The 57,671-nt window shown below is 41.8% G+C and carries 53 protein-coding genes, 3 pseudogenes and 2 riboswitches (2 of these 58 only partly in view); of the genes and pseudogenes, 48 read left to right on the top strand and 8 right to left on the bottom strand.

Features of this window, described 5'->3' with window-relative positions; all coding sequences use genetic code 11:
• Positions 1 to 1,016, top strand: the 3' portion of a protein-coding gene (gene groL / locus DESME_RS04130; protein WP_006715118.1) for a chaperonin GroEL. Its footprint begins 628 nt before the window's first position; only the last 1,016 of its 1,644 coding nucleotides appear in the window; its start codon lies beyond the left edge, outside the window; the stop codon is at positions 1,014 to 1,016.
• Between the two features lie 144 nt (positions 1,017 to 1,160).
• On the opposite strand, the gene DESME_RS04135 is transcribed toward groL, so the two are convergent.
• Positions 1,161 to 1,400 (bottom strand): hypothetical protein, encoded by a 240-nt coding sequence (locus DESME_RS04135; RefSeq protein WP_156922754.1) that lies wholly within the window; start codon positions 1,398 to 1,400, stop codon positions 1,161 to 1,163.
• A gap of 183 nt (positions 1,401 to 1,583) precedes the next feature.
• Here DESME_RS04135 and DESME_RS04140 point away from each other — a divergent pair, with 183 nt between their 5' ends.
• From DESME_RS04140 to DESME_RS04230, 22 genes and pseudogenes are all read left to right on the top strand, one after another.
• Complete coding sequence (locus DESME_RS04140; RefSeq protein ID WP_025248652.1) at positions 1,584 to 2,501, top strand: ketopantoate reductase family protein; 918 nt, start codon at positions 1,584 to 1,586, stop codon at positions 2,499 to 2,501.
• Between the two features lie 89 nt (positions 2,502 to 2,590).
• Positions 2,591 to 3,253, top strand: a complete 663-nt coding sequence (locus DESME_RS04145; RefSeq protein ID WP_006715115.1) for a LolA-like protein — start codon at positions 2,591 to 2,593, stop codon at positions 3,251 to 3,253.
• A gap of 169 nt (positions 3,254 to 3,422) precedes the next feature.
• Positions 3,423 to 3,959, top strand: a complete 537-nt coding sequence (gene hpt, locus DESME_RS04150) for a hypoxanthine phosphoribosyltransferase (RefSeq protein WP_006715114.1) — start codon at positions 3,423 to 3,425, stop codon at positions 3,957 to 3,959.
• A 125-nt stretch (positions 3,960 to 4,084) separates the two neighbouring features.
• Positions 4,085 to 5,620 (top strand): glutamine-hydrolyzing GMP synthase, encoded by a 1,536-nt coding sequence (gene guaA / locus DESME_RS04155; protein WP_006715113.1) that lies wholly within the window; start codon positions 4,085 to 4,087, stop codon positions 5,618 to 5,620.
• 201 nt (positions 5,621 to 5,821) lie between these two features.
• Positions 5,822 to 6,790 carry an MBL fold metallo-hydrolase gene (locus DESME_RS04160; protein WP_025248653.1) on the top strand — a complete coding sequence of 323 codons (969 nt, stop codon included), beginning with the start codon at positions 5,822 to 5,824 and terminating at the stop codon, positions 6,788 to 6,790.
• 11 nt (positions 6,791 to 6,801) lie between these two features.
• The gene (locus DESME_RS04165; protein WP_006715111.1) at positions 6,802 to 7,638 is read left to right on the top strand and encodes a transcriptional regulator; all 837 of its coding nucleotides are present in this window, start codon (positions 6,802 to 6,804) and stop codon (positions 7,636 to 7,638) included.
• Between the two features lie 42 nt (positions 7,639 to 7,680).
• Positions 7,681 to 7,761 (top strand): annotated as a pseudogene (locus tag DESME_RS16230) (bacterioferritin-associated ferredoxin); the annotation flags it as partial.
• 139 nt (positions 7,762 to 7,900) lie between these two features.
• Positions 7,901 to 8,629 (top strand): ABC transporter ATP-binding protein, encoded by a 729-nt coding sequence (locus DESME_RS04170; protein WP_025248654.1) that lies wholly within the window; start codon positions 7,901 to 7,903, stop codon positions 8,627 to 8,629.
• Positions 8,622 to 10,265 carry a putative ABC transporter permease subunit gene (locus DESME_RS04175; RefSeq protein WP_006715109.1) on the top strand — a complete coding sequence of 548 codons (1,644 nt, stop codon included), beginning with the start codon at positions 8,622 to 8,624 and terminating at the stop codon, positions 10,263 to 10,265. Before DESME_RS04170 ends, DESME_RS04175 begins: the two co-directional genes overlap by 8 nt.
• A gap of 127 nt (positions 10,266 to 10,392) precedes the next feature.
• On the top strand, positions 10,393 to 10,554 hold the full coding sequence (locus DESME_RS15575; RefSeq protein ID WP_006715108.1) for an aspartyl-phosphate phosphatase Spo0E family protein: 162 nt from the start codon (positions 10,393 to 10,395) through the stop codon (positions 10,552 to 10,554).
• 231 nt (positions 10,555 to 10,785) lie between these two features.
• Positions 10,786 to 12,537 carry a sigma 54-interacting transcriptional regulator gene (locus DESME_RS04180; protein WP_174377952.1) on the top strand — a complete coding sequence of 584 codons (1,752 nt, stop codon included), beginning with the start codon at positions 10,786 to 10,788 and terminating at the stop codon, positions 12,535 to 12,537.
• Positions 12,538 to 12,963: 426 nt separating this feature from the next.
• Entirely contained in the window at positions 12,964 to 14,376 is a 1,413-nt protein-coding gene (locus DESME_RS04185; RefSeq protein ID WP_006715106.1) for a hypothetical protein, read from the top strand.
• Between the two features lie 20 nt (positions 14,377 to 14,396).
• Positions 14,397 to 15,845 (top strand): 4-hydroxyphenylacetate 3-hydroxylase family protein, encoded by a 1,449-nt coding sequence (locus DESME_RS04190; protein WP_006715105.1) that lies wholly within the window; start codon positions 14,397 to 14,399, stop codon positions 15,843 to 15,845.
• A 27-nt stretch (positions 15,846 to 15,872) separates the two neighbouring features.
• The gene (locus DESME_RS04195) at positions 15,873 to 16,169 is read left to right on the top strand and encodes a NifU family protein (RefSeq protein WP_006715104.1); all 297 of its coding nucleotides are present in this window, start codon (positions 15,873 to 15,875) and stop codon (positions 16,167 to 16,169) included.
• 199 nt (positions 16,170 to 16,368) lie between these two features.
• Entirely contained in the window at positions 16,369 to 17,664 is a 1,296-nt protein-coding gene (locus tag DESME_RS04200) for an acetyl-CoA hydrolase/transferase family protein (protein WP_006715103.1), read from the top strand.
• 43 nt (positions 17,665 to 17,707) lie between these two features.
• On the top strand, positions 17,708 to 18,304 hold the full coding sequence (locus DESME_RS04205; protein ID WP_006715102.1) for a hypothetical protein: 597 nt from the start codon (positions 17,708 to 17,710) through the stop codon (positions 18,302 to 18,304).
• Positions 18,305 to 18,343: 39 nt separating this feature from the next.
• The gene (locus tag DESME_RS16420; RefSeq protein WP_331470851.1) at positions 18,344 to 18,676 is read left to right on the top strand and encodes a CC/Se motif family (seleno)protein; all 333 of its coding nucleotides are present in this window, start codon (positions 18,344 to 18,346) and stop codon (positions 18,674 to 18,676) included.
• A gap of 3 nt (positions 18,677 to 18,679) precedes the next feature.
• Positions 18,680 to 18,757 (top strand): annotated as a pseudogene (locus tag DESME_RS15580) (thiolase family protein); the annotation flags it as partial.
• 222 nt (positions 18,758 to 18,979) lie between these two features.
• Complete coding sequence (locus DESME_RS15315; RefSeq protein WP_006715099.1) at positions 18,980 to 20,344, top strand: ATP-binding protein; 1,365 nt, start codon at positions 18,980 to 18,982, stop codon at positions 20,342 to 20,344.
• Positions 20,345 to 20,515: 171 nt separating this feature from the next.
• A complete protein-coding gene (locus tag DESME_RS04220) occupies positions 20,516 to 21,781 on the top strand; it encodes a nucleotide sugar dehydrogenase (RefSeq protein ID WP_006715098.1) in 1,266 nt (421 codons plus the stop codon).
• A 27-nt stretch (positions 21,782 to 21,808) separates the two neighbouring features.
• Positions 21,809 to 23,959, top strand: a complete 2,151-nt coding sequence (locus DESME_RS04225) for a glycosyltransferase family protein (protein ID WP_006715097.1) — start codon at positions 21,809 to 21,811, stop codon at positions 23,957 to 23,959.
• Between the two features lie 41 nt (positions 23,960 to 24,000).
• Complete coding sequence (locus DESME_RS04230) at positions 24,001 to 25,866, top strand: DUF2334 domain-containing protein (RefSeq protein WP_006715096.1); 1,866 nt, start codon at positions 24,001 to 24,003, stop codon at positions 25,864 to 25,866.
• 10 nt (positions 25,867 to 25,876) lie between these two features.
• On the opposite strand, the gene DESME_RS04235 is transcribed toward DESME_RS04230, so the two are convergent.
• Positions 25,877 to 26,338, bottom strand: a complete 462-nt coding sequence (locus tag DESME_RS04235; RefSeq protein ID WP_025248655.1) for a MarR family winged helix-turn-helix transcriptional regulator — start codon at positions 26,336 to 26,338, stop codon at positions 25,877 to 25,879.
• Positions 26,339 to 26,551: 213 nt separating this feature from the next.
• Between DESME_RS04235 and DESME_RS04240 the strand changes: the two are divergent.
• Together DESME_RS04240 and DESME_RS04245 are read left to right on the top strand one after the other, a co-directional pair.
• Positions 26,552 to 27,007: pseudogene (locus DESME_RS04240) on the top strand (HD-GYP domain-containing protein); the annotation flags it as partial.
• 25 nt (positions 27,008 to 27,032) lie between these two features.
• Positions 27,033 to 28,748, top strand: coding sequence for a methyl-accepting chemotaxis protein (locus DESME_RS04245; protein WP_006715093.1), 1,716 nt, complete (start codon positions 27,033 to 27,035; stop codon positions 28,746 to 28,748).
• Between the two features lie 38 nt (positions 28,749 to 28,786).
• Here DESME_RS04245 and DESME_RS04250 read toward each other — a convergent pair whose 3' ends face one another.
• A complete protein-coding gene (locus DESME_RS04250; protein ID WP_156922755.1) occupies positions 28,787 to 29,581 on the bottom strand; it encodes an accessory Sec system protein Asp2 in 795 nt (264 codons plus the stop codon).
• 180 nt (positions 29,582 to 29,761) lie between these two features.
• Positions 29,762 to 29,863, top strand: a riboswitch (purine riboswitch).
• 238 nt (positions 29,864 to 30,101) lie between these two features.
• On the opposite strand from DESME_RS04250, the gene purE reads away from it, so the two are divergent.
• The 10 genes from purE (at position 30,102) to DESME_RS04300 (ending at position 42,098) form a co-directional block, all read left to right on the top strand.
• Positions 30,102 to 30,593: a 5-(carboxyamino)imidazole ribonucleotide mutase gene (gene purE, locus DESME_RS04255; protein ID WP_006715091.1), complete on the top strand. Its 492-nt coding sequence runs from the start codon at positions 30,102 to 30,104 to the stop codon at positions 30,591 to 30,593.
• A 62-nt stretch (positions 30,594 to 30,655) separates the two neighbouring features.
• The gene (purB, locus tag DESME_RS04260; RefSeq protein ID WP_006715090.1) at positions 30,656 to 31,951 is read left to right on the top strand and encodes an adenylosuccinate lyase; all 1,296 of its coding nucleotides are present in this window, start codon (positions 30,656 to 30,658) and stop codon (positions 31,949 to 31,951) included.
• A 532-nt stretch (positions 31,952 to 32,483) separates the two neighbouring features.
• Positions 32,484 to 33,203, top strand: a complete 720-nt coding sequence (gene purC / locus DESME_RS04265; protein ID WP_006715089.1) for a phosphoribosylaminoimidazolesuccinocarboxamide synthase — start codon at positions 32,484 to 32,486, stop codon at positions 33,201 to 33,203.
• A 33-nt stretch (positions 33,204 to 33,236) separates the two neighbouring features.
• The gene (purF, locus tag DESME_RS04270) at positions 33,237 to 34,643 is read left to right on the top strand and encodes an amidophosphoribosyltransferase (protein WP_006715088.1); all 1,407 of its coding nucleotides are present in this window, start codon (positions 33,237 to 33,239) and stop codon (positions 34,641 to 34,643) included.
• Positions 34,644 to 34,674: 31 nt separating this feature from the next.
• Positions 34,675 to 35,691, top strand: coding sequence for a phosphoribosylformylglycinamidine cyclo-ligase (purM, locus tag DESME_RS04275; RefSeq protein ID WP_006715087.1), 1,017 nt, complete (start codon positions 34,675 to 34,677; stop codon positions 35,689 to 35,691).
• Positions 35,688 to 36,260 carry a phosphoribosylglycinamide formyltransferase gene (gene purN / locus DESME_RS04280; protein ID WP_006715086.1) on the top strand — a complete coding sequence of 191 codons (573 nt, stop codon included), beginning with the start codon at positions 35,688 to 35,690 and terminating at the stop codon, positions 36,258 to 36,260. Before purM ends, purN begins: the two co-directional genes overlap by 4 nt.
• Positions 36,261 to 36,312: 52 nt before the next feature.
• The gene (purH, locus tag DESME_RS04285; protein WP_006715085.1) at positions 36,313 to 37,866 is read left to right on the top strand and encodes a bifunctional phosphoribosylaminoimidazolecarboxamide formyltransferase/IMP cyclohydrolase; all 1,554 of its coding nucleotides are present in this window, start codon (positions 36,313 to 36,315) and stop codon (positions 37,864 to 37,866) included.
• A 26-nt stretch (positions 37,867 to 37,892) separates the two neighbouring features.
• Positions 37,893 to 39,158: a phosphoribosylamine--glycine ligase gene (gene purD / locus DESME_RS04290; RefSeq protein WP_025248657.1), complete on the top strand. Its 1,266-nt coding sequence runs from the start codon at positions 37,893 to 37,895 to the stop codon at positions 39,156 to 39,158.
• Between the two features lie 236 nt (positions 39,159 to 39,394).
• A complete protein-coding gene (locus DESME_RS04295; protein ID WP_006715083.1) occupies positions 39,395 to 39,949 on the top strand; it encodes a manganese catalase family protein in 555 nt (184 codons plus the stop codon).
• 139 nt (positions 39,950 to 40,088) lie between these two features.
• Positions 40,089 to 42,098 carry a methyl-accepting chemotaxis protein gene (locus DESME_RS04300; protein ID WP_006715082.1) on the top strand — a complete coding sequence of 670 codons (2,010 nt, stop codon included), beginning with the start codon at positions 40,089 to 40,091 and terminating at the stop codon, positions 42,096 to 42,098.
• A gap of 167 nt (positions 42,099 to 42,265) precedes the next feature.
• On the opposite strand, the gene DESME_RS04305 is transcribed toward DESME_RS04300, so the two are convergent.
• Complete coding sequence (locus DESME_RS04305) at positions 42,266 to 42,589, bottom strand: CC/Se motif family (seleno)protein (RefSeq protein WP_006715081.1); 324 nt, start codon at positions 42,587 to 42,589, stop codon at positions 42,266 to 42,268.
• 88 nt (positions 42,590 to 42,677) lie between these two features.
• Here DESME_RS04305 and DESME_RS04310 point away from each other — a divergent pair, with 88 nt between their 5' ends.
• The 3 genes from DESME_RS04310 to DESME_RS04320 all read left to right on the top strand — a co-directional run bounded on the left by DESME_RS04310 (position 42,678) and on the right by DESME_RS04320 (position 45,901).
• The gene (locus tag DESME_RS04310) at positions 42,678 to 43,880 is read left to right on the top strand and encodes a helix-turn-helix transcriptional regulator (RefSeq protein WP_006715080.1); all 1,203 of its coding nucleotides are present in this window, start codon (positions 42,678 to 42,680) and stop codon (positions 43,878 to 43,880) included.
• Positions 43,858 to 44,847 carry a helix-turn-helix transcriptional regulator gene (locus DESME_RS04315; protein WP_006715079.1) on the top strand — a complete coding sequence of 330 codons (990 nt, stop codon included), beginning with the start codon at positions 43,858 to 43,860 and terminating at the stop codon, positions 44,845 to 44,847. Before DESME_RS04310 ends, DESME_RS04315 begins: the two co-directional genes overlap by 23 nt.
• 124 nt (positions 44,848 to 44,971) lie before the next feature.
• A complete protein-coding gene (locus tag DESME_RS04320) occupies positions 44,972 to 45,901 on the top strand; it encodes a 3'-5' exoribonuclease YhaM family protein (protein ID WP_006715078.1) in 930 nt (309 codons plus the stop codon).
• A gap of 82 nt (positions 45,902 to 45,983) precedes the next feature.
• Here DESME_RS04320 and DESME_RS04325 read toward each other — a convergent pair whose 3' ends face one another.
• From DESME_RS04325 to DESME_RS04340, 4 genes are all read right to left on the bottom strand, one after another.
• Positions 45,984 to 46,685 carry a hypothetical protein gene (locus DESME_RS04325; RefSeq protein ID WP_006715077.1) on the bottom strand — a complete coding sequence of 234 codons (702 nt, stop codon included), beginning with the start codon at positions 46,683 to 46,685 and terminating at the stop codon, positions 45,984 to 45,986.
• A 173-nt stretch (positions 46,686 to 46,858) separates the two neighbouring features.
• Entirely contained in the window at positions 46,859 to 47,716 is an 858-nt protein-coding gene (locus DESME_RS04330) for a MetQ/NlpA family ABC transporter substrate-binding protein (RefSeq protein ID WP_006715076.1), read from the bottom strand.
• Positions 47,717 to 47,827: 111 nt separating this feature from the next.
• Complete coding sequence (locus DESME_RS04335) at positions 47,828 to 48,517, bottom strand: methionine ABC transporter permease (protein ID WP_006715075.1); 690 nt, start codon at positions 48,515 to 48,517, stop codon at positions 47,828 to 47,830.
• Complete coding sequence (locus DESME_RS04340; RefSeq protein ID WP_006715074.1) at positions 48,507 to 49,532, bottom strand: methionine ABC transporter ATP-binding protein; 1,026 nt, start codon at positions 49,530 to 49,532, stop codon at positions 48,507 to 48,509. The genes DESME_RS04335 and DESME_RS04340 overlap by 11 nt, the downstream gene beginning before the upstream one ends.
• A 69-nt stretch (positions 49,533 to 49,601) precedes the next feature.
• Positions 49,602 to 49,700: riboswitch (SAM riboswitch) on the bottom strand.
• A gap of 252 nt (positions 49,701 to 49,952) precedes the next feature.
• On the opposite strand from DESME_RS04340, the gene DESME_RS04345 reads away from it, so the two are divergent.
• The 10 genes from DESME_RS04345 to hisIE all read left to right on the top strand — a co-directional run.
• The gene (locus DESME_RS04345; protein ID WP_041484081.1) at positions 49,953 to 50,243 is read left to right on the top strand and encodes a YerC/YecD family TrpR-related protein; all 291 of its coding nucleotides are present in this window, start codon (positions 49,953 to 49,955) and stop codon (positions 50,241 to 50,243) included.
• A complete protein-coding gene (gene hisZ / locus DESME_RS04350) occupies positions 50,240 to 51,391 on the top strand; it encodes an ATP phosphoribosyltransferase regulatory subunit (protein ID WP_006715072.1) in 1,152 nt (383 codons plus the stop codon). The genes DESME_RS04345 and hisZ overlap by 4 nt, the downstream gene beginning before the upstream one ends.
• Positions 51,392 to 51,444: 53 nt before the next feature.
• A complete protein-coding gene (locus DESME_RS04355) occupies positions 51,445 to 52,524 on the top strand; it encodes a 6-phosphofructokinase (RefSeq protein WP_006715071.1) in 1,080 nt (359 codons plus the stop codon).
• 189 nt (positions 52,525 to 52,713) lie between these two features.
• Positions 52,714 to 53,376, top strand: a complete 663-nt coding sequence (gene hisG / locus DESME_RS04360; protein ID WP_006715070.1) for an ATP phosphoribosyltransferase — start codon at positions 52,714 to 52,716, stop codon at positions 53,374 to 53,376.
• Positions 53,377 to 53,395: 19 nt separating this feature from the next.
• Positions 53,396 to 54,673, top strand: a complete 1,278-nt coding sequence (gene hisD, locus DESME_RS04365) for a histidinol dehydrogenase (RefSeq protein WP_006715069.1) — start codon at positions 53,396 to 53,398, stop codon at positions 54,671 to 54,673.
• A 14-nt stretch (positions 54,674 to 54,687) separates the two neighbouring features.
• A complete protein-coding gene (gene hisB / locus DESME_RS04370; RefSeq protein WP_282432826.1) occupies positions 54,688 to 55,278 on the top strand; it encodes an imidazoleglycerol-phosphate dehydratase HisB in 591 nt (196 codons plus the stop codon).
• Between the two features lie 13 nt (positions 55,279 to 55,291).
• Positions 55,292 to 55,921 (top strand): imidazole glycerol phosphate synthase subunit HisH, encoded by a 630-nt coding sequence (gene hisH / locus DESME_RS04375; protein WP_006715067.1) that lies wholly within the window; start codon positions 55,292 to 55,294, stop codon positions 55,919 to 55,921.
• A complete protein-coding gene (hisA, locus tag DESME_RS04380) occupies positions 55,899 to 56,633 on the top strand; it encodes a 1-(5-phosphoribosyl)-5-[(5-phosphoribosylamino)methylideneamino]imidazole-4-carboxamide isomerase (protein ID WP_006715066.1) in 735 nt (244 codons plus the stop codon). Before hisH ends, hisA begins: the two co-directional genes overlap by 23 nt.
• Positions 56,634 to 56,658: 25 nt before the next feature.
• Positions 56,659 to 57,417 carry an imidazole glycerol phosphate synthase subunit HisF gene (hisF, locus tag DESME_RS04385; RefSeq protein ID WP_006715065.1) on the top strand — a complete coding sequence of 253 codons (759 nt, stop codon included), beginning with the start codon at positions 56,659 to 56,661 and terminating at the stop codon, positions 57,415 to 57,417.
• Positions 57,418 to 57,441: 24 nt separating this feature from the next.
• Positions 57,442 to 57,671: the 5' end (the start) of a bifunctional phosphoribosyl-AMP cyclohydrolase/phosphoribosyl-ATP diphosphatase HisIE gene (gene hisIE, locus DESME_RS04390; RefSeq protein ID WP_006715064.1), read on the top strand. Its footprint extends 475 nt past the window's final position; 230 of the gene's 705 nt are visible here — the first part of the coding sequence; its start codon is at positions 57,442 to 57,444; the stop codon falls past the right edge of the window.

Here is a 57,671-nt window from a genome sequence, read left to right on the forward strand (position 1 = left end):
AAGCCATTTTGAATGATCCTTACATCTTGATCACAGATAAGAAGATTGGCGCCATTGCCGATATCCTTCCTGTTCTTGAAAAAGTAGTTCAAGCAGGTCGCCAACTTTTGATCATTGCTGAGGATATTGAAGGGGAAGCTATGGCAACTTTAGTTGTCAACAAACTTCGTGGAACCTTCACTTGCGTAGGAGTTAAAGCTCCTGGCTTTGGAGATCGTCGTAAAGCAATGCTCGAAGATATTGCAGTTCTTACAGGGGGTACAGTGGTTACCGAGGATCTCGGTCTTAAACTGGAAAATACTACGATTGAAATGCTTGGACGTGCTCGCCAAGTGCGCGTGACCAAGGAAGAAACCACAATCGTTGATGGCTCTGGAAGTACAGATGAAATTCAAAAACGGGTTGAAGCGATCAAAAAACAAATTGAAGAAACCACTTCTGATTTCGATCGTGAAAAACTCCAAGAACGTTTGGCTAAATTGGCTGGTGGCGTAGCCGTTATCCAAGTTGGTGCTGCAACTGAAACAGAAATGAAGGAGAAGAAACTCCGGATTGAAGATGCTTTAGCTGCAACTCGCGCTGCGGTTGAAGAAGGTATTGTCGCTGGTGGCGGTACAACCTTGATCGATGCAATTCAAGCACTTGATAGCTTGAAAAGCTTACTTGGAGACGAAAAAACTGGCGTAGCGATTATCCGTCGCTCGTTGGAAGAACCCCTTCGTCAAATTGCAAATAACGCTGGACAAGAAGGATCTGTTGTTGTTGAAAAAGTCAGAACAACTGCGCGCGGCGTAGGCTTCAATGCAGTTTCTGAGCAATATGAGGATATGATTACTGCAGGGATTGTTGACCCAGCAAAAGTGACTCGTTCCGCTTTACAAAATGCGGCTTCTATTGCTGCAATGCTCTTGACAACCGAATGCTTAGTCTCTGATCTCCCTTCAAAAGATAACGGTGCTGCAGCTGCCGCTATGGGTGGTATGGGCGGCATGGGTGGCATGGGCGGAATGATGTAACGTCACGAAAGTGTCACTCAATTAAGTAAAAAAATATCCACACCGCGCAGGTATGGATAAGGTTAGAGGTTTCTCATAAGTTCACTGAACTTATGAGAAACCTCTTTTTACATTGCTTGTTTGTGCCCCTTTGCAATAGACAGACTAATTCATAATAACAATAAGCGTAAAAATAAGGATCAAGACGGGAAGAAGTTCGATTAGAGTTATTCCAATAAATGAAAGATTTATAATCGAGTTATCCATAGGTTTGATTTTCGTGACTCCTTGAATGATCTTTTTCTCCGCAGTCAAAGCACCAATGATTGATATCACTAATGCAATAATACAACCGATAACAGTTGCTTCATGTGTAGACATTTGACGTGTTGCATCTCTTTTCATAATTATATAGTTTCTGACAGGAAACGACTTAGTAATAATATATTTTTATATTCTATTACTAATCTTTTGAAAATTCAATACTTTAGAACTAATTTTGTATAAGAGTTGATCAGAAGCAGGGTAATAATGAACGATGGAGAAATGTTATTTAAACGAAAAAAGTAAAGGAATATTAAAATGACGATGAAGATTAGAACGATTGGGATCATAGGTTTAGGTGCGTTAGGAACAATGTATGCAACGTATTTTACCGATAAATTGCCAAAAGGTGATGTTCGTGTTATTGCCACACAAAGTCGGATTCGGAAATATGAGGGAACGGGCATCTATAGTAATGGAAAACGTTATGATTTTAATTATGTTTTACCTGAAAGTCAGCAACAGCCTGTTGATTTATTGCTTTTCTGTGTAAAATTCAATCAATTAGAACAGGCGATTGAGGATGCAAAGCATCAAGTAGGAGAACATACAACTATTCTATCCGCCTTAAATGGAATATCCAGTGAAGAAATCATCGGCAAGACCTTTGGCATGGAAAAGATGCTTTATTGCGTTGCCCAGGGCATGGATGCCGTGAAGATTGGAAACAAAGCGATTTATCAAAACATGGGGATGTTGTCTTTTGGGGAGAAAGACAATTCAAGTTGGTCAGATAAAGTAACAGCTGTTGCCCAATTTTTTGATTTGATGAATTTCCCTTATGAGGTTCCCCTGAATATGGAGCATCGAATGTGGGGAAAATTTATGCTCAATACAGGAGTAAATCAGACAGTCGCTGTATTTTCAACAAATTATGGAGCAATTCAAGTTGAAGGTGAGCCTAGAAATGTAATGATCGCGGCAATGAAGGAGGTTATCACACTTTCGCAAAAGATCGGTATCAATCTAGGGCAGGATGATTTGGAGTATTGGTTACATGTCCTCGAAACATTAAATCCCTTGGGGATGCCTTCGATGCGTCAAGATATGGTAGCCAAGAGGCGGACAGAGGTAGGGCTATTTTCTGGAACAACTATCGCTTTAGGAAAACGATATCAGGTACCCACTCCTGTTAATGAATGGCTATATCAAAAGGTACAGGAGATGGAAACGGATTTTTAAATAATTTATCTCTTTAAAAAATTTATTAGGAATAGGGCAACCTATTTTCTACATAAAGTGTGATAAGAACTCCGCCAGGGGGGCTGAACATGAAGAAGAGGGGTCTGTTGTTAATCATCCTTATCAGTACCGTGTTAGTTGGGGGAATCATGGGTCGCCTTTTATGGAAACCCAACCCCGCAGAGTTGTTGACACACGGCTTAGAAAACCTGAACCAAGCGACCTCTTTTCGCTATAGCATCACCCAACATCAGTGGGTAGAGGGAAAAGATCGCGTACTAACTCAGATTCTAGGAGAAAAGGACGGTGGAAACACTCATATTTCAGGGCAGCTTGTGGGCACAGAAGTTGAGATGATTGTTGTCGGAGAAGGGTTCTATCTCAAAGACCCACTGGGTAAACGATGGGTCCGGTATCCCAGTGTCCCAGCTACCCAAGAAGTTTTCCTGGCGGAGCTCAATCCAATTACTTCTTTGCAGTTCAAAGAGCTTGGCGAGGTGATGCTTAAGGGTCAAGAGAAGTTAAACGGCGAGAACGTTTGGGTACTTCAGCTTCAACCCAGTGTACAAAATCAGATCATGGAAGATTTTTGGACCGATTTCAACTATATGGTGTATATCAGTGGAAAAAATAAAACGATTCGAAGGGTGACAATTCAATCGAACAATAAAGCGAATAATGAGCCTATGACGATGACTTTAGATTTTTCGGATTTTGGTAAAGAGATTAAAATTCGACCTCCAAATTTATAGGAACTAAGCCCGGGCTAACAACCCGGGCTGTTTCTTGCGCCATAAAGGGTTTTTCCGTACTTTATCCGTACTTTAATTAAATATTAAGGGAGTAATGTTCGAAAAAAGTTTGACTCCCCTGAGCTCGTCTGCTATAATTCTAAAATGAGTTTTAGTGGAGGTGGCCGTGGTGGAAGATCAAATTAGTAAAATCCTGTTTAGCCGTGAAGAACTCCTGAAACGGATTGCTGAATTAGGTGAAGAGATTACCCGTGACTATCAAGGGAAGAATCTGTTAGTTTTAGCTATTCTTAAAGGGGCTGTACCTTTTATGGCGGATTTAATCCACCAAATTAAGATCCCGTTGGCTTATGATTTCATGGCCGTTTCCAGTTATGGAGCATCAACAACATCTTCTGGCGTTGTTCGGATTATGAAAGACTTAGAGCGGAGTGTTGAAGACGTCCATATTTTAATTGTTGAAGATATTGTTGATACGGGATTAACCTTGAAATATCTTAAAGAAAATTTAACTGCCCGCAATCCTGAAAGTGTCAAAATTGTGACCTTATTAGATAAACCCGATCGGCGAAAAGTCGATGTTAAACCGGATTATAATGGGTTTAAGATTCCTGATGAATTTGTTGTCGGTTATGGCTTAGATTTTAATGAGCAGTATCGGAATCTTCCCTATATCGGTATTTTGAAGCCAGAAGCTTATCAATAATCCTAAAAATAGATTATAATAGAATAGATAGAGTTTAAAAGACCTTGTTATGAGGGTTAAGTAAATGCTGACGGTTAGAATAAGATCGTCAGTTATTTTCTATTTTATAAAAGGGTGGTTAGTATATGTCACAAGAATTAGTACTGGTCTTGGATTTTGGTGGCCAATATAACCAATTGATCGCCCGCAGAGTACGGGAGGCCCATGTATATTCTGAGATGATTTCGTATAAAACTCCCATAGCTGAAATACGTGCTCGAAATCCCAAAGGCATTATCTTTTCGGGTGGCCCTGCTAGCGTAAATCAGGAAGGTGCACCAGAAGTTGATCCGGCGATTTATGATTTAGGAATTCCGATTCTCGGAATTTGTTATGGTATGCAATTGATGACGATTCAACTCGGGGGTAAGGTGGAACATCCAGAGGTTAGAGAATATGGGAAAGCGCTTCTTCAGGTCGATGAACCTAAGGGCATTTGGGAAGGCCTTGGTGGGGAACGTCAGTGTTGGATGAGTCATGGTGATTCAGTTGTGACTTTGCCTGAAGGGTTTAAAGTCGCAGCACATACCGAACATACGCCAGTCGCAGCGATGATCAATGAAACTCGACAGTTCTATGCGGTGCAGTTTCATCCGGAAGTTAAGCATACACCAGACGGACAAAAGATGTTGGAACACTTTTTGACGGATATTTGCGGATGTAAAGGTGATTGGACGATGGGCTCCTTTATCGATACACAAGTTAAACAAATCCGTGAGAAGGTTGGAGATCGTCGTGTGCTTTGCGCTTTGAGCGGTGGAGTGGATTCTTCGGTAGCTGCCGTCCTCGTTCATAGGGCGATTGGGGATCAACTGACCTGTGTCTATGTCGATCATGGTTTTATGCGCAAAAATGAATCGGTTGAAGTGAAAAAGATTTTTACGGAGCAATTTCATTTAAATCTCGTCTTTGTTGATGCTAGTGAGCGGTTTATGAGTAAGGTAGAAGGGATATCTGATCCTGAAACCAAACGTAAGAATATCGGAAACGAGTTTATTCGCCTTTTCGAAGATGAAGCTCGCAAATTGGGCAAAATTGACTTCCTCGTTCAAGGAACGCTCTATCCTGATATCGTCGAAAGCGGTACAGATACCGCAGAGACCATTAAATCGCACCATAATGTCGGTGGACTTCCAGAGGATATGGAGTTCGATCTTATTGAACCTTTACGCATGCTATATAAGGATGAGGTTAGGGAAGTCGGAGCAAAATTAGGAATTCCTGACGAAATTGTCAGCCGCCAACCGTTCCCAGGCCCGGGACTTGCGATCCGGATTTTAGGAGAGATAACTCTGGAAAAATTAGATCTCTTGCGTGAAGCTGATGCCATTATTATCGACGAAGTACGAAAGGCAGGGCTTTATAAGGACATCTGGCAAACCTTCGGGGTTCTACCCTCGACCATCAAAAGCGTAGGCGTTATGGGTGATTCACGCACCTATGCATACCCGATTATCGTTCGTGCAGTAACCAGTGAAGATGCCATGACAGCCGATTGGGCGAGACTGCCGTATGACTTGATGGAGAAGATCTCCACTCGTATTGTCAACGAAGTTAATGGGGTCAACCGTGTCGTCTATGACATCACCTCCAAACCCCCTGGCACGATTGAGTGGGAATAGTCTGTGGCTCACCACTGAATAATGTAACCAAGCATCCGACTTTAAAGTAGTCGGGTGCTTGGTTTTTTTAGGCAATTATTTTAAAGAAATCTGCTCATATGCTGGATAACTAAAGATACAAGTATAGAAATAAATAATTGACATATATTTTATTTATAACATATATTATTATAAATAAAATATATGTTATGGGGTGATGTGATGAGTTGGTTGTTAGAAATTGTGTTAACCTTAGGTGGCATAACCCTCACAATTAACCTCTTCTTGTTAGTGCGTTACTATAATGGAAAGAGGCATATAGTAGAAGCGAACAACTTATTAAAGATAAATAAATTAAGACTCCCTCAAGTTGAAAAGTTGGAGATTTTACCATTAGTGGATTATGAAACAGATTCCCCCGAATTAAAGACAGAGGCTGGTTTATCATATCTTGTAAAAGCCGAGAATGAACAAATTTTATTTGATGTTGGCTATAACAAAAAGGCCGAAGACCTTTCACCCCTTTTGCAGAATGCTATTAGGCTAAATATTGATTTAAGTCAGATAGAGGCCCTAGCTATAAGCCATAACCACGCTGATCACGTAGGAGGAATAAATTTTAAAGACAATAAAGTAGAATTAAGTAAAGGTACTTTAATAAATTTTCAAGAAAAACCCTTATTTGCTCCCATTGAGTTGACATGTGAAACGACTCAATCAATAACTGTCACAGAACCAACTCTCCTAACTAAATCAATCGGCAGTACGGGGCCGATAAAAGTGCAACTTTTCATGTTTGGCGAAACTAATGAGCAATCGTTATTGATTAATGTCAAAGATAAAGGAGTCGTTTTGATCTCCGGCTGCGGTCATCCACAAATCATAAACATGGTAAAGATTGCAGGAGAGATTACCGACAAGAAGATATATGGAGTTGTTGGTGGATTACATCTTTTCAAAGATAAACCAAATGGTGGAATATTAGCAAAGATTTTTGGTAGCGATCGGCTGTTTAGCAGCAAACCCTCTCATACTGAACTCAAGCAGATCATAGTGGGACTTAAAGCCTTAGGGGTACAAAAGGTTTTCTTATCACCCCATGACACGGATAAAGGAGCAATGCAACTTTTCGAGCAAGTATATGGCGATGATTTTAAACGAGTATTCGTGGGTCAAAAAATACAGTTTTAAGGTGGAACCTTATGAAGTTAACTATTCGAAAAAAAGACAGTGTAACAAGTATTCTCCTTTTCATTTTCAATATCTACTTTTTTCCCAAAGGACATAATAGCATACGTTTAAAAAGTGTATTTAAAGTATTCGAGGCTTTTGAGAAAAATGAAACTGCCATTCGTATGGGTTTATCCAGAGCTGTTCAAAACCAGTTGGTTTCAAGGACAAAGGATCAGGGAGAAGTTATCTATCAACTAACAGAGATCGGGAAATCAATGATTTATAACTGGTGGGCTACCATAAAGGACTATCGAGCTAAGCTATCTCTGCAAAAACAACCTTGGGACAGGGTTTGGCATCTCGTCATATTTTCTTTCCCTAATGCTAAACAAAACGAAAGAGATGAACTCACGAAGTTCCTTCAGAGTTTAGGTTATGGCATTCTGAATAAAGGAGTTTGGATTTCTCCCTACGATTTTTCGAAAGAGATTTCTCAAAAAGTGGGTAGTCTTCAGATTAGCGAATATATCCATCTTCTATCGGCACAACCGGAAAAGGAGCAAAAAAGTTCTTCTATAGAAAGCAGTGTTTGGGAGATCTCTTTATTTCGCCAAAGGTATGAAGCACTTATAATTAAGATAGATTTAGCCCAAGGCAAAGCCGAAAAACTAACTGCAGCTCAAACACTTCCCATTTTGCATGAATTAGGCTTGGAATTTATGAAGGTCATTTCGGAAGACCCCCTGTTACCCTTAGAAATCTTAGGGAGTTGGCCAGCCATGGATTGTGTAAAGAAATTCATGACTTTGAGAGAAAGGCTGATTCCTATAGGGGAAGCGTTTATAGAAGAAATCCTAACCCAATAAGGTCACAAGGAGGAAACTAAATCGATTAGGTTAGTTAACATGAAAAATATTTTTTCTCCTACTCCTATTTGTTATTGCTTAAACGTTACGGAAGAAGAAATTCTTTACCATGTTGCTGAGGCATACAGATGATTTCTTTATAGGACTCGGAAGGATATTTATTCCAGGAAGACGAATGTATATAAGGCTAAAATTTACTAAAACGTTACCTCAACAGTATACAAGGTTAAGCGCTAGAAATAATTCGGAAGGGGTTGACAGTATGATTGAACTGAAAAAGGTCACTAAGACTTTCAGTCCTCCTATCAAGGCAGTTGATAATATTGATCTCTCTGTAAGAAATGGGGAAATCTTCGGTTTTTTAGGACCTAACGGTGCAGGTAAGACGACAACAATCAAAATGCTTACAGGAATATTGGCCCCTGACAGCGGGAGTATAATTATAGATGGAGTAAATGCTATCGAAGATCCATTACAAGCCAAAAAACATTTTGGTTTTGTACCTGATAGTCCTAATATATTTCTAAGGCTAAAAGGAATAGAGTATCTCAATTTTATAGCAGATATTTACGATGTTTCGTCTAAACAAAGAAAAGAACGAATAGAAATGTTGAGCGAGCGCTTTGAGATGGCCAAGGTTTTAGGGGACCGCATCCAAAGTTATTCCCATGGTATGCGGCAAAAAATTATGATTATGGGAGTCCTCATTCATAATCCTTCCGTGTGGATCATGGATGAACCTATGACAGGACTCGATCCTAAGGCTTCCTTCACATTGAAGGAAATGATGCGGGAACATGCCAATAAGCAAAATACAGTTTTCTTTTCTACTCATGTCCTCGAAGTTGCCGAGAAAATATGTGACCGGGTTGCTGTCATTAATAAGGGCCAAGTCCTCTTTTGCGGAAAGTTAGAAGAGATGAAGGATCACTTTAGAGGCCAAGACGAGTCTTTAGAAAAAATGTTCTTGGAAATGATCGAAGATGAATAAAAAAGTATTTATATTAGCAAAAACCTTAATGAAGAATTCCTTCAGTTTTCCAACAGACCAAAAGAAAAAGATTAGGCAAGCGCTGCTTACGGCCTTCGTGGTTCTCTGTTTTTTACCCATGGTTATGGGCCTGATTCAATTTGTAACGAAAATGTATGATGGGCTTGCTTTAGTGGGGGAACAAGGAGTTTTGTTAAGTCTAGGTATAGCCGTAAGTGCTTTTATCATTTTTTTCTTCGGTCTTTTATATACCATGAATACCTTCTATTTTTCCGAGGACATTGAAAATTTGCTCCCCTTGCCGGTTAAGTCATCACATATCTTAGGAGCGAAATTTATTGTGGTCACAATCTTTGAATACATGACAGAAGCTGTCATTTTACTGCCGCTTTTAATTGTGTACGGGCTAAAAAGTGATCCGAACTTTTTATATTATCTCTACGGGTTGCTTATCTTTTTGAGCCTGCCTGTGCTGCCTATAGCCTTTGCCTCTGTTATCGTAATGGTTATCATGCGATTTACTAATCTTGCTAAAAATAAAGATGCTTTCCGGATAGTTAGTGCTATATTTGCTATATTTATTGGGGTTGGCGTAAATATCTTTACGCAGAGAATGGCATTCAGTCAGGGAATAGGTCAGCTTGGCAATAACTCGCTAGTGGCAACGACTTCGATTATTTTTCCGCCGGCAAAGCTAGGTGCACTAAGCCTTATCAATAGTGGAGCCCTCGGCGGACTGGGTTATATCTGCTTATTTTTAGCCCTATCCTTAATTGGGTTCAACCTTTTTTTGCTCCTGGGTAACTTGTTATACTATAAAGGAGTTACTGGTGTTTCTGTATCGTCATCACGTCGCAAATCTATCACTGATCAGGAATTGAGCCGGCTAACAGTGCGTAACTCTATACTTAAATCCTACGTGTTAAAGGAATTACGGATTTTATTTCGAACTCCTGCCTATTTCATCAACTGTATTTTGGTCAATTTCATCTGGCCCGTATTTTTGATCCTATCAACGGTAATGAAGCCGAAAACCATGTCCGGACTTACACAGCTAAAAGGAATGCTGCAAAACCCAACCGTTGGAGGCACAGTTGTTGGGGTAGGATTTGGTATTATGCTTATGGCTGCTTCCATGAATGGCATAGCATCAACATCCATATCCAGAGAAGGAGAGAGTATCTTATTCAACAAATATATCCCTGTCAGTTATAGGACACAAATATTGGCAAAAGTAATTACCGGAGTACTCATGGGGATAGTGGCAATGTTGACGATGTGTATTGCCGCAATATTTTTGTTGGAGATATCTTGGTATCTAATGGCTGTCATTTGTACCGTAAGTCTACTTGGAATAATTTTTGCTAACCTAGTTGGCGTTTTCATTGACCTTTTGAACCCTAAACTCCATTGGAGCGATGAACAAAGAGCTGTAAAACAAAACCTTAATCTATTATTTAGCCTTGTAATCTGCTTTTTATTTAGCGGTTTAAGCATTTGGTTATTGGTGAAGTTACATTTTACTATAAACCAGGCCGCAATCAGTTTGATTTCTTTCTACGTTCTTCTGAATGTATTGATTTACAGGGCCCTTATGAAGAAAGGCAGTGATCTGTTTAGTAAAGTTGAGTACTGATATTTTTGCTCGTAAAACTATGGGTTAGACATAAAAGGTAACCTTCAGATTCCCCCGCATAAAAATCACCCTTTGCGTATAGCTAAGTGGATTGTATTGTAAACAATGAAAGGGTGTCTGAGTTACGGTGAAATGTCAAGTTGAACATTTATGCAAAGATATTGTAGAAGTGCATCAGGATCTTATCAAATTAGGTAAGTGTAAACCGACTACTGATCCAGAGATTGTAGAACTGAGCAAACGTTTTGATAGATTGCTCAATGAATATCTACGAATAGCGAAGCAATAAGAGTGCCCTCACCGAAAGGTGGGGATGGAACGATAAAGTAAGCATTATAGTAATATTGGCTAAAAAATAGCACTTCGGGGATGATGCGGATACCTGAAGTGCTTTTTTGCGTTGTGATAAACGCCAGATTTGACGAAATATCCCATGCTACTCAGTTTAGACCCTTTTCTTCATCATTAGGAATAATGAGGGTCTGTTATATTCAAAATATCAATTAATGAGGTGTTTATGATGAAGAATGGGATTAACGATGAAGAACGTAGCTTAAATATACTTGATTTAAATGATTTAAAGAGTAGCTCACAGCTCATGAAACAAATCTGTGATATGTTCGATGTAGCCTATAATGGAATCATAATCGTCGATGGGCAGTCCAAAGTTGTTTTAGTCAATCGCGTCGTTTCCGATATTGCGGGTGTTAATAAAGATGAACTTATTGGCAAACCGATTACGCAGGTGTTTCCCAATTCATTGCTTCCGAGCGTTCTCAAATCGGGGAAAGCTTTATTCGGGATAAAGAATGTTCTTAACGGCATACCGGTGGTAGCAAATTATACACCTTTCCTTGAAAATGGAGTTATTCAAAATGCGATTTGTATTTTTCAGGATTTGTCCAGTATCGAACATCTTTATGCTGAACTGGATTCGGTAAAAACGTTATTTAGAGAACTAAGTACTATCATTGACTCGTCTTATGATGGAATTTTTATCGCCGATGGTAATGGTGTTGCCCTCCGCGTAAACAGTGCGTATGAACGAATATCAGGAATCAACGCGAGCGAAATCGTGGGTAAATCAATGACGCAGTTAGTAGAAGAAGGATTTTACGATGAATCTGTTACGCTACAAGTTATTGAAACAGGGAAATCAGTCACTATTCCACAAACGATTAACCGAACAAATAAGCAGATCCTTGTAACGGGAAATCCAATATTCGATGAGGAAGGACATTTATTTCGGGTCGTCACAAATGTTCGTGATATTACTGAACTTTACACTTTGGAAAATCAGTTAAAGAAAACAAAAGAACAAACGTTGAAATATGAGATAGAACTTAACCATTTACGCTCAATGCAGATCAAAGAGAACTCGATAGTTTATCGTAGTGAAGCTATGGAGCGAGTTATTCAACTTGCGGTAAAAGTAGCCGATGTGGATACGACGGTATTGATTACGGGAGAATCCGGGACAGGTAAAGAACTTATGGCAAAGTTAATCCATGACCGAGGAAAAGGGAGTAAGCGACCTTATATTAAAATTAACTGTGCGGCTATACCTGAGCAACTTCTTGAGTCAGAACTCTTTGGCTATGCTGGTGGAGCTTTTACTGGCGCCAAAAAAGAAGGAAAGCCCGGGCTATTTGAGTTGGCGAATACAGGGACCCTTTTTCTTGATGAAATAGGGGATATGCCATTGCTTTTGCAGGCTAAACTCTTACGTGCTCTTCAGGAAAAAGAAATAGTCAGAGTGGGTGAAACAAAGCCGATTAGAATTGATGTGAAGATTATTACGGCCACGAACCGAGACCTTGACAAGATGGTTAAAGAAGGTACCTTCCGCCAGGATCTCTTTTATCGCTTAAATGTCGTACCGATTCATGTCCCTCCGTTAAGGGAGCGTAAGGAAGATATTCCTTTGTTGGTTGAATTTTTCTTGAGTAAATTCAACAAGCGATTTAACTTTGAACATCATATTTCATCACCTGTAATCGATACACTTATGGGTTATTCTTGGCCAGGGAATGTACGTGAATTAGAAAATGTGATGGAACGCATGATGATTATATCTATAGAAGATGAACTTTCGGTCAATCTCCTTCCCGAAATAATTCAACGGCAGATTCCCTTGCCAAAGCGGGGAACGAAACTGAAAGATGCAGTAAAACAAACAGAGATTTATCTTATTGAAGAGGCGTTTAAAGAATATGGATCTTTACAAAAGGTGGCTGAGGTCTTAGGGGTAGATCGAACGACTATTTTCTGAAAAGCGAGAAATTACGGGATATTATAGCTTACTGTGCATTTTTGCAAAACGTTGCGAATGTGCACAGTATATTAACTTACTGGTTTTGGAGAATAACTCGGAATAATTTGTGCATAATTACACAAATAAAGAAGTTAAAGGCGTGCTTATTTTATTAGGAAAAGGCGCGATTTAACTTCTTTTAACGTATTGGTTTCCTTGGGAAGTTGTACTGTAAGATGGCCTAAAGAATGGGGATATTTCAGCCTTGCATAACATTTTGACGCTTTTTAGATTATTGGCATGAAAAATGCAATATACAGAATACGAGACCCGGGTAATTGAAAAATTTAAAATATAAGGAGGTGGGGTAAAAAAATAAATCGTTTTTTAACTCAATGATTCCCTAAAACTGGAGATCCAAAATCGACTGAAGGAGAGTGCATCATGAGCATACTTGGTCCTGCTATCAAACGAAAACAGGGTGAAGTTCAACCTTACATCCCCTTGGGTCCCTTCCAACTTAGGATACCCTTTCTCCATTACCGTTTTGAAATCCCTGACTATATTCAAGGCTTACTCATGTGTGCAGTCTGTTTGGGAGCTATCCCGATGCTCCAAGAATATCTCGGGATGCCTTTTGAAGTGGCATTGACGATCGTAATGATGAATGGTTTCTTGTATACTTGGCATGCCCATTTGGGAGATCCGGTTATTCCGGGTTGGATTACACCTGCTATTCCTTTGCTCCTTCTTTATTTGAAGACTTTCCCGGAAGGCGTACCCAGGATGCATGCTCTAATCGCCTTTGAAATGGAGCTTGGATTATTAGCCTTTTTACTTGGCTCGACGGGTTTGGCAAAGAAGTTTGTTACGATTGTACCGGATGCCCTGAAATCAGGAATCTTGATTGGAGCAGGTATTGCTGCCGTAAAATTAGTATTTGACCCAGGTCTGAAATTTGACACCGCTCCTATTACAATTACCATCGCTATCGGTTTAGGATTTTATATTTTGTTTTCTAATCATTTCAAAAACCTTGTCGCTAAAAGCAAGTTCTTTAAAGTGGTCTCTGATTTAGGTTTAGTGCCACCGATTATTTTGGCGATCTTTATTGCTCCTCTCGTAGGTGAGTTGCCTTGGCCCCAAGTTCAATGGGGATTTAACATTCCACAGTTATACACCGTCTTTACTCAATGGACCCCTTTTGCGGATCGAATCGGCTGGCCTTCATTAGCTATGTACACGAGTTCCATTCCCCTCGTCATTGCAATTTATATTATTTTGTTTGGTGAATTGATTCAGGCCGATGCGTTAATCGACGAAGCCCGCGAATTCCGGAATGGGGATGAAAATATTCACTTTGACGCCAATCGTAACAATATGATTGTCGGAATCCGGAACTTTACTATGTCAATGCTTGGTCCAGATCTGACCATGTGCGGACCCCTCTGGGCAGCCATGCAGGTAGTTACCTGTGAGCGATACAAAAAAGGACCGGACGCTATGGATAGCTTGTATGGTGGAGTAGCATCCTTCCGGTTGGGAACTCTTACAGGTTATTTCCTTACTCCGATTGTTACCTTAGTTAAACCCATTCTTCCCATTGCGCTTTCCCTGACGATGCTGGTTCAAGGTTACGTCGCGGTTCGCGTTGGAATTTTGAAAGCCCGTACCTTTAATGATCTTGGGGTAGCTGGAATCGTAGCGGCAGTATTGATTTCTCGTGGTGCAGCATATGCGTTAGGTGTTGGGGTTGTCCTCTGCTTACTCATTTACGGAAAAGACACTATGCGTAATTGGGAAGGTTATGATAAAGTCAACGATCCCGTTTTCAACTCCAGAATTACAGAAGAATAAAATTTAGGAGGAAATTAATCATGAAAACAGCGGCTGAATATGAAGAAAGTTTACGCAAACTGAACTTAAAGGTTTATCTTCAAGGTGAATTAGTAGAAAATCCTGTCGATCATCCGATTATTAGACCTTCTATGAATTCCGTTAAAATGACGTATGCTTTAGCTGAGAAGTCAGAGTATCAAGAGTTGATGACCGCAACTTCTCATCTTACCGGTAAAAAAGTCAACCGTTTCTGCCATTTGCATCAAAGTACCGATGATCTTGTGAAAAAAGTAAAAATGCAACGCCTCTTGGGGCAAAAGACCGCAGCTTGTTTCCAACGGTGTGTAGGTATGGACGCAATCAATGCTTGTGACAGCGTGACCTTCGAAATGGATCAAAAGCTTGGAACAAATTATCATGAGCGGTTCAATAAGTTCTTACTCCAAATGCAAGAAGAAGACTGGACTGTTGACGGCGCTATGACCGATCCAAAGGGCGACCGTGGCTTAGCTCCTAGTCAGCAAGCGGATCCAGATCTTTATGTTCATGTTGTAGAAAAGAGAGAAGATGGCATCGTTGTTCGAGGCGCTAAAGCGCATCAAACAGGAGCGATCAATTCTCATTGGATTCTCGTTATGCCAACGATCAGCATGGGCGAAGCTGATGCTGATTATGCCGTCTCCTTTGTTGCGCCAGCTGATGCAGAAGGAATCTACTATATTTATGGTCGTCAATCTTGCGATACCCGTAAATTAGAAGGAGGCACCATTGATGTCGGAAACTCACAATTCGGCGGACATGAAGCCTTGATGGTCTTTGATGATGTGTTTATTCCTTGGGAAAATGTCTTCATGTGTGGCGAATATGAATTCAGTGGCGCTTTGGTTGAGCGGTTTGCAGGATACCATCGTCAAAGCTATGGTGGTTGTAAAGTCGGTGTAGGTGATGTCTTGATCGGAGCAACCGCATTAGCCGCAGATTTTAACGGAGTAGCTAAAGCTACTCATATCAAGGACAAGCTCATCGAAATGATGCACTTGAATGAAACTCTATATGCTTGTGGTATTGCTTGTTCTGCAGAAGGAAATAAAACAGCATCCGGAAATTATCTGATCAATATGTTGCTGGCCAATGTTTGTAAGCAAAACGTAACACGTCTCCCTTATGAAATTGCTCGCCTAGCTCAAGATATCGCCGGAGGCTTAATGGTTACGATGCCGTCTGAAAAAGATTTGCGTAATCCTGAAATCGGTAAGGTTGTTGAGAAATATTTCGTGGGTGTCTCTTCAGTTCCAACGGAAGATCGGATGCGCATCCTACGCTTGATTGAAAACCTTACTTTAGGAACGGCTGCAGTAGGTTATCTGACAGAGTCGATGCATGGCGCAGGTTCACCTCAAGCACAACGCATCATGATTTCACGTCAAGGTAATTTGGCACAGAAAAAGGAACTCGCAAAAGCCATTGCTAGAATTGAGACAAAGTAATCGAGTAACTCATTTAAAGGAGAAAATATGGAAGTTATTCAGTCAATCATCGAACGAAAAATACGTCCTGCGCTCCAAGAGCATAAAGGCGATATTGAATTGATTGAAGTTTCTTCTGACGGGTTCGTAAAAGTAAGGTTAATCGGGGCATGTTCTACATGCCCCGGTTTCCAAGATACTTTGTCAGAATTTGTGGAAACAACGATCAAAGCAGAATGTCCGGAAATCAAAGGCGTTGAAGCACTTGGGGGTGTTAGTGAGGCGTTAATCGAAGAGGCTTTAGAATTATTGCATAACGGACGGCGTAAAAAATATGGGGCCTAGGCGAGTCGGTATTGATTTTTGCTGAGGATGCAATCCTCAAATCGATCGAGGCAAAATAGCGCGAAATGCCCAAGAAAAACTATCTGAAATGGGCTATCTTGTGAATTTCAATCAATCGGATGCAGATCTCGCCATCTATCTTAGTGGATGCTCGTCAAATTGTGCTAAGCGGTATAGTAATAAGAGTGAGGAATTTTGCATGAATAATTGGAGAGATAAATATCAAAATAAGATTGTAACAGCTGATCAGGCTGTCAAAAATGTTAAGTCCGGTGACCGAGTTGTTTTTGGGCATGCCTGCGGTGAACCTGAAGCCTTAGTAGAAGCTTTAGTAAACCGTGGGTCAGAGCTTCAAGATGTAGAAATTGTTCATATGGTTGCTATGGGACCTGGGAAATATTCACAGCCTGAATATGCTGCGAATTTCCATCATAATGGGCTCTTCATGGGAGGACCGACGCGCAAAGCACTCGAAGAGAAACGGGCCGATTATACACCGTGTTTCTTCTCCGAAATACCGCGGTTATTTAAGGATGGAATCCTAACTGTTGATGTAGCGTTTATTCAAGTTACACCACCGGATGAGGATGGGTATTGTAGCTATGGTATTTCTTGCGATTATACTCAATCCGTTGCAGAATCTGCTAAAATAGTGCTGGCTCAGATGAATCGTAATATGCCGAGAACAGGCGGATCCAGAATTCATCTCGATGAAATTGACTTTATTGTCGAGCAAGATGGAGCATTGATTGAACTTCAACCGCCGAAGATTGGCGACATTGAAAAAGCAATCGGTGAAAACGTGGCGAGTTTGGTTCAGGATGGAGCAACCCTTCAATTAGGAATCGGGGCAATACCTGATGCTGTATTATTGTTCTTAAACGATAAAAAAGATTTAGGAATTCACTCTGAAATGTTTTCTGATGGGGTAGTAGCTTTAGCTGAAGCAGGTGTTGTTACAAATAAAAGGAAAAAGGTTCATCCCGGAAAATTCATTGCGACGTTCCTCATGGGAACACGAAAATTATATGACTTTGTTGACAATAACCCAGACGTCGAGCTGTATCCCGTTGACTATGTCAATGATCCTTTTATCGTAGGTCAAAATGATAATGTTGTAGGGATTAACTCAGCTCTTCAAGTTGATCTCATGGGTCAGGTCAATGCTGAAATGATTGGATCGCGTCAATTTAGTGGTGTCGGTGGTCAACTTGACTTTGTTCGAGGGGCAAGCCGTTCTAAAAATGGAATTTCAATCATCGCCTTGCCTTCTACGGCATCCCATGGTAAGATTTCACGGATTTCCTGTGAACTTGACCGTGGAGCAGCTGTGACAACTTCAAGGAATGATGTTCAGTATATTGTTACAGAATATGGGATTGCAAACTTACGGGGTAAAAACCTCCGTCAAAGAGCAGCAGAATTAATTGGTATTGCCCATCCTGATTTTCGAACTCAACTTTTTGATGAAGCAAAGGAAAAAGGAATTCTTTGAGCTTATGGCCTCCAAGGCTCAAAGGAAATGAGGTAGGTTTAGTATGAAAAATTTCTTACGGAATTTACTGGGTTTTCCGATGAGCCATTATAAAAAGGCTCTACGTAAAAATGTGCAAAAGTTTTATCATCGCGCGATAAGAAAAGCAGTTAATGACGCCCAACGTAAACTTTGGCTTGCCGCAGGGCTTGCCGCTGAAGACTTTGTTACCACTTTACTCGTTTCAGAAGGCAAGGATGATGGAGAACTATTCAAACAGAGAATATTAAATAAAACAATGGAAAAGAAGCAGATCCGAACTATTATCCGTACAATGTTAAAGGTATACTTATCCGCGCTCCTTATTGCGGTTACAAACTATAAAGAAGAGATTTTGACCAAAACAAGTATGAATGAACAAGACTTTCTCAAGTCTTGGTGTTCTGTCTTTGATTATAAACAAGAAGATATGCACGTATTTGATGGTATATTGTTACCCGCATATCGACGGAATGGGCTTAACGGATTGCTCCAAGAAACGGGTAAAATGATTGTTGATGATTTTTACCAAGATTCTAGCGAGCTGACACAAGAAGAAATTACCCTATTCGAAGGTGTTTTGCTAAATGATGTGGCAAGCCTATTTAATTATGTTAAATAACTCGAATGAATCATCTTTGGGGGGAACTTTGGAGGCGTAATGTTTGCAATTGATAAAGATGCAATCCAATATATAGAATCTAAGTCAGGTGCAGTTGTTATCAATCTAGAACTTGAACCTGCAGCTGGCGGCTGAGCTTGCTCAGGTGATCGCGTAACAGGTAGTTACGTGCCGAGAATTTATTTGGGTGAGCCCAGTCCTGAGAAGATGACTCGATACAATGTCATTCAGGTCGAAAAGATTAAAATCTACTCTTCGCCAAGACTGAAAGTTAAAGAAGGTGATAAGGTTATTCGGATCATCTTAAAAAAGGCTCTTTTTCTGAAATGGCTCGAGATTGAGGGCGCTATGGGGATCGTAAGTTTGCATTAATCACTTGCTAAACTGAAACCTGCTTTTAAAACGGATGGAACAGTTACTGCAGGGAATTCATCCGGGATTAATGATGGAGCATTAGAAGAGGGTGTTACGAAGCAACTCGTGACATCCTCTTGATGCATTGACAAACTTTATCGATTACAAGAATGGCTGGACTTTTATAGTTCTGGCTTCTTTAACACTTAGGGACTTTTTGCCGTATTTGACTAAAATGAAGAAGGGAAAAGTTGTATTTTCGCGAATACATAATGTTAAGTTAAAGTGAGTGATTGTTAATCAGAGTGAGGAGCGAATCGTTTGTTTCATGGAATATCTAAAGTGAATTTTGATATTGATCAAGAGTTATTAAAAAAGTACGAGGCAATGGCTTGGAATAGATTAAATATTATTAATTGTCGACGCGTTAATAATATTTCTATTGTTTTGGTTTTATTTACGATAGCCTCTTTCTTGATTGATTACCTTAATAAAGAAAAAGGTCTTTGGACGATTACTCCAGGTTTCGTTTTGTTATTCTATAACCATATTGTGCTTGAATTTGGCGCTTTATTTTTTATTTTGATTTATTTTGTATTCAAAAAAGTATTGAATGATCATCATTTTTTTCCGTTATTGTATGTTTATAGTTTTATTATTTTTATAATAAACCTAAGTGCTTTTATGTCAGGGTGGACGGATCAGTTCATCCATGGCGAAATCACGATTTACATAATGACTTGTCTGGTTATTGCTATAACTTTCTACCAAAGACCAAAATACTCGATTTTGATCTACCTACAGTCTTACGTTGCGTTTATGATTTATGTGGGAAAGACTCAAAAGAACATTCTCCTTCTTCAAGAGCGTTATATCAATGGAACACTCGTTGTTATTTTAGCAATCTTCCTTTCGATTATCCTATCGAAAATGATGGAAAGAGATTATATTTATAAACATAATCTTAATGATATCGTTGAAGAACAGACAATGAAGTTGAAAGAATCACTAGAAACGGTAGAGAAATTAGAACGTTTAAATCTAATCGATAAAATGGCGGCCACAGTTGCCCATGAAGTACGAAATCCACTCACAACGATCAAAGGTTTTCTCCAATTGATAAAAAATAAACAACCTGACCCCGAAAATGTTGAATATTATAATATTATGATCAGTGAAATTAACAGAGCGAATTCTATAATTGCTGAATTCTTATCGATGAGTCGGAATAAAGAAACGATCATGAAGAGGGGAAATATTGAAAATGTTATTACTTCGATTTTGCCACTGATTGAAGCAGATGTGATCTATAATAATATGCAGTTATCAACTGACTTTAGAAAAGTTCCTGATATCTTACTGAATGAACAGGAAATAACTCAACTCGTTTTGAATCTTGCACGAAACGGAATAGAAGCTATGGCAGAGGGAGGTTGCTTGACCTTAAAGATATATCAAGATGGTAATGAAGTCATTCTCCTTATAGCGGATGAAGGTTCGGGAATAGAGCAGGAAGTATTGGATAAAATGGGCACGCCCTTTTTCACAACGAAAGAAAAGGGAACCGGCTTGGGATTGGTTGTTTGTAATAGTATAATTGAAAGGCATAACGCAAAGCTCCAGATTCAATCCAGTGTAAACGGGTCATCGTTTGAGGTCCATTTTACGGTACCTACAAACTCATGAGCTATTATGAAATTTTGAAAGGTTATGATCTCACTTAAGGTGAAGGTCATAACCTTTTTTCTGTTGTCTTAGTTTAACCAACGATTAAGGGCTCTCATACAATGACAGAGGTAAAGGATTTCTCCTGGAAAAAGAAGTGGAGACTTCAAAGGAGCACAGGAGGTATTTTCATTGAACGTCTATGTATTTGGGCTTGGACATATCGGTTTACCAATGGCAACATGGATTGCCATGCAGGATTATGAGGTTATAGGAATTGATAAAAATCCTGACGTCATTACCGAGATTCAAAACGGTACAGTAAAAATTGAAGAGTATTATCAAGAACAGCATATTTCCCAACTGGCGCTAAGCTTGATAAAAAAGAAAAGGTTCAGGGTCACTCCAGATTTTTTACGCACGAATGACAAACCTTCTATTTTTGTAATTGCTGTCGGAATCGTCGAAAAAGAAAATGGGGTTCAAGATACTTCACCACTCATTTCGGTGTTAGAGACGATCACGCCCGTACTTGTTCCCGGCGATTTATTGCTCTTTCGTACAACACTTATTCCCGGAACTCTCGACCAACTTATAGTAAACAAGGTACAATCCCTCGATATTAAGATCAATTTAGCGTATTGTCCGGAGACCTTAATGGAGACCCGAGCCTTTGAGGAACTAAATCAAAACCCAATGATCTTAGCTGCTAACGATAATGAGAGTTTAATCAAAGCCGAGGCCTTTTTAAGATCAATATCGAAAGCTCCAATTTTTAAAGCTTCTACACTTAAGACAGCTGAAATGGTCAAAGTGATTCAAAATATTCATCGGGATGTTAATATTGCCCTGATTAATGAAATTAGCGAAGTAGCTCACGCTCTTAATATTAACATTTATGAGCTTATTTCTTTAGCGAACACTCACCCGAGAGTGAAATTATTACAGCCTGGCCCTGGAGTGGGGGGCTATTGTCTACCCAATGCCTTTGGTTATTTGCAAAATGCGATTGAAAATGAAAGCCAATTGATTCTAATGGATACAGCTCGAAAACTCAATATAGGACGACCTAACAAAATTGTAGAAAGGGTTAGAGAATCACTTCAACAAGAAGAGAAAGTTCTTGCTCACTCGACAATTGCTTTAATAGGACTTGCGATGAAAGATTATTGTGCAGATTGTCGAAATAGTCCCGCTTTAGAAATTGCTGCCCAGTTAGTCAAAGAGGGAGCTAAGGTCCAAGCGTATGATCCAATGGTTCCCATCATGCATTCTTATCAGGTCGCTTCCCTCCAAGAGTGTCTCCTTCATGCGGATTGTTTACTGATTACGGCGCATCAAGAGGGGATTATTTATGTACGGGAACAGCTCGAATCCCTCATGGCAAAGCCCCTAATCGTCATTGACACCCGTAATATCTTTCCTGATTTCCCCGGAATGAAAATTATCAAACCATAATCTGAAATATGAAGGGGTGAAAAATGAATGGAGGATAGTGAACGATCAAAGAATCAGCAATTTCTTGATTTGAGATATTGGGAAGCAATCAAAGGGACATCCGTTTCCATCAAAACAGAGGAAACCCTTATCGTGAATAGTGAATTAGCGGATCGTGAGCATTGTTATCTTTACTATAAAACGAGACCGTATAGCTTTTATCGAATACCCACGACGACTCAATTAGATCTATTAAAGGATAAAGAATATGCATTTACATTTTCAGGAGAAATGCAAGGAAAATGTCAAGCGTCTCTAGCCGTTCTTGCCTATTCAAAAAACAAAAAAGAAACCGTGTATTTTGTCCCATTAAATGAAATGAAACTCATTACATTTGAACCTTCGATTGAAAAGGTTACTTTCTGTATCAGGGTAGAAGGCCCTGGAAGGGTTATGATTAACGAGATCAAAATACAGAAAATGCAAAGATCACATCAAGAAAGTTATGTGCAAGGCGCTCCTTCTCGAACGAGTAGTAGACCCGATATTAAAGTGGCCTGCATTTTAGATAATTTTAGTTATGAGTGTTTTAAATATGAATGTTCGCTAGTTCAACTCAATTTTGGGACGTGGAAACAACAAATTGATGAAAAAAAGTATGATTTTTTACTAGTTGAATCCGTCTGGGATGGACTGAACCGGACGTGGAGAAACCACTTTAATAAATATGAGCTTTTCAAGGTCGTAAAGTACTGCCATGAAAAAAGTCTACCTACAGTTTACTGGGGGAAAGATGATCCGGCTGATTATGAACGTTTTATTGAAATTGCTCAGCTATTTGACTATATCTTTACTACCGATGAAAATTGTATCTCTCGCTATCAACAGGATCTCGGTCATAATCGTGTTTATCTATTGCCTTTTGCAGCTCAACCCCAATTGCATAACCCTGTTGAAGTTAATCCTCAAGAGAAAAGAAATATTGCCTTTGCCGGGGCTTGGTATGGAGATAAGTTCCCAGAACGGAATAAAGATATGAAAACGATGCTTAATGCGGCAAAAGACTTAGGATTGGATATCTATGACCGGAATTATTCCTTAAAAGTTCCTTTTTTTAAATTCCCTGATGAATATACAAAATATATTGTAGGCTCCCTTGATTATCAAGAAATGGTTAAGGCCTATAAACTATATAAAATTTTTTTAAATGTCAATTCAGTCAAGGATAGTCCTACCATGTTCTCGAGAAGAGTATTCGAAATTCTTGCTTCTGGTACTGTAGTTGTAAGTTCCTATTCGCAAGCGATTGAGGAAATGTTTCCGGGGATTATCCCAATGGGCTTTTCCGAAAACGATACAAAAGAGCAATTGGCAGCTCTCTTAAATAACCCTGAATATGCGCGAAGGCTAAGTCTAAAGGGTTTAAGAGAAATTCATCTTAAGCATCTATATAAGCACCGATTTGATACGATCCTTGAGAAAACTGGTTTCAAAACAGAAAGGGAACAAGAAGGAGTTTCCGTGATTGTTTGTACCCAAAGGCCTTTTTTTGTGGAAAACATCCTTGAAAATTACGCGAAACAAGAGTGGGGAACGAAAGAGCTTATTGTTATTCTTAATAATGATGAAATCGATATTAATGAGTGGCAAGAAAAAATAGAGCAGTATCCCAATTTACAGGTATATCAATTATCAGAGCAGACCTCCTTAGGTGAATGTTTAAATTACGCTGTAAAAAAAACGTCCCATAACTATATCGCCAAGTTTGATGATGACGATTATTACGGGCCGTGTTTTTTAACGGATTTAATGCATGCCTTTAATTATACGCAGGCCGATATTGTTGGTAAATTAACGCATTACGCCTATTTAGAAAGCATGAAGGCTCTGGTGATACGATTTCCAGGTAAGGAGAATCAATATACCCATTTTCTCGCGGGTTCTTTTATCGTCAAGAAAGACGTGTTTAAAAAGGTGAGTTTTGATCCTATCTCTCTTGGTGAGATATCTCGTTTTATGAAAAAATGTCGAGCAAAGGGTTATAAAATTTATGCGGCAGATCGCTATAATTATGTCTATGTCAGAAGATCAAATAACGAGGATCATTCCTGGAAAACGACTGTTAATCAAATATTAGCTCAAGACGAATGCTCTATAATTGCTTTCACAGAAGATTATAAGACCCAGGTGACAATTTAGAAGGATAATGTGACCTCTATACTAGAAAGAGGGGGAAGTCGATGAGAAGAGCCATCCTTCGTTTAGAAGATGTTGGCCCAGGCGGGCCCTTTGGTACAGCGGAAAGTCTCCTTAAACTTCAGGCAATAGCAGACTATTTACATTCTGAGAATGTCCCTTTCCATGTATCCGTCATCCCTCGCTATATCAATCCTTCGATCGGCTATGACAAATCGATCGGGGATGACTCTGATCCTTTTATTCTTTCCTTTAACAGGATGATAAAATATCTACAACGGCAGGGTGGGTCCATCGGCATGCATGGCTATACTCATCAATATGATGAGTCCATAAGTGCAGTAGGGCATGAGTTTTATCATCCGAGACTTCCTGCAAATTGTCCCCCTGACGATCCGAAAGAAGCGTGTTTAAACAAGGAAGACTTTGAGAATTCTTACGCTTCCTCACGAATGAGAAAAGGTCTTGATTTATTTGCCAAGGCCGGAATTATGGTTGACTGGATGTCTACCCCTCATTATTATGCTTCACCTAGCCAGAGAAGCATAATCGAAAGTTGGAGTGGGATTTTGTTTGAGGATCATCCTCAGAAAGCGTCAAAGACGGTATTTTTGCAGGACAATGATTACCCCTTTTATCGCGGTGTAGTGTATGTTCCTACCCCTCTTAGTTATTTACAAGGCCCTGATTTTGATTCGGATATTAAGCGAATTTGTAACGAAGCGGAGGGTTATTCTCCAGATCAGTTGGCCGCTTTTTATTACCATCCTTTCCGGGAGCTTCCTTTTATCCAAATCTCTCAATCTAATGGAGTAACCTCCATTGATTATGATGATAACTCCTACCTAAAGAAACTCATTCGAGGGTTTAAAGCACAAGGATTTACATTTATGTCGTTATTAGATCAACTCTCTTTTGTTCCCTCGCTAAGGAAAACTGATTTTTTCTCAGGAAGTGAAAATATTGTTTTGACCGGGGATATCAACAATGACGGAAAGGCAGAATTGATCATTAGAGAAGAGAGTACGGGAAACTGGTATGGAACAACCTTTGATATTCAATCTGTTTTGAATCGGCATTGTGCAGGGAGTTCGACCCAACTTCTTCTCGCGAATTGGGGGAAAGAAAAACATTTAGTTCCTCTTGTTGGAGATTTCAATGGGGATGGTTTCGATGATGTGGTCCTTTGGAATCCTGTAAACGGAAATTGGCAGGTCGCTTTAAGTCATGGAACACAATTCTACCCTGATCGCGGGAACGGGGATAACCTTTGGTTAAAGCATTGGGGAATAGGGAAGCAGTGGAAGCCACTCGTTGGAGATTTCGATGGGGATGGTCAAGATGACGTCATCCTCTGGGATTGCCAAAAGGGGGAGTGGCACGTTGCTTTAAGTAACGGACAAGGTTTTATTCCTTCTCAACAGTCTTGGATCAACTTATGGGGAGTGGGTCGTTCTTGGACTGCTTCTGTAGGTGATTTTAACGGAGATGGGAAAGATGATCTTATCATTTGGAGTCGTCAATACGGAGAATGGCGAATTGCGTTGAGTGATGGACGAAAGTTTACGCGCAGCAATCTTCCTAGCTTACAGTCTTGGACACAGAGGACGGATTGGTACCCTGGATCTCAGTGGGAACTATTAGTCGGAGACGTTGATGGCGATGGTTTGGATGATCTTCTTATCGTAAATGGTGCCCGTGGAGAATGGCGAGTCGCGAGAAGTACAGGATATGATTTTATCCCGCTAGATCGAACGTTTAGTCCGTGGTCAGCAGGGGATGATATGCAACCTTTGGTTGGTGATTTTAATGGAAATGGTAAAGTCAGTCTTTGTGCCAGACATTTTCAGTTAAGAAATGGCACCATAGATCTTGCGATCTCAGTTCTAGGGAAAAGAGAAGAGAGTTAGAAAAGAATATTTACGTTCCCCAGAAATCAAGTATATCCCGGAGTTTAGATAAAACATCTTCACTCTTAGGAGAATACAGTCTTTTCGATAGTGATTCTAGTTGTTCAGAACGAGTTACGATTGCTTCTAAAACCATCTTCTGTACGAGTTCCTTCCCCTTTATACTTAAAGTTAATAGGGTTATCCTCCCGTCCCTTGGTTCCGAAATTTGTTCTAATAAATTTTCTTTGAGTAGGGATTTAACTAAGATTGAAACCGTATTTTTAGCTAACCCACTTTGCTTAGAAAGTTCTGAATAGTTACATTTTTCTTTAAGCGAAAGAGTATAAAGTAAGTATAATTGAGCTCCAGATAAATTGAATTTTTTTGCTAAATTATCTCTGAAGATTTCAATATGTCTAGTGATTTGCCTCATTAGATTATAAAACTCAGATATGTCTTGAAAGTTAACAAAATTATCATGTTGATTCATTTTAAAATCACTTCTTGTCGGTTATTGAGTAAATTTGGATGAATGTATATATTTTTGGGGAAAAAAACATATTTTAAAGTGATATACTAAAAGTAAAGTTCTATATAGAACTAATTCGTTACAGAACTTAATTTTAAACGATAATTATTCTTGTTTCTATTATACAACTATACTACAAATATACGATTATACTACGCAATAAGAAAATAATGGAAAGGGCAATATTATATGTGTGAGGAAAGGCTCTATGAGAGTTCAAGTATGCGGGAGAAAACAATCTTGGCGATTGATAATATCCTTTATGAAAAAGTTCTCAATAAGTCAGGAAAACTGACAGAAGAGGAATGGAGTGAGATTAAACGTCATCCGCAGATTGGTTATCGGATTATCAGTAAGTTCAATAACATGGAAGGTATAGCCGCGAATGTCTTAGCTCATCACGAATGTTGGGATGGTCAAGGCTATCCTAAGGGTTTAAAAGGTGAGGAAATTTCACTATATGCCCGGATTAGTGCAATTGCGGATACCTATGATGCGATGACGCACGACCGAAGCTATCGAAGGGCTTTACCTAAAAAGGAGGCAATAGGAGAATTGAAAAGAAATGCGGGAAGTCAGTTTGACCCAGAGTTGGTCAAGCTTTTTCTTGAAAAGGTTGTATTGCTTTAGAAAATAAGAAAGAAGTGAACTCTTAATGAATGGGTTTAGAAACTGGAAGATTAGGACAAAGATTTTATCCCTTGTTATACTCATGGGTTTATTTACAGGAGTAGTTGGATTTGTGGGTTATTATTATATTTCCAAAGCAAACACTGAAATGGCTGATATGTATTCAAATTCATTAATGTCAATAAAGTACATAAATGATGCAAGGGCACAGGATGGAGCGGGTGAGTCAGCATTCTTTCATTATCTTTTGGCACAAGATAAGAACACTCAACAGCAACAACAAAACGAGATAAAAACGAGGTCAGACAATTTTGACAAGAGTTATAATTCCTATTTGAAATTAGCGACGGACCCTTCTGAAAAAGAAATATTGCCTAAGTTAGAAAAAGAATTAGAAACATATAAAACGGAACGACAAAAAGCTATGGATATGGCAAATCAAGGTGAAACTAAAGGGGCTTATGATTATTTCACGAACAATGCTCAAACTCATCTTGACGCCATAAATACTACGTTGCAAGAGCTTGCAGATTTCAATGCAACTCATGCGGACGAGGTCAATACCCAAAATGATGCAGAAAATGCAGTGGCGAATAAAATAATTATGACCTTATCTACTGTTGCCGTACTACTAGGTCTTGTCCTTGGTTATTTGATGGCGACTATGATTGCGAGTTCGATTAAGCAAGTGTTATTAGAAGTTGAACGAATCGCAAACGGAGATTTAACGGTTGAGGATATTATCGTTAAAAGTAAGGATGAGGTAGGTCAGTTAGCAACGCATTTCAATGTAATGAAGGGACATCTCGATGCACTTGTTAAACACGTTGCTCAATCATCCGAACAAGTCGCCTCTTCATCTGAAGAGCTAACTGCTATGGTTGACCAAAGCACTCAAGCGGCAAATCAAATAGCGAAAGCTATTGAAGGGGTGGCAAAGGGAACTGAAAAAGAAGCAGGAGCTATCGATGAAACTTCGTCTGCTATACAACAAATATCTGCGGGAACCCAGGAAACAGCCGCCAGTAGTAGTGAGATTGCTGAATCTATGACAAATACGTTAGCGACAACTCAAGATGGACAAAAAGCTTTAGATAGAGTTGTCGAACAAATGAATAGTATTAGCGGAGGAACGGAAAACGTTCAACACCGAATAACGGAGCTTTCATCCAGTTCTGAAAAGATTAGTAATATTGTTCAATTCATAACGGAAATTGCAGACCAGACCAATCTATTAGCACTCAATGCAGCCATTGAAGCTGCTAGAGCGGGTGAGCATGGTAGAGGGTTTGCGGTTGTAGCTGAGGAAGTTCGAAAATTGGCAGAACAATCCCGTGAAGCTACGACGCAAATTTCGGCTCTCATCAATCAAAATAATAGTAATATTGATTTAGCAGTGACGGCGATGGAAACAGAGGTCAAAAACGTAGCAGATGGGATTGAAGTTGTTAATGTAGCTGGACGGTCATTCCGTGAAATTGCTCAAATGATAGAAAATGTTTCAGCACAAGTTGAAGAAATATCGTCTACGATTCAGCAAATAGCCAGTGGCAGTCAACAGATATTAACTTCCGCTGAAAAGATTGATAAGTTGAGTAAGGAAACATCTTCCCACGCCCAAGTCGTATCGGCTGGAGTACAGGAACAAGCGGCATCAATGGAGCAAATTGATTCGGCATCTCAAAGTTTAGCCACTTTGGCTCAAGAGCTTCAAAATACCATTAGCAAATTTACCGTTTAGTAATTTTTAAAAATTCAGGGCGACTCTATAGGGAGACTCTAATTGAATGAAGATGTGAAATCAGATAATAAATTCAGTAAAAAGTTAGGGAAATAGGTCGCAATATCACCATGACTCTTCATTGCATTGTCAATTTTTATATGATATTTTACGTTATGCTTATCCATTTCATCTAATAAGGGTTTTACATGGATTTGATATTGCCAATCGTTTTCACTCGATAATAGATAGATTTCGGTATCGACGATTTTATCAAGTTGTTTAAAAATAATTTCATTTAGATGGATGGAATTTTCTTTGGGGTTATCTTCTCCGAGAATAAAACGCGCTGTTTCCACCGTGGTTTTATTAATATAATCGGCGAGGAGCACTTGTGGGGCACCGGCTATGATATATCCAAAGTTATACTTTAAACCAAAATATAAAGCGGCACTTCCTCCTTTCGAGGAACCTACCGCAACGATATTTTGCCAATCCACATTTAACCTTCGGACAATAGAGGTAATAAGGGATAATACTGAAGTCTCAACTTCAAAGCTCATATTTTGTCCGAGATAATAACAGCCTCTTGGACCATAACTATCTAAAATAAAAAGCTTATGACAATCTATCGGGCTTAGTACTCTCATATAATTATAAGAATGCTGAATTTTATCCTCAGGGGAATTAAACCCTGAAAATATGATCACTAATAAATGGGTATTCGTTACTCCTTTTTGCAACACATAATTTATAGGTGAATTTGTCTTATAGATTTTTCCTGAAAATGGAAATTTATCGGCCATTGTAAACACTCCACTTATATAAAGATAAGATAATATATTCTTATCCAAACAAGCGGGTTACCCTCTATACACGACGAGTTTTGCCCGCTGAACAAGGGTTTATAAAGTTACAGGCTTTGGCTGATCCTCGAACTTACCGAACGATATTTTTAAATAGTTAATAAATGTTCGATGTTTTCGTTGACCTTTAACTTGTTCTAGGATAGAATGAACTCAGGAAAGTTGTCACACCATAATTTCATAACCGTTCATATAATCGCGGAGATAGGGTCTGCAAGTTTCTACCGGGCTACCGTAAATGGCCTGACTATGAGCGAAAGTGCGCCTAGGGCAGGAAGATTTTTGACCTAGCGGCGCAGAATCCTAATAAGCATTATAACCATAGTTTCAGTGCTTAGCTTGAAGCTGCGTTTATTTGTTATAGGGTTACACCGAAGGGATAAAAGCCCAGGCGGATAGTTTCACTCACTCTTTTTTGAAAAAGTCATTTTTTCAAAAGCACTGTGGAATTATATGTCTGGGCTTTCTTATTTATCTAAATTATCTTAAACATTGAAGGAGTGATGTTATGAACTCGGTTGGTGTTGTAATGGGTAGCGATTCAGATTTCAATGTTCTTGAGGCAACCATTAAAGTACTTAAGGAATTTAATGTTTCTTTTGAAGTTAAAGTTTCCTCAGCTCACCGAACATTAGAGAGAACTTTAAACTGGGTTAATGCATTTGAAGCACAAGGAGGACAAGTGCTGATCGCGGGAGCAGGCATGGCAGCTCATTTACCTGGAGTTGTAGCAGCAGCTACGACACTTCCGGTCATCGGACTTCCTATTAAAAGTGGGGCTCTCGATGGTGTTGATGCTCTCTACGCCATTGTGCAAATGCCACCCGGAATACCTGTAGCAACCGTTGGCATTAACGCAGGTAAAAATGCAGGATTGCTGGCCATTCAAATTTTAGCTCAAACCGATTCTCACTTGAAAGAAGAACTCAAAGCGTATCGCCAAAAAATGGCCGCAGAAATTGAAACTAAAGATCAAGCCATCCAAGAAAAAATAAAATAAAGCGTGAAAGTTAATCTTTAGGGTAATGATAAAGAAAACGAAAAAAGAAGGGGCTTTAACACGTGATTGAACGCTATACACTCCCTGAAATGGGCCAAATTTGGACAGATGAACATCGCCTTGAGCTCTGGAAGAAAATCGAAATTGCGGCTTGTGAAGGTTGGGCGCAATTAGGAAAGATTCCGTTGGAAGCAGTTGAGGTTATCCGTGAAAAAGCTGCTTTTTCGTGGGAAAGAGTGCAGGAAATTGAAGAAGTAACACATCATGATGTCCTTGCTTTCTTGACCAATATGGCAGAGAACATTGGAGAAGAGTCAAAACACGTCCATCTTGGGCTGACGTCTTCTGATGTTTTAGATACTGCACTTTCCTTGCAAATGGTTGAAGCAACCGATATTTTACTTCAGAAAATGGACAAGCTTGAAGAAGCTATTGGCAAACGGGCTTTAGAACATAAGGACACGTTAATGATGGGACGGACGCATGGTATTCATGCAGAACCGATCACGATGGGACTTAAATTTGCACTCTGGTATGAGGAAATAAAACGGCAAAAGAAACGTCTGGAGTTTGCTCGGGAAGAGATTCGGGTGGGCAAAATATCTGGTGCGGTCGGTACGTTTGCTAACATCGAACCCGCAGTGGAAGAATGGGTTTGTAAATCACTTGACTTAAATCCAGCCCCGATATCCACACAAATTTTACAACGCGATCGGCATGCTTTTTATATGACGACCTTAGCTGGAGTTGCGGCTACTCTTGATAAAATGGCAACCGAAATTAGAAACCTGCAAAGGACTGACGTCCATGAGGTAGAAGAGGCTTTTGCTAAAGGTCAAAAAGGATCTTCGGCAATGCCCCATAAGAAAAATCCGATTACCGCTGAGCGTATATGTGGACTGGCACGGGTTATCCGCGGAAATGCGCAGACCGCGCTTGAAAATGTTGCCCTTTGGCATGAACGGGACATTTCCCACTCTTCAGCCGAACGGGTGATCCTCCCCGATAGTACGATTGCACTTGATTATATGCTTCAGAAGATGACAAAGTTGATTGAAGGATTGCGTGTATTCCCTGAACAAATGCAAGCCAATGTCGACAAAGTTGTCGGTCTCATTTTCTCCCAACGCGTTATGCTCTCACTTGTCGGCAAAGGTATGAGCAGGGAAACGGCATACGCTTGGGTGCAACGCAATGCTATGAAAGCTTGGGAAACGAAAGAACCCTTTAAAAACTTGGTTTCTAATGATCCAGAGATCGAGAAATACCTAACACAACAAGAAATCGATGAGCTGTTTGATTACTCTTATCATACGAAACATGTGGACACTATTTTTAAGCGCGTAGGGTTGCTGTAAAACATTAGAGATTCTTACAAGCAAAGTTGCGTTACAGACACTCGGACGTACGTTCGCAGACCAAGCTAAGGGTATAACTGCTGGATGAAAGCTGCGTGATACCCTCCCAATTCGCCATCCATGGTTCACGGTCGGCGAGCGAAACACTCCAGTGAAGTGTTTCGGCACGTGACTCGTCCCGCAAACGTAAGGAGCAGTTCTACCCAAGCTTGGTAACTGCTCGCGAAGAGTCCTTGCTTACTGTAATCGTAACTTGCTTCGAAGTATTCCAAGATAAAAGACAAGATAGCGTAGCTTCTCACACAGGAGTGAACGATTTCGCGGAGGGGCGCAATGTCGCACGACGCTTCTGTAGCATAGCGTAGCCACTTGGTTCACTTCAGGTATTACCCAGAGGTTTGGCGAAGCTGCAACAGAAGCAAGTGTGCCAGCCCTGGAGCGCTGAGTGAACGGATGTGGGAGAAGCTACACGACCCAAACTAGTTAAAGCAAACTAAATGTAAACTCTAATTTTGAAGGGAGATTATTAACGATGGAAAAACGCGAAATGTTATATGAGGGAAAAGCTAAAAAGGTTTTTATCACAGATCAAGCCGATCAATATCTCGTTGAATACAAGGATGACGCCACTGCATTTAATGGCGAGAAAAAAGGTCAAATCGAGGATAAAGGGGTTATCAATAATAAACTTTCTACTCTCTTATTTAAAGAATTGGAAAAGGTCGGCGTACCTACACATTTTATTGAGTTATTAAATGATCGTGAGATGCTTGTAAAGAAGCTTAAAATGTTGCCTTTAGAAGTTGTTGTCCGCAACATTACTGCGGGAAGTTTAGCTAAACGCTTGGGTACTGATGAAGGAGTGGTCCTTTCTCGTCCTGTTGTTGAACTTTATTATAAAGATGACGCGTTGGGAGACCCATTTGTAAATGAGTCTCATGCATTGGCGATGGGCTGGGCTAATATTGAGGAATTAAAGGAAGTTCAAACACTAGGCCTTAAAATTAATGAAGTGCTTCAAAAGATCATGGATCAAGCGGGGATTTTGTTGGTGGATTTCAAACTCGAATTTGGTGTCGCGGATGGAAAAATTCTTCTCGGTGATGAAATTTCTCCAGATACCTGCCGCTTCTGGGATAAAGATACGAAAGAGAAACTCGATAAAGACCGCTTTCGTCGTGATTTGGGTCAAGTCGAAGAAGCGTACATCGAAGTTTATCGCCGTGTGAGTGGGGTTCTCGTCCAAGCTTAAGAAATAAGGAAAAGGGATTAAGGAGGATTTGTTGTGCGGGAACCGGGAGATGACAAACCGAAGGAAGAGTGTGGAGTTTTCGGAATCTATGCACCTGAATTGGAAGTAGCCCGTCTCACATATTATGCACTATATGCATTGCAACACCGTGGGCAGGAAAGTGCTGGAATTGCCGTGTCTGATGGTCGTAAAATCGATGGGCATAAAGGGATGGGACTCGTCTCTGAAGTTTTTACAGTGCATCAGCTTTTGAAGTTGACAGGGAAAATAGCAATCGGTCATGTCCGTTATTCGACAACCGGTTCAAGTTTGCTTTCAAATGCTCAGCCACTCGTTGTTCATTACCAACAAGGGATGATGGCCTTAGCCCATAATGGTAATTTGACCAATGCACTTGAATTGCGCGAAGAGCTGGGAAAGGATGGCGTTGTTTTTCAGACAACCATTGACAGCGAAGTTATCGTTAAGATGATTGCTCGATATCGTCGGACTAATTTAGAAGATGCTCTAGTTAAAACCATGCTTGACCTGCAAGGCGCCTATGCTTTAGTGATCACTGCTGAAGATAAACTGATTGGCGTACGGGATCCGTATGGATTACGTCCCCTTTGTATTGGACAAGTGGGTGGAAGGTATTGCATTGCTTCAGAAAGTTGTGCTTTAGATACGATTGGGGCTGAGTTTGTCCGTGATGTAAAACCGGGTGAAATCATTACGATTGATGAAGAGGGCTTGCATGCTCGTCAAGGACTGCCTGCTCAAAAGTTTGCAGGGTGTGCGTTTGAATATATCTATTTCGCCCGACCGGACAGCACGATTGATCAGATTAATGTCACAGAAAGCCGGAGACAGATGGGTATCGAATTAGCGCGGGAGTGTCCAATTGATGCAGATATCGTCATTCCAGTTCCAGATTCAGGGATGTCGGCAGCGCTGGGGTATTCTGAAGAATCAGGGATTCCGTTTGCACAGGGACTTCTGAAAAATCGTTATGTCGGTCGGACCTTTATCCAACCTACTCAGGAAATGAGGGAAGTAGCCGTTCGTCTGAAATTAAATGCAAATGCAGGCGTTCTAAAGGGAAAAAGGGTCATCATGATTGACGACTCGATTGTCCGTGGAACCACGAGTTCAAGGCTTGTAGATTTGGTTCGCAAAGCGGGTGCTACTGAAGTCCATCTCTTGATCAGTTCTCCCCCAGTGACTTATCCTTGTTATTACGGAATTGATACAGCAGAGCGGGAAAAACTAATCGCCGCCCAGCTCGATAATGAAGGAATTAGAGAATTTATCGGAGCAGATTCTTTGCATTATCTAACTCCCGAGGGGTTGATCCGAGCTCTTGGAGGAAGATCTGTTTGCTTAGCGTGTTTTAGTGGAGATTATCCAGCCTCCGTTCCCTCCGAGAGGAGCGGCAAACTTAATTTAGAAATCTACTAAGAGAATTTAAATCTTCAAGGAGGGAATAGCAATGGGTTATACCTACCGCGATTCAGGGGTAGATATTGAGGCAGGCAGTACTGCTGTGGAGTTAATGAAACCAGCCGTTAAACGAACGATGCGTCCAGAGGTTTTAGGGGGTTTAGGCGGGTTTGGAGGGCTGTTCGCTCTCGACCTTAAGAAATTCTCCAATCCCGTTTTGGTTTCTGGGACGGATGGTGTCGGTACGAAATTAAGACTTGCTTTTCAGATGGACAAACATGACACCATTGGACAGGATGCGGTCGCCATGTGTGTTAATGATATTTTGGTGCAAGGCGCAGAACCTTTATTCTTTCTTGATTATTTGGCTGTTGGCAAACTTGATCCTGAGCGTGTGGCTAATATTGTGACCGGGGTTGCTAAAGGGTGCGAATTGGCTGGATGTGCCTTGGTCGGTGGGGAAACCGCTGAAATGCCAGGATTTTATCCTGAAGAAGAGTATGATGTGGCTGGTTTCTCCGTGGGCGCAGTTAACCGAGAAGACTTGATTGATGGTTCGAAGATTCAGGAAGAGGATGTTTTGATCGGACTTCCTTCTTCCGGTTTTCACAGTAACGGCTATTCGCTCGTGCGTAAGATTTTTGCTCCTTATGCGATGGATACCGTTTTTCCAGAGCTAGGGGAACCCCTAGGTGAGGCGCTCTTGCGTCCAACTCGTATTTATGTAAAGACCGTTTTACAACTGCTTTCCAAACATCAGATTCTCGGAATGGCTCATATTACTGGGGGCGGCTTGACGGAAAACATCCCCCGAGTGCTCCCCGAGGGACTTGGCTTGCGAATTTCAATTTCTTCTTGGGAGGTTCCCGCCTTATTTACCCTTATTCAACGTTTGGGTGAAATTGAAGCTGCGGAAATGCGTCGGACGTTCAATATGGGAATTGGCTTTGTTTTAATTGTTCATCCTGATGAGGTTAAGGCTGTCCAAGATGAACTTCAAAGTTTAGGAGAAATGAGCTATGTGATTGGGGAAGTGACCCGTGGGAAAGGGGTCGAATACGTGTGAGGATCGGAGTTTTAGCTTCAGGTCGGGGGAGCAATCTCCAGGCGTTAATCGAAGCCTGGCAGGAGGGTAAGTTTCCCGCTGAGTTTGTCGCAGTGGGTTCAGATCATGCTGAGGCACTGGCCTTGAAGCGAGCTGAAAAAGCTAATATTCCTCAGCGTGCCTTCCCGTTAAAGGATTATTCCACACGGGGGGAGCAAGAACAGGCTATTTTGGACTGGCTGAAAGAAAGTCAGGTGGAACTCTTAGTTCTCGCTGGATTTATGCGGGTACTAAGCTCTGATTTTTTAAGTGCTCTAAATTGTCCTGTCTTAAATATCCATCCTTCACTATTACCCTCCTTCCCAGGGCTTCATGCACAACGACAAGCTATTGAGTATGGTGTAAAAGTTGCGGGGTGTACCGTTCATTTTGTGGATGAAGGCTTAGATAGCGGACCCATTATTTTGCAAGAAGCGGTTCCCGTCGAACCAGGAGATACGGAAGAAACGTTGACCGAAAGAATCTTGAAGGTCGAACATAAACTCTATCCGGAAGCGGTTCGGCTGGTGACAACCGGTCAAATTAAATAGGGTAGTATATGAAGTTGAAAATAGATAATAATTAAAACGGAGGAAGGATAGAATGAAACGCGTAGTAATTAGTGTTTCCGATAAAACGGGAATTCTTGAATTAGGAAAAGGGCTAGCTGAACTAGGTTATGAGATTATTTCGACCGGTGGTACATTTAAAACTTTAAATGAAGCGGGTATCCCTGTGCGTTATGTAACCGAAATAACGGGATTTCCTGAGATACTTGATGGTCGGGTGAAGACCCTCCATCCTATGGTTCATGCAGGGATTCTTGCACGAGATACAGCAGAGCATCGCAAACAATTAGATGAAAATGGGATTGGTCTCGTGGATTTGGTGGTTGTAAACCTTTATCCTTTCCGCGAAACGATTGCAAAACCTGATGTGACTTTCGAAGATGCGATTGAAAATATCGATATCGGCGGGCCGACGATGGTTCGCGCTGCAGCCAAAAATCAGGAACGGGTTGCGATTGTCGTTAATCCGAAGCGTTATACGGAAATTCTGGAAACTTTGCGTCAAGAAGGCGAGATTTCTTATGCACTGCGCAAGCAACTTGCCGCAGAAGCCTTTGCTCATACAGCAGATTATGATAAAGCAATCGCGGATTATCTGGAAAAACAACAGGCTCAAGAAGCGGGTGCGACCAGCGTTTTCCCGGAAACCTTGCGACTCACTGCAGAGAAAGCCCAAGATTTGCGTTATGGGGAAAATCCACAACAAAACGCGGCCTTTTATCGTAATTCAAATTCTGAAGGCACTTTAGCTGGCGGAGTACAGCTTCAGGGTAAAGAACTTTCCTATAACAATTGGGTTGACATGGAAGCAGCTTGGTCTCTTGCACAGGAGTTCAAGGAGCCCGCTTGCGTTATTATTAAACATACCAACCCCTGTGGGGCTGCACTTGGAAAAACTCCGTTAGAAGCGTATGAACGGGCTCTTGAAGCAGATCCGGTGTCTGCTTTTGGTGGAATTATTGCCTTTAACCGCGTTGTAGATGCAGAATGTGCGCAACTCATTCATGAACGTTTCTTCGAAGTTATTTTGGCTCCGGAATTCAGCCCAGAGGCGAGAGAGATTTTTAAAGATAAAAAGAATCTCCGTTTAATCATTATTGGACGAAGAGGGGGCCAACACACTTCAGAAAAAGGCTGGAAAATACGCACGATCCAAGGAGGATTTCTTGTTCAGGAAGAAGATCTTGGCACTACTCCTTCCACAGAATGGGAAGTCGTTACCGAGCAAAAACCGACAGCTGAAGATTTACGTGAGCTTGAATTTGCATGGCAAGTTGTTAAGCATGTTAAGTCTAATGCCATTGTGCTCACTAAAAATGGCCAAACCCTAGGAGTTGGAGCTGGACAGATGAACCGAGTAGGGTCTGTTAAAATTTCGATGGAACAAGCTGGAGATAAAGCAAAAGGCGCCTATCTTGCTTCTGATGCATTTTTCCCGTTCCCTGATTCTTTGGAAGAAGCGGCTAAAGCTGGCGTGCGTGCAGTTGTTCAGCCTGGAGGTTCAATTCGAGATGAAGAAGTGCTTGAGGTTGCTAATCGTTTGAATCTGATTATGGTATTCACCCATCGGAGACATTTTCAACATTAAGCATCGATAGGAAGAAGGTGCCTGAGATAGGTAAGAAGGTTTTGATTGTCGGGAGCGGTGGCAGAGAGCATGCTTTGGCATGGAAACTGACCCAAAGTCCGGATGTAGAGCAGATTTATGTTGCACCAGGTAATGCGGGGACCTTGGGCTGGAATGTAAATATTATGGCGAACGACATCTCTTCTTTATTAGCGTTTGCTGAAGAAAAAGCCATTGATTTAACGGTTGTGGGACCAGAGGAACCCTTAACGCTTGGAATTGTTGATGCTTTTCAAGCGAAAGGGTTGAGAATCTTTGGACCGAGTCGCGCAGCAGCTCGTTTAGAGGGTAGTAAGTCCTTTGCTAAAGAAATTATGCATGCGGCGAACGTTCCAACAGCGCGTTGGGAGGTTTTCCAGGATTCACAAAGGGCAAAATTATACATTCAGCAAATTGGAGTTCCTTGTGTCTTAAAAGCGGATGGGTTAGCTGCTGGTAAAGGTGTAATTATTGCTGAGGATCTGGAAACAGCTCTACAGGCCGTGGATGAAATTATGGAAGGGGCCTTGAAGTCCTCAGGAAAAACTCTGGTGGTTGAGGAATTCTTAACCGGTCCGGAAGTCAGCTTGCTTTGTTTTACAGATGGGGAAAACGCCGTTCCAATGGTGCCTGTACAGGATCACAAGCGGGCTTTAGATGGAGATCAAGGACTCAATACGGGTGGGATGGGAACCTATACTCCACCCCCGTTTTGGACACCGGAATTAGAACAGCAAGTTATGCAAGAGGTTGTTCAGCCTACGCTTAAAGTTATGCAGGAGCGTGGCGAAACGTTTCAAGGGGTACTTTTTGTTGGGCTCATGCTTACCCCTGAAGGTCCTAAGGTCCTCGAGTTTAACGCTCGCTTTGGCGATCCGGAGACTCAAGTGGTTATGTTGAGAATGGAATCAGATCTTCTATCTGTTCTTTGGGCGTGTACGGAAGGTACGCTTCAGGATGTGCAGTTGAAGTGGAGTGAGGATACAGCCGTTTGCGTTGTGCTAGCATCTCCTGGATATCCGCAAGCTTACACAAAAGGAATTTCGATTCATCTGCCTTCTCAAGTCCAGGATAATTACGCGATTTTCCATGCTGGAACAGCGGCCACAAACGGGGGACAACTTGTCAATTCGGGTGGAAGAGTACTGGGAGTAAGCGCGAAGGCGCCAAACCTTGTTAAAGCCCGCGAAGCTGCTTATCAATTAGTTGAAAGCATTGATTTCCCGCAGGCTCATTATCGTTATGATATCGGAATCAAAGGATTAACGAACTAACACAGCTTCTCGCTCATTTATGGGCGAGAAGTTCTTTTATACGTATCAGAAAGTATAAGTTTTTATCGGTAGATAGTATAAGTGCAACTAAGGCTTCCGCCTGCGCTAAGGCTTGGCGCAAGCCAAGTTTTCTTTATCTCAGTTAAATTTTGCTAAAGGTAGCTTCCCTGTGTGAGCATCTTCTTCCCTACTTTCATATACTGTAGGCAGAATGGCGAACTAAGGGAGGGATCGGCGTGTATAATTACCGAAAACGTTTTTTTTATCCAATCCATGTTGCGAGACCAGATCCTGAGTTCGCTCAAATTCTCCTTGAACATTACGCAGGGCGAGATGGTGAACTGAGCCAAATTACCCAGTACTTAAGTCATCAGGCTAATATTTCAGATCGATTCGTTCGGGAATTGTATGGACTTATTATTGCCGAAGAACTTGCACATCTCGAAATCCTAAGCACCCTGATTCATAAGCTTGGCGGAGAATTGGGCTATTATGTGAATAATCGGGGTGAACCTTGGAAATTAGAATATATCGAGCAGGGTACGGACCCCCTTCAACTTTTAAAAATAGATATTGATTTGGAGTTAAGTTCCCGATCCTTGTATGAAAAAAGTGTAGAGAAGACAAAGGATCCGGGGATTCGTAAGATACTCCACTTTATAGGGCGGAGAGAAGAAATTCATCAGTCGCTCTTAGTTCGTTCTCGAAAGTTAATGATTGAAGGCGCTTGCAATGGTCAGTATAATCAGCTTATCTACGATTATAAGATGAGTCTTCAGGTATTAGAATAGTTACCGTGTAAGACAAGGGCACTCTGGGTTTTAGATTTTACCTGAGTGCCCTTTAATTAATGAGCAGGATTAAGTCAATTTGTGTCGAAATAAACTATATTGCAATTGAGAATTCTTTCCTAAAGGGAGGCCTGAAGCTATGAAAAATCGCTCAATGTCAATTAAGACAAGGATTACACTATTTGCAGCAGTTGTTATTTTTTTGATCGTAGGAGCGCTCTCTATAGCTAGCTTTTGGAATGCGGAAAAACTCTTAGCGTCCAGTGAGCAGGAGACAAAAAGGCTCGTGGAAAAAGGAATTCAGGATGAATTTACTACTCGCCTAGAGACTGCAAAGTCTTCGATTCTTTCGGTAACATCAAATCCGGAAATCGCCAAAGCTATGGCGAATCAGAATCGTGGAGACATAGCACGCATGGCACAACCTATTTTTGATACCGTGAAAAATGAAGGATTTAGTCAGATGCAATTCCATCTAGCACCAGCAACATCTTTTTATCGAGCACATAGTCCCAAGAAATTCGGAGATGATTTGTCTTCTTTTCGGTTTACTGTTGTTGAGGCGAATAAGGAAAACAAGATCGTTTCTGGATTAGAAGAAGGGGTTGACGGATATGGGTTCCGTGTCGTGGCTCCCATTACATATGAAGGAAAGCAAGTCGGTACTGCTGAATACGGTATGGATTTTGGAAAGGATTTTCTCAGCGAATTACAAAAGAAAAACGCGGGTGAATATTTTATTTATGTACTGAATCCGGATTCTTCTATGGTTAAAGGGGTTAAAGAAAATAAAGGACTCCTTTTGGGAACAGGGGAAGACACGTTTGTAGTACCCGATAAAGAACTAGAAGGATTACAGAGTGGAAACTCAAATACACTGATCAGTGCTGATGGAAAAAACAATATTCTCTTAGTTCCGTTTAAGGATTACAAAGGAGAAGTTAAAGGGTATATAAAAGCCGTACTTTCTCGTGAAGTAGTAGTTGCCAATATGAACAATCTAAGACAATGGGTTTTATTTATGGGACTGGGAGTCTTGATATTAGGGGTAATTGCCGCATACATATTATCGCTTTTAATCACTCGTCCTATTGTTGAGTTATCCCAAAATGCGGAGGTCTTAGCTCAAGGAAATCTTAATGTGAATTTGCGGACAAAATATTTTGGAGAGCTGGAAATGCTAGCAGTAGCGATGAAGAATATGGTTGAAAATACACGTTCTATTTGCTCTTCAATAAACCTGGCTATCTCTAATGTAGAATCTGAGGTTGAGGCAATATCGAGTTCCACGGAGCAATCCTCTAAAGGCTCTGAACAAGTAGCAACAAGTGTGAGTCAGGTGGCAATTGGTGCCCAGAACCTTGCTGAGACAACACAGGATATCAGTGCTCAAGCAAGTACGATAAATAGTAAAATGTTAACGTTTAGAGATCAGATGGTGGATATTGGAACAAGCACCTCTGAAGTAGTAGAGCGAACCCAAAGTGGTAAAGCAATGATGAATGATTTAGCTCAAAAAATGAAGGAATTTACAGATAGAGTAGAGGAAATACGCCAGACTGGAAAGAACTTGCGGGATCAGACCGGGGAAATTCGAGGAATTACAAATATTATTACGGGAATTTCGGATCAAACCAATCTATTAGCACTTAATGCAGCAATAGAGGCTGCCCGTGCAGGAGATGCAGGACGAGGGTTCGCCGTAGTCGCTGATGAAGTAAGAAAACTCGCTGAGGAGTCACGTCAAAGTGCGAAACATATTGAAGAATTGATTGAGCATATAACGCGCAACGTTGAGAGTTCGGTTGAGGCCACGGATGATGCTGCAGATTTAATCAGGGAACAGACTGGAATTGGAGATAAAGCGCAACATGAGTTTGCTGAGATCGCAGAGGGAAGTCAAAACGTTGCAAATCTCTTGAATGTGGTTGAAGTTGAAGTGCAAGAGATTGTGAGCATGACTCAAGCCATTGGACAAGCCGTTTCAGCAGTGGCGGACACTTCACAAGATGATGCTGCAGCAGCTGAGGAAATCGCAGCTTCTTCAGAAGAAATGAGTGCAGCGGCGAGTACGATTCAAGAAAGTACTGAGGTCTTGATGCAACACATGGATGAATTGAAAGCACAAAGTGTGAAGTTTATTCTGTAAAGATAGATTCCTAATTGTCACGATCAACTCCATCCTTTCTAGATTTTGTTACCCAGGGGAAATTAACATCAATTTCAAAAAAATGTCCAATCCTTTTAGGATTGGACATTTTATATTTTTGAATTAAAAATGTTTTTCTGATAAACTGAATTTTAACATGAGGGCAATTAGAATTTGATTTCCCAATTGGCAACACGAAGCCCTTTAAAAAGGCCAAACCCTGAAAGCTCGATCTTAACTTCCGGGCGTTTAGGGAGGTAACGATCATAGTAGACGGTTATTCCTTCAGCATTCATAGGAATGAAATTTTCAGGTTTAAGCGGATTGCCACGGCGTACTGCTGGAGGGGAAACGATAGGAATACAACATGCATCAAGATCCATGGATTCAATGTGAACTGAAGCTACTTGCTTTTGAAGCAAAAATTCCTTGGCTTCAGGTGTAAACGTAAAGGAGATTGCAGGATGTTGTATTTGAGTTTCTAGGTTCATTTTTAATACCTCCTGTCGATTATATTATTTATCATAACTTAATTATTCAATTTTGGCTATCTGGAATATTTGGAATGAGGGAATTGCTTTGAATAAAGTTAGACGTCAAACTGAGCTTATTAAGCTTATCGCGAAGGAACCGTGGCAACATACGCAGAAGGGGCTAGCCGAGAGATTCCTGACAAGTGAAGCAACAGTTAAACGTGATTTAGTGGAGCTCGCTCAGAAAGAATATATATTCGCAGAAAATGACGAGCAAGAACTTTTTTTACAGAGTCCTGGCTGGTGTGAGCTTACTCCGCTAAAAGAAGCAACACTGCGTCAGATGGAAATTTTAGAGCTCTTACAACGCTTTAAAGCGGGGCTGACCGTTGCGAAAATTGAGAAGCTGATTCATTCCGGTGCGGACGGAGAGACCGGAGAAAAAACAGTGGAAAGAATGGTTAAAGACTTGGTCTTTAAAGGGTTTGTTACTCGTCAAGGAAATGTATATTGCTTAAATCCAACGTGGATTCTTCCCCCGTTACAACTCAATGAACGTGAAAAACAGGTATTTTACGAAGCATTGAAGCTAACCAAAGCGCTGAGCCCCTTACCTGAGGTTATTCCGGCTCTTGAAGCAAAGTTGAATATCTCGCTCCCTCCACACGAAGAAATAGAGACGGTTTTGGTACAAGGGCGGACGCCTAGTCATAATATGCGAAGAATTCACATATGCAATGCATTAGTACAGGCTGCTCGATCACATCAAGTCATTAAAATTCTTTATCGTCGTGAGGGGGAAGAAACAGTTCAGGAAGTGCGAGTTTATCCCTTAGGCATTGTCTATTATTGGGTTCTTGATAAATGGTATTTGGCCACTAAAACGAAGAACGGAATGCGCACTTATGTCATTGATCAGATTCTGCATCTTGATCAGGAGGAAGAACATTTTGAGGGTAATTCGGATTTTGATTTAAAAACGTATTACGGATCGAGTTGGGGTATCTATCGGTGTGCTACCCCGACGGAAGTGAAAATACGTTTCTATCGCACGTATTCCACCCTTCAGAGGGTTCGTGAGGAGTTGCAGGGTCGTGTGAGTTGTCAATTGGAGGAAGACGAAGAAGGGCTTATCCTTACCGATCGTGTCGATGGAATCGCGGAGATCGCTGTTTGGCTCAGAGGATTCGGAAGTAGCGCACAAGTCTTGGAACCTCCGGAATTAAGAGAAAGAATGCGCGAAGAATGGGCTCGAATGTACGAACTCTACGGAAAGGAGGGCCAACATGACTTCAGTGGAACGCGTTGAGAAAATAATTGCGTTATTGCGGGCTCATTCCGTTCAAGGAATTTCCGTTATTGATTTAGCCAAAGCGTGTGCAGTTCCTCTGGCTACGATTCAACATGATCTCGAGATGATGCTCAATTCTTTCGAAGTACAGCTCCCTATCTTCACTGATCAGGATGAGCAAGATGATGAGGAGAGGGGAGATTATGAAGAAGATCTCTTTGAACCGCATGTCAAATGGTATTTACTCCAATCCGATTCTCATAAATCCCTTTTTCATATCAATATTGGGGAAGCGTTAGCCCTAGTCGATACCTTAAATTTACTTGCTACGGAGAGCTCAGAGAAGGAAACACTAAAACAAAAGTTGCTTGCTCCATTTGATTTTGAGCAGGAGGGGAACTATCGCTTGATCAAAGGGAATTTGACCCCTCTAGAATTGATTGCACCAGAACTCTTTTTGTCTTTAGAAAATTCAATTCTGCAAAAGAAAAAGATCCAGTTCAAATACGGAGAAAAAATGGTGATAGTTGAGCCTCTAGGGCTCGTTTATTACTCTCGGTTAAGATGCTGGTATCTTGTAGCACGTCACGATGAGATCGTTAAAAGCTATCATTTCCATAAAATTGAGGACATTTTGAAGCTTAATGAAGGATTTGAACTGCCTGAACACTTTAAGCTTAAAGCATGGCTAGCGCCTCATTGGGGAATGGAATTTGGGAAACCCATGGACGTGAAAGTTCGTTTTTATGAACGTTCGCATACTCTGGATAAACTTAAAAAGGATGTTGCTCATCGACCATCTTGTATACTAAGCCAGGAACAGGCGAACACATGGGTCATGGAGGATCAAATTATTGGTGAAAATGAGTTTATCACGTGGTTACTAGGCTTTGGATCTGCAGCCGAGGTTTTGGAACCCCAGGAACTCCGAGGGAAGATGAGGGAGCGAGTGAGTCAAGCGCTGAGTCGGTATTTGCAGGAATAGAATCCCTATAATTGTAAGCAAAAAACTGTCGTCCCCTTGGTGTATCCTTAGTGTATACTTAACGGTGTGTCGAAAGTGTCGGTGAAATTTCAGAGTGTGAAATTTAAGAAAAAGGGGAACGAATATGATCCAAGATCTGAAGGCTGGAGAACGCTATCAGGGAATTCTTTTAATTACGGATTGGAAGGAGGCCACCTTTCGGAATAAACCCGGCAGTTATCTTATTTTAACCTGCCAGGATTGCACAGGCAGTATTGGGGGAAAAGTCTGGGAGATGACGGCCCAAATGAGCCACTGGCTTCAAGAATTCGATGTTTTTGAAATGAAAGGGCAGGTTAATGAATTTCGAGGGAATCTGGAGCTAAGCATTGATTCGCTTCAACCTGTACCTGAGGATAAAATTGAGCTTACAGAGCTTCTGCAAGCTTCTCCCGAGTCTGCAGGGGAGCTGGAGAAGAGGCTTAAAACATTGGTTCAAGAGGTAGAAGATCCCTATTTAAATCTTTTAATCAAACATATATTAGAGGATCCGAAAATCGGAAAAGCTTATCGAAGCTGTCCCGCTGCTCGAAAGATCCATCAGGCGTACTTGAGAGGGTTATGGGAGCATAGCGTTGAAGTTGCAGAACTTGCTGCTTCACTCGCCTCTCATTATCCAGAAGTGGACCGTGATCTAACTATTACAGGAGCACTGCTTCATGATTTGGGAAAAATAAGCGAATATGAATATGCACGAGGCATAGATGTGACCACTGAAGGACGATTATTGGGACATATCGTACTTGGTATTCAGATGGTTACTCGAGAGATAGATATGATCCTCGGTTTCCCTGTGGAGTTGAAGACCAAGCTGATGCATATTTTAGCGAGCCATCATGGACGATATGAATGGCAATCTCCGAAGCGCCCTAAGATTATGGAAGCACTCCTGGTGCATTATGCTGACGCAATGGAGGCAGAGCTTTGGCAATTCAAGCATGCCAAAGGAGCCTATTCAGATTCTGAGTGGTCCCCTTATTTACCAAGTATGGAACGGTATCTGTACTTAAAATAAAATGGGACGGCGTAAAAGAACAGGTGCTGTTGATGCTATAGTATCTGTTTTAAGGGGAATATTTTGTTGAGGACTGATGGGATTAGAGTATTTCCTGCGTGCGATACTCCCAGAAGCGGTTAGCTAGAAGACGAAGACAGAAGGGATGCTTGCTCCATTTGTCGAGTTCATCTAAGGAAAGCATGACGGCATACGCTTGCCGGCATGTCCCGAGTAAGGTATAGTTTTTGGCGAGATAGGCGAGGACAGAGAGAATAGCTTCTTGGCGCTCAGCATGGAAGAGATTCTGCACGTAACGCCGACTGATCGGACTTAATTTATAGCGCTCAAGTTCAGCGGTTAAGGGTGAGATCTCTGCGGGAGAAAAAGAAATCACCTCGAGCTGAGGCAAATCTGCAAGGATTTCAGAGTCTGTCAGGAATTTAAGCAAATTTTCCTGAATGGACAGCGGAGAAAATGGGAAGGGTCCTGCAGTCTCTGATAGAATCCGAAGACGAAGAAGATTAGAATGTAAAAGCTGATCTTCATGTTTGATAGGGCTGATCCGCGTACTCTCTAAAAGCCGAAGAAGTTTCCCCAAGGTCTCATTTCCATCACATGCGAGAGTTTCCCATATCGGAAGCAGGGAAGAAAGAAGCTGGCCAAGGTATGCATTTTTTGACTCGAAAATATGATATTGGATTAACGTTTCAACGGTTTCCTCTGTAGGGAGGGCTAAGAGCATGCGCAAATGCTCGGGATGAAGATGTAAGCGGGTTTGAACCTTGCGTTCGAAGGAATTCATAAATGTCCCACCTTGCTCAACTATTTGAACTTAGTGTATGAGAACATTTTAGTTCTATCCCTTCATTTTACTGGTAATACGAGGGAATACATAAAATGTACAGTGAAAAAAACAAAAAAGAAGCGAGATACCGTGTTGAACGGATCTCGCTTCTTAACGTTCGTCAATTAAAACTAAAAGGAAGGAATAACAGAACCTTGATATTTGTCTTCAATAAATTTCTTAACATCAGGGCTGGTTAAGGCTTTCATGAGTTTTTGAAGATTGGGATCATCTTTGCGATCCGCTTTAACAGCGACAATGTTGGAATAAGGGTTGTCTTTAGCCTCTTCGATGGTGAGTGCGTCTTTAGGATTTAAGCCGCCTTCAAGGGCAAAATTCGTGTTAATAACAGCACCAGCGGTTTTAGGGTCTTCTAAAACACGTGGAAGTTGAGCAGCATCGATTGTTGAGATTTTAAATTCTTTAGGGTTGCTGACAATATCTTGAACCGTTGCTTTAACCCCTACTCCGTCTTTGAGTTTAATTAGACCCGCCTTTTCAAGGACGACTAAGGCGCGTCCGCCGTTTGAAGGGTCGTTAGGGATTGCAATGGTATCTCCGGCTTTGAGCTCATCAACCTTAGTTGTTTTCTTAGAATAGAGACCCATAGGTTCTAGGTGGACTTGACCAATGGAAACGAGTTTCATACCACGGTCTTTAATAAAAGAATCGAGGTAGGGTTGGTGCTGGAAAAAATTAGCATCAATTTCGCCAGCATCAAGAGCGGTATTAGGCACAACATAATCGTTGTAGACTTGGATCTGGAGATCAATACCTTCTTTAGCTAATTCCGGTTTGATATGCTCAAGAATTTCGGCATGGGGTTTCGGAGTTGCCCCGACTTTGAGCACGACGGGTTTGTTGGAATTAGCGGTATTTCCTGTAGCGGCATTGTTAGCCGTGTTATTGCCACAACCGGTGACCAGTAATGAGAGGGAGACAAGTGAGCCAAGGACGAGAGTTGCTAGACGACGCTTTGATTTAAACATGTTTATACCTCCTCAAATCTAATCATTATTGAGTTATTTATGGATTCGCTTAGTTTATATCCAAGCTCTTTAATTAACGGGCCCATCAACTAAAGAAGCTCGATTATCAGATTAGTGATTGGCTAATTTACGGGCAAAAACGGTACCGATTGATTGGATACCTTGAACGATAAGCACAAGTAGTGCAACGGTAATTAACATAATATCGGTTCGAAAACGATTGTAGCCGTAATCGATCGCCAAGGCTCCCAATCCGCCGCCGCCGACCGCGCCAGCCATGGCTGTATAGCCAATCACGCTGATGGTGGTAATGGCGAATCCGAGAATCAGAGAAGCCGTGGCTTCAGGGAGTAGAACCTTGCGAATAATCTGCCAAGGAGAGGCACCCATTGACAATGCCGCTTCAATCACACCATAAGGAACTTCTTTTAAGGAGCTTTCGACCATGCGGGCGACAAAGGGTGCTGATGAAATGACCAGCGGAACAATCGCTGCCGTTGTGCCAATAGATGTTCCTACAATTTTACGCGTGAAGGGAATGAGGAATACGAGTAGAATAATAAACGGAGCGGAACGAAAAATATTAACAACCGTTCCTAAAGTTCTCTCAACCCATGGATTAGGAAGAATGTGTTCCTGCGAAGAAATGACAAGAATTACGCCAAGTGGAACACCGATAATATAGGCAAGTATGGTTGAAACGATAACCATGTACAGAGTTTCGCCAAGAGCTGGGGTAAGAATATGAATCATGTTCGGCCAGTAATTTGGGGTTGAAAGAATGGACCAATCAAATCCCATTTTGGACCACCTCCATTTTTAACCCGCGTTCGGAGAGATACGCGTGGGCTTTAGAAAGCTGTTCCGTCGAACCTTGGAGTTCAAGCGTGAGTGTGCCGAACAGTGTTGAGCGTAGGTGGTCAATACTTCCATACAAAATATTGGCGCGTACGTCACAGCCTTTCATCAAATCGGCGATGATAGGGTCTGAGGCACGGGAACCCAGAAAATGAATTCGAACAATCTCAGAATCAGGGTGAGCTGCAAGTTCGCGGAGAAGATCACTCGGCAACTCATTGGGGAAGATGCTAGAAATGAATTCTTTGGCAATCGCGGATTGAGGTTGAATAAAGACTTGTTCGACAGGACCGTATTCCACGATTTTTGAAGCATCGATGACTGCGACATCAGTACAGATTTCTTTAATAACCTTCATCTCATGGGTAATCATGACAATCGTCAGCCCCAACTGTTGGTTAATCTCTCGCAAAAGGTTAAGGATCGAGACCGTCGTTTGCGGGTCTAGCGCTGAAGTCGCTTCATCACAGAGAAGAACTTTCGGTCGGGTTGCAAGAGCACGGGCAATTCCAACCCGCTGCTTCTGGCCGCCGCTTAATTGAGAAGGATAGACATCCGCTTTATCTTCAAGACCGACGAGCGGGAGAAGATCTTTGACTCGTTTTTCAATATCATTCTTCTTATATCCGGCAATTTCTAAGGGAAAGGCAATATTTTCTGCAACAGTTCGTGATTGAAGTAAATGAAAGTGTTGAAAAATCATCCCAATTGTTTGACGTGCATCGCGAAGTCCTTTGCCGGAAAGCTTCGTAATATCTTGACCATCGATCAAAATTTGACCGCTGGTCGCTTCTTCCAAGCGATTTAGGCAACGAACAAGGGTGCTTTTTCCTGCACCACTCAGGCCAATGATTCCGTAAATGGCTCCACGTGGGATATCCAGAGAGATATCTTCGAGAGCGATGACATTTCCCTTATGGGAAGTGTAGGTTTTGCTTAAATGCTCAATGTTAATCAATGATTTCCCTCCCTCTGGGCATAACAAAAAACTTCACGGAGGAATCCCGCAAAGCTGCTTTCGGATTTCCTCTCATCTCCCAGTTATTCCTGCAGGATTTAGCACCGTGCATCACTGCCGGTTGCCGGGTTTCATCGGGCCAGTCCCTCCACCTACTCTGGATAAGAGTTTTATTTAATTATGAGCAATTCCTTAGGAATCACTCTTAAAATTAAGATAACGTTATTTTACACATAAAATCGGAAATGTGCAAGTGTTTTTTATTCAAATGAATTAACATCCTTGACAACACCTCAATACTTTAATAAATTAAAGTGGAGAAGAATAAGGAGATGATGTCTCGTGGACGAAGTTAAGAAAACATTTCAAGAGGATAAACAGGTTGAGGCTGGGGAGTCTTTAGAAGGAGTTGACCGCCGTCTGCGCGATCCTTTAAGTGACGAACTTTTCGAAGCCATTCTCTTATTAAAAGATAAGGAAGAATGCTATCGATTTTTTCAGGATATCGCGACAATTTCGGAGATTAAAGCACTCGCTCAACGGTTAGAGGTAGCAAAACTTCTTGAAAAAAATGTGACCTATACGACGATTGCCCATAAAACAGGGGCAAGTACTGCGACGATTAGCCGAGTTAAACGGTGTTTGTATTTTGGTGCCGATGGCTATCAACTGATTCTAAAAAGATTAGCAAAAAAGGAGAAAGTAAAATGAATCGTTCTTCCTTAGGATTAAGAATACCCACAGGAATGAGAGACCTTTTGCCAGAAGAAATGGCAGTACAAGATCAATTAGAAGGCGAAATCGTTTCCTTATTTAAATTATGGGCCTATCAAAAAGTTGCGACACCATCATTAGAATACGGTGCGTGTTTGCAACCTGATGAAGAAAAGGAAGACCTTTTTTATAAATTCTTTGATCGGCAAGGTCATGTCCTTGTTCTGCGTCCAGAACTCACGACGCCCATTGCCCGGATGGTCAGTTCAAGGTTAAAAGGTTCAGAGCTGCCCCTCAGATTATGTTATTCAAGCGATGTTTATCGGACCGAATCGAATCGTCATCAGGAATTCAGGCAAGCTGGAGTCGAGCTCATTGGGTCTGGTGATCCCTTAGCTGATGCTGAGGTTATCGCCTTAGCCATCGAGTCTTTGCGAAAATTCGGGTTGAAGGATTTTCAATTTAATCTTGGGCATATGGGAATCTTTTCAGGAATCATGGATGAATTAAAGATCGACACTGAGTTCCGGTTAAAATACGAAGAACGATTAGCCCATAAGGATTTGGTGGGGATTGAAAGAATCGTAGAAAAAAGCAAATTCTCTGATTCGGCGAAGAGAATTCTTTTAAGGATTCCTCATTTCCATGGCCAAGCAGAGATGCTAGAGGAAGTTCTAGACTGGAGTCAAAGTCTATCGTTACAGGAGGCAGTGGCCTCGTTAAGAAAGGTTTACGAATACTTAAAAGATTTTAATGTCCAAGAGTATGTGGCTTTGGACCTAGGAATTCTTCGTGGCTTTTCCTATTATACCGGAGTTATTTTCGAAGGGTATGTGCGTGATATTGGCTACCCTATTGTTGAAGGCGGGCGCTATGATGCGCTTTATGGCGAATTTGGCTATGCATTACCCGCAACGGGTTTTGCTATGAATCTTGGAGCTTTAGCGGAGCGGATGAGTCCCCAAACGAAACCGTGTCCAGAGGTTTTAGTCTATGGTGAAGATGTTTCACAGGTTATTCAAGCGGTCCAAAAACTCCGCGGAAAAGGTGTGCAGGCTGAGATGGGTATCGCAAATTTAAGCGCAGCTGAAGTTGAAATGATCGCAAAACGTAAAGGCATTGCTCAGGTTAAGCGAATAGAATAGTCTAGGATAAAACAGAGATAACATCACTCCGAAGAAATGAAAGGAGTAATTTAATGCATAAATTAGCCGTTCTCACCGGAGGAGGAGATTGCCCAGGACTCAATGCCGTAATACGGGCGATCGTAAAAAGCAGTTATCAAGAGGGCATCGAAGTGATTGGGATTCGGGATGGGTTTCGGGGTGCAGTTGAAGAAGATTACAAATTGTTGAAGTTGTCCAATGTTTCCGGTATTCTCCCGCGTGGTGGGACACTTTTAGGGACCACAAACCGTGATAATCCCTTCGCTTACCCAACCTTAGTTGAGGGTCAGCTCCAAATTGTTGATCGATCAGAAGAGGTTATTTCGCAACTCCAAGGGATTGGGGTTGAAGCCCTCTTGGCTATTGGCGGAGATGGAAGTTTAAGTATTGCCTTAGAGTTTGCTAAACAGGGTCTTCCCGTCATCGGAATTCCTAAGACGATTGATAATGATCTTATGGCGACAGATGTCACCTTCGGGTTCCAAACGGCAGTGTCTACGGCGCAAGAGGCACTCGATCGACTCCATACGACGGCGGAATCGCATCATCGGGTCATGATTTTAGAAGTTATGGGGCGGTATGCAGGCTGGATTGCACTCTATGCTGGAGTCGCAGGAGGAGCGGATGTCATTCTCATTCCTGAGATTCCTTATCAATTATCAAAAGTTGCCGCAGCCATGAAGAAGAGAGCAAATTTAGGCAAGAAATTCAGCATTATTGTAATCGCTGAAGGAGCTACACCCTTGGGCGGTGAAATGGTGGTCGAGCGGAATCTACTCGGTCGAATCGATCCGATTAAGCTCGGCGGAATCGGAGCGAAACTGGGGGAAGATCTCGAGATATTGACTGCCATGGAGACCCGGGTTACGGTTTTAGGTCATCTCCAACGAGGAGGGTCTCCTAACGCATCGGATCGGGTTCTAGCGACGCGTTATGGAGTTGCTGCAGTTGAAGCTGCCTTAGAAGGAGACTTTGGTACCATGGTTGCGTTACAGGGTCAAAAAATCGTTCGTGTTCCTCTAGCAGAAGCGGTGAATAAGTTAAAAAAAGTGAATCAAGATGAACCCGTTTTAAGCGCCGCTCGAAAGTTGGGCATTATGATGGGCGATTGATCCATTGTGCATTTGAATTCTCCGAAGAAGCCTCCTTTGGTGTGAATCTGAAATTAACAGTTGTCACGTTAATCTAAGACTGATATAATACATGCATATCAATTAACGCTTTAACGAAGTAAAGTAATAAAGAAAATATGAAATATTCATGGATGTCGTAGACTTTAATCAAAGGAGAGGAGAAAACCCATGTCCAATGACTTTTTAACGATTGCTCTCCCGAAAGGGAAATTATTGACGGATTCCTTGGAGGTTTTGACCCAGGCGGGAGTTGAATGCAGCGAAGTTAGTGAAGAATCACGGAAACTGCTTTTTCCTTTAGACGGTGCTGAAGCGCAAATTATTATCTGTCGGCCGACCGACATCCCAACGTATGTGGAACATGGAGCAGCTGATATCGGTTTTGTGGGTAAAGATACGCTTTTAGAGGAAAATAAAGATGTAGCTGAACTTCTGGATCTCAAGTTCGGTTACTGCCGATTCGTAGTCGCAATGCCTGAAGAAAATGTTCCACCGCGTTTGCCGAATGGGACCTTTGATTTAAGTGTCCTTAATCACCAACGGGTCGCGACGAAATTCACTCGAGTAGCTGAGGAATTCTTCCGGCAAAAGGGAATGCAAGTGGTACCGATAAAACTTCATGGAAATATTGAGCTGGCCCCCCGTGTGAACTTAGCTGAAATGATTGTTGATATCGTTTCTACTGGAACAACTTTACGGCAAAATCATCTCGTGGAAGTTGCACCCATTCTGGAAGCAACGACTCGCTTGATCGCGAATCGGGTAGCTTACCGGATGAAGTACCAACGGATCAATGAGTTAACTGAAAAACTTCGCGAAATTGTGAAGTGAGATTGGAGGATCCCTAGAAATGAAAGTTGAAAAACTCGAAGATATGAATTTATCACGTTTAACCCGTAAATCTTACGGGAATGATGCGGAACTTGAACAGCGAGTGAGCGATATTTTATCACGCATTCGTCATGAAGGGGATGAAGCCCTCTATCAGTTGACTGAAACTTTTGATAAAGTCAATCTACGGGAATCTGGGTTGAAAGTGAGCCCGGCAGAAACAGAGCAAGCGTACACGCAAGTCGATGAAGCGTTTTTATCAACAGTTCGTCAAGCGAGAGCGAACATTCTTTCCTATCATGAAAAACAAAAACGTTCGTCTTGGTTTGATGCAAAAGAAGATGGATCTGTTCTGGGTCAACTTATTCTCCCCTTAAAAAGAGTGGGAATTTATGTGCCGGGTGGTACAGCGGCTTATCCTTCGTCTGTTTTGATGAATGCTTTGCCTGCCGCGGTTGCTGGCGTTGAAGAAATTGTCATGGTGAGTCCTCCACGCTCAGATGGCACACTTTTGCCTGAAGTTTTGGTGGCGGCAGCTGAAGCCGGCGTTACTGAAATTTATAAAGTCGGGGGAGCGCAAGCTATCGCAGCCTTAGCTTATGGCACGAAGGAAATTGCTTCTGTCGATAAAATCACGGGCCCAGGAAATATCTATGTGACCTTAGCGAAAAAACAGGTTTTCGGCACCGTTGATATTGATATGTTAGCTGGGCCGAGTGAAATTTTAGTTTTGGCCGATGACACAGCGCGACCGGAAGAGCTTGCCGCTGATTTGCTGTCTCAAGCCGAGCATGACCGTTTGGCTTCAGCGATTCTTGTTTCTCCAGACCAAGCTCTTTTAGAGAAAACCATCCAGGAAGTGGAACGGCAATTGGCAGATTTGCCACGGGTAGAGATTGCACGCAGTGCTTGGGAAAACTATGGTGCTGCGATTTTAGTTCAAGATTTGGAGGAAGGGTTAGGTTTAGCGAATCAAATTGCTCCTGAACATTTTGAGCTCGTTGTAGCAGAACCTTTTCGTTGGTTAGGAAGGGTCAGAAATGCTGGGGCAGTATTTCTTGGACGCTTTTCACCAGAGCCCGTCGGCGACTACTTTGCGGGTCCCAATCACGTATTGCCGACAGGGGGGACAGCTCGCTTTTATTCACCCCTGAATGTTGATACATTTATGAAGAAAGTCAGCGTTATCAATTATTCGGAGGAAGCGTTAACACGAGATGCTCAGGCGATTGCTCACTTTGCCCGTCGTGAAGGGCTTGAAGCTCATGCTCGAGCTGTAGAAGCAAGAAAGAAATGATGCGTGAGGAAGGGATTCAAATGCGGGAAGCAACTCTCGAAAGAAATACCCGGGAAACTCAAATTAGAGTCAGGTTCAATCTTGATGGTAGCGGCGAAGCCCAGATTAAAACAGGTATTGGCTTTTTTGATCATATGCTGATTTCTTTTAGCCGTTTTGGCTATTTCGATTTAGACGTCCAAGCCCAAGGGGATCTGCAGGTGGATCCACATCATACGATTGAGGATTGCGGAATTGTCTTGGGACAAGCTCTGCAAAAGGCTTTGGGTGAGCGTCAAGGAATAGAGCGGGTAGGAGATACTTCTTTACCGATGGATGAAGCTTTAGTTCAGGTCGCGCTAGATCTTTCCAACCGCCCTTTCCTTGTCTGGGATGTTGAATGTTCAGACGGGATGATCGGGGATTTTCCAGTTGAGATGGCAGAAGAATTCTTTCGTGCTCTGGCCGTCAATGCGGGGATAACGTTGCACATTCATCTGATCACCGGCAAGAATCGTCATCATATTATGGAAGCTGTTTTTAAGGGAGTAGGACGGGCATTAGGTCTGGCAGTGCGAGTAAATCCTCGTTTTAAGGGTGTATTGTCGACGAAGGGTGTCTTATAGGGAGGTACGAGAAGTGATCGGGATCGTAGATTATGGCCGTGGAAATTTACGGAGTGTGGAAAAAGCGTTAGCACGCCTTCAATTTCCTGCCAAAATTATGACGGATGCAACGGAACTTGCTGACATGGACGGAATCATCCTGCCAGGTGTTGGCGCTTTTGCGGATGCGATGGCAGCTCTAACAGAACAAGGATGGGTTGAACCTTTACGTCAATTTGGTGCGTCGGGTCGCCCGTTTTTAGGGATATGCCTGGGTATGCAAGTCCTTTTTGAATTAGGGGAAGAGCATGGGAACCATCAAGGGTTAGGACTTTTGCCCGGTCGAGTCGTGCGTTTTCCGGAAGGACGAAAGGTTCCCCATATGGGTTGGAATACGGTGCATCAGGAAAAACCTTCTTTATTGTTAGAAGGAATTCCGGATGAATCCTTTTTCTATTTTGTGCATTCTTATTATGCGGTCCCTGAAAATCCAGAGGTCGTTGCTGGAAGTTGTGAATACGGCATCCGTTTTCCGGCTTTAGTAGGTCGGAATAACATTTGGGGAGCGCAATTTCATCCGGAGAAATCAAGCCCTTGGGGGTTAAAACTTTTAGAAAACTTCGGGAAGTGGGTGAATCAAAATGCTCGTGTTTCCAGCCATTGATTTAAAAGAAGGCAAAGCCGTTCGGCTATTACAGGGCCGGATGGAGGATTTCACGGTCTATGCAGAAAATCCCCTCGAAGTTGCGCAACGTTTTTTTCTTGAAGGTTCGAAATATCTTCATATGGTGGATTTAGATGGTGCTTTCGCAGGAAAACCCGTTAATGATGGCGTGATTCGCAAGGTTGTCGAGACTGTTGACTTAAAGGTTCAGGTTGGAGGAGGAATCCGCTCTCTTGAAAGAATTGAAGAGCTATTAAATTTAGGCGTTGCTCGAGTCATCCTTGGAACCGTTGCAGTAAGGGATCCTCAACTGGTGGCTGATGCTGTGAGACGTTTTGGTGGCGATAAGATTATCGTAGGAATTGACGCAAAAAATGGTCAGGTTGCGGTTCAAGGATGGGCGGAGACGACGGAAATGACGGCGACTGATTTAGCATTGAAGATGAAAGAAGTGGGCGTCCGGCGGATTATTTTCACCGACATCTCAAGGGATGGAATGCTTCAGGGACCGAATATTGAGAGTACTGTCCAATTAGCTCAAGTGAGTCAGCTTCAGATCATCGCCTCTGGTGGGGTTTCCAGTCTCGAGGACTTACAGAAGCTTCAAGCGCAAGCGGCGAGCGAGGTGACGATCGAAGGGGCGATCGTCGGTAAAGCGTTATATTCCGGGGCCTTCACTTTAGCTGAGGCTTTAAAGACGGTCGGTAATTGAGATAACAGATCCAGGAGGGGATTATATGCTTGCTAAAAGAATCATACCGTGCCTGGATGTGCACAGAGGAAGAGTCGTTAAGGGGACAAACTTTGTCAACTTGCGCGATGCCGGTGATCCAGTAGAATTAGCCGCACTTTATGACCGAGAAGGAGCCGATGAGCTCGTCTTTTTAGATATTACGGCATCCTCCGAAGGACGCGAAACCATGATCGAAGTTGTCCGCCGTACCGCGGAGCAAGTGTTTATCCCATTTACGATTGGGGGTGGGCTGCGTACGATTGAAGATATTCGTCAGGTTTTACGTGCAGGAGCAGATAAAGTTTCGCTGAATACGTCAGCTGTCCAAAATCCTAGCCTTATTGAAGAAGGTGCGCATGCCTTCGGAAGTCAGTGTATCGTCGTGGCAGTTGATGCGCGCCAAAAGCAAGCGGGTGGTTGGGAAGTTTATATTCATGGCGGACGGACCGCAACAGGTAAAGATGTCGTCGAGTGGGTACAAGAAGTGGAGCAACGCGGTGCAGGTGAGATTCTGTTGACCTCGATGGATCGCGATGGTACGAAGAATGGTTATGATTTAGAACTCACTCGTGCGGTAAGCAGAGCAGTTTCACTGCCTGTGATAGCGAGCGGCGGCGTGGGAAATCTGGAGCATATAGCAGAGGGCCTAACCATTGGAGAGGCTGATGCAGCCTTAGCCGCTTCGATTTTTCATTACCGGGAGTATAGTATAGAAGAAACAAAACGTTATTTGGAAGAATGTATGATTCCTGTGCGTTGGTAATTTTAAGAAATGAGGTAAGCTTGAATGAGTGAGAGTTTTCCTATCCTCAAAAAAATAAAGTGGAATGCGGATGGATTGATTCCTGCGGTGGTTCAGGATGTTGAAACTCGTGAGGTTTTGATGCTCGCTTATATGAATGAAGAATCTTTACGCCGGACTTTGCAAGAAAAGCAGGCCTGGTATTATAGTCGAAGCCGTCAGTCCTTGTGGAGAAAAGGTGAAACTTCTGGGCATACTCAAGAAGTGGTTGATAT

It is taken from the genome of Desulfitobacterium metallireducens DSM 15288 (genome assembly GCF_000231405.2).
In the GTDB taxonomy this organism is placed as follows: Bacteria; Bacillota; Desulfitobacteriia; order Desulfitobacteriales; family Desulfitobacteriaceae; genus Desulfitobacterium_A; species Desulfitobacterium_A metallireducens.

Bases quoted from the DNA above. Each gene is read 5' to 3' on its own strand.
- DESME_RS04320 (WP_006715078.1), top strand. From the start codon at position 44,972: ATGATCCAAGATCTGAAGGCTGGAGAACGCTATCAGGGAATTCTTTTA.
- DESME_RS04305 (WP_006715081.1), bottom strand. From the start codon at position 42,589: ATGAACCTAGAAACTCAAATACAACATCCTGCAATCTCCTTTACGTTT.
- DESME_RS04140 (WP_025248652.1), top strand. From the start codon at position 1,584: ATGAAGATTAGAACGATTGGGATCATAGGTTTAGGTGCGTTAGGAACA.
- DESME_RS04315 (WP_006715079.1), top strand. From the start codon at position 43,858: ATGACTTCAGTGGAACGCGTTGAGAAAATAATTGCGTTATTGCGGGCT.
- hisG (WP_006715070.1), top strand. From the start codon at position 52,714: ATGTCCAATGACTTTTTAACGATTGCTCTCCCGAAAGGGAAATTATTG.
- hisA (WP_006715066.1), top strand. From the start codon at position 55,899: ATGCTCGTGTTTCCAGCCATTGATTTAAAAGAAGGCAAAGCCGTTCGG.
- DESME_RS04185 (WP_006715106.1), top strand. From the start codon at position 12,964: ATGAGCATACTTGGTCCTGCTATCAAACGAAAACAGGGTGAAGTTCAA.
- guaA (WP_006715113.1), top strand. From the start codon at position 4,085: ATGTCACAAGAATTAGTACTGGTCTTGGATTTTGGTGGCCAATATAAC.
- DESME_RS04325 (WP_006715077.1), bottom strand. From the start codon at position 46,685: ATGAATTCCTTCGAACGCAAGGTTCAAACCCGCTTACATCTTCATCCC.
- DESME_RS04165 (WP_006715111.1), top strand. From the start codon at position 6,802: ATGAAGTTAACTATTCGAAAAAAAGACAGTGTAACAAGTATTCTCCTT.
- DESME_RS04235 (WP_025248655.1), bottom strand. From the start codon at position 26,338: ATGAATCAACATGATAATTTTGTTAACTTTCAAGACATATCTGAGTTT.
- DESME_RS04335 (WP_006715075.1), bottom strand. From the start codon at position 48,517: ATGGGATTTGATTGGTCCATTCTTTCAACCCCAAATTACTGGCCGAAC.
- purE (WP_006715091.1), top strand. From the start codon at position 30,102: ATGAACTCGGTTGGTGTTGTAATGGGTAGCGATTCAGATTTCAATGTT.
- DESME_RS04145 (WP_006715115.1), top strand. From the start codon at position 2,591: ATGAAGAAGAGGGGTCTGTTGTTAATCATCCTTATCAGTACCGTGTTA.
- hisF (WP_006715065.1), top strand. From the start codon at position 56,659: ATGCTTGCTAAAAGAATCATACCGTGCCTGGATGTGCACAGAGGAAGA.
- DESME_RS04200 (WP_006715103.1), top strand. From the start codon at position 16,369: ATGAATAATTGGAGAGATAAATATCAAAATAAGATTGTAACAGCTGAT.
- DESME_RS04170 (WP_025248654.1), top strand. From the start codon at position 7,901: ATGATTGAACTGAAAAAGGTCACTAAGACTTTCAGTCCTCCTATCAAG.
- DESME_RS04245 (WP_006715093.1), top strand. From the start codon at position 27,033: ATGAATGGGTTTAGAAACTGGAAGATTAGGACAAAGATTTTATCCCTT.
- purH (WP_006715085.1), top strand. From the start codon at position 36,313: ATGAAACGCGTAGTAATTAGTGTTTCCGATAAAACGGGAATTCTTGAA.
- DESME_RS04355 (WP_006715071.1), top strand. From the start codon at position 51,445: ATGCATAAATTAGCCGTTCTCACCGGAGGAGGAGATTGCCCAGGACTC.
- hisD (WP_006715069.1), top strand. From the start codon at position 53,396: ATGAAAGTTGAAAAACTCGAAGATATGAATTTATCACGTTTAACCCGT.
- DESME_RS04175 (WP_006715109.1), top strand. From the start codon at position 8,622: ATGAATAAAAAAGTATTTATATTAGCAAAAACCTTAATGAAGAATTCC.
- DESME_RS04300 (WP_006715082.1), top strand. From the start codon at position 40,089: ATGAAAAATCGCTCAATGTCAATTAAGACAAGGATTACACTATTTGCA.
- DESME_RS04180 (WP_174377952.1), top strand. From the start codon at position 10,786: ATGAAGAATGGGATTAACGATGAAGAACGTAGCTTAAATATACTTGAT.
- purC (WP_006715089.1), top strand. From the start codon at position 32,484: ATGGAAAAACGCGAAATGTTATATGAGGGAAAAGCTAAAAAGGTTTTT.
- DESME_RS04225 (WP_006715097.1), top strand. From the start codon at position 21,809: ATGGAGGATAGTGAACGATCAAAGAATCAGCAATTTCTTGATTTGAGA.
- DESME_RS04195 (WP_006715104.1), top strand. From the start codon at position 15,873: ATGGAAGTTATTCAGTCAATCATCGAACGAAAAATACGTCCTGCGCTC.
- purM (WP_006715087.1), top strand. From the start codon at position 34,675: ATGGGTTATACCTACCGCGATTCAGGGGTAGATATTGAGGCAGGCAGT.
- DESME_RS04230 (WP_006715096.1), top strand. From the start codon at position 24,001: ATGAGAAGAGCCATCCTTCGTTTAGAAGATGTTGGCCCAGGCGGGCCC.
- DESME_RS04190 (WP_006715105.1), top strand. From the start codon at position 14,397: ATGAAAACAGCGGCTGAATATGAAGAAAGTTTACGCAAACTGAACTTA.
- DESME_RS04135 (WP_156922754.1), bottom strand. From the start codon at position 1,400: ATGAAAAGAGATGCAACACGTCAAATGTCTACACATGAAGCAACTGTT.
- DESME_RS04330 (WP_006715076.1), bottom strand. From the start codon at position 47,716: ATGTTTAAATCAAAGCGTCGTCTAGCAACTCTCGTCCTTGGCTCACTT.
- DESME_RS04205 (WP_006715102.1), top strand. From the start codon at position 17,708: ATGAAAAATTTCTTACGGAATTTACTGGGTTTTCCGATGAGCCATTAT.
- hisZ (WP_006715072.1), top strand. From the start codon at position 50,240: ATGAATCGTTCTTCCTTAGGATTAAGAATACCCACAGGAATGAGAGAC.
- DESME_RS04160 (WP_025248653.1), top strand. From the start codon at position 5,822: ATGAGTTGGTTGTTAGAAATTGTGTTAACCTTAGGTGGCATAACCCTC.